Annotated in this window: 45 protein-coding genes and 2 pseudogenes (1 of these 47 running past the window's edge); 24 read left to right on the top strand and 23 right to left on the bottom strand. The window is 35.2% G+C overall.

Annotated elements, in window-relative coordinates:
* The 3 genes in view from H4J56_RS12115 to H4J56_RS12105 are tightly spaced (at most 60 nt apart) and all read left to right on the top strand, a layout consistent with a single transcriptional unit that may run on beyond the window.
* Positions 1-612: the 3' portion of a response regulator transcription factor gene (locus H4J56_RS12115; protein ID WP_182216048.1), read on the top strand. Its footprint begins 102 nt before the window's first position; the window shows 612 of its 714 coding nt (coding positions 103-714); its start codon lies beyond the left edge, outside the window; its stop codon occupies positions 610-612.
* A complete protein-coding gene (locus tag H4J56_RS12110) occupies positions 612-2,015 on the top strand; it encodes an ATP-binding protein (RefSeq protein WP_182259398.1) in 1,404 nt (467 codons plus the stop codon). Before H4J56_RS12115 ends, H4J56_RS12110 begins: the two co-directional genes overlap by 1 nt.
* Before the next feature lie 60 nt (positions 2,016-2,075).
* Positions 2,076-3,116, top strand: a complete 1,041-nt coding sequence (locus H4J56_RS12105; RefSeq protein ID WP_182251126.1) for an alpha/beta fold hydrolase — start codon at positions 2,076-2,078, stop codon at positions 3,114-3,116.
* 8 nt (positions 3,117-3,124) lie between these two features.
* On the opposite strand, the gene H4J56_RS12100 is transcribed toward H4J56_RS12105, so the two are convergent.
* Positions 3,125-4,057: a cation diffusion facilitator family transporter gene (locus tag H4J56_RS12100; RefSeq protein WP_259368190.1), complete on the bottom strand. Its 933-nt coding sequence runs from the start codon at positions 4,055-4,057 to the stop codon at positions 3,125-3,127.
* A gap of 95 nt (positions 4,058-4,152) precedes the next feature.
* Here H4J56_RS12100 and trmL point away from each other — a divergent pair, with 95 nt between their 5' ends.
* On the top strand, positions 4,153-4,617 hold the full coding sequence (trmL, locus tag H4J56_RS12095; protein WP_070375112.1) for a tRNA (uridine(34)/cytosine(34)/5-carboxymethylaminomethyluridine(34)-2'-O)-methyltransferase TrmL: 465 nt from the start codon (positions 4,153-4,155) through the stop codon (positions 4,615-4,617).
* 43 nt (positions 4,618-4,660) lie between these two features.
* Here the strand turns inward: trmL and gpsA are convergent, their stop codons facing one another.
* From gpsA to H4J56_RS12075, 4 genes are read right to left on the bottom strand one after another with little or no spacing between them, the layout of a single operon-like run.
* On the bottom strand, positions 4,661-5,668 hold the full coding sequence (gpsA, locus tag H4J56_RS12090) for an NAD(P)H-dependent glycerol-3-phosphate dehydrogenase (protein WP_182216042.1): 1,008 nt from the start codon (positions 5,666-5,668) through the stop codon (positions 4,661-4,663).
* Positions 5,669-5,723: 55 nt separating this feature from the next.
* On the bottom strand, positions 5,724-6,242 hold the full coding sequence (gene secB / locus H4J56_RS12085; protein WP_182216040.1) for a protein-export chaperone SecB: 519 nt from the start codon (positions 6,240-6,242) through the stop codon (positions 5,724-5,726).
* A 43-nt stretch (positions 6,243-6,285) separates the two neighbouring features.
* Positions 6,286-6,540 (bottom strand): glutaredoxin 3, encoded by a 255-nt coding sequence (gene grxC / locus H4J56_RS12080; protein WP_182216038.1) that lies wholly within the window; start codon positions 6,538-6,540, stop codon positions 6,286-6,288.
* A 26-nt stretch (positions 6,541-6,566) separates the two neighbouring features.
* On the bottom strand, positions 6,567-7,061 hold the full coding sequence (locus H4J56_RS12075) for a rhodanese-like domain-containing protein (protein ID WP_404842641.1): 495 nt from the start codon (positions 7,059-7,061) through the stop codon (positions 6,567-6,569).
* A 185-nt stretch (positions 7,062-7,246) separates the two neighbouring features.
* Here H4J56_RS12075 and gpmI point away from each other — a divergent pair, with 185 nt between their 5' ends.
* The 3 genes from gpmI to H4J56_RS12060 all read left to right on the top strand — a co-directional run bounded on the left by gpmI (position 7,247) and on the right by H4J56_RS12060 (position 11,063).
* Complete coding sequence (gene gpmI / locus H4J56_RS12070) at positions 7,247-8,788, top strand: 2,3-bisphosphoglycerate-independent phosphoglycerate mutase (protein ID WP_182259397.1); 1,542 nt, start codon at positions 7,247-7,249, stop codon at positions 8,786-8,788.
* Positions 8,789-8,816: 28 nt separating this feature from the next.
* Positions 8,817-9,968: a peptidoglycan DD-metalloendopeptidase family protein gene (locus H4J56_RS12065; protein WP_182259396.1), complete on the top strand. Its 1,152-nt coding sequence runs from the start codon at positions 8,817-8,819 to the stop codon at positions 9,966-9,968.
* Positions 9,969-10,298: 330 nt separating this feature from the next.
* Positions 10,299-11,063, top strand: a complete 765-nt coding sequence (locus H4J56_RS12060) for a divergent polysaccharide deacetylase family protein (RefSeq protein WP_259364996.1) — start codon at positions 10,299-10,301, stop codon at positions 11,061-11,063.
* 3 nt (positions 11,064-11,066) lie between these two features.
* Here H4J56_RS12060 and H4J56_RS12055 read toward each other — a convergent pair whose 3' ends face one another.
* On the bottom strand, positions 11,067-11,846 hold the full coding sequence (locus H4J56_RS12055) for a serine protease (protein WP_182259395.1): 780 nt from the start codon (positions 11,844-11,846) through the stop codon (positions 11,067-11,069).
* Between the two features lie 152 nt (positions 11,847-11,998).
* Between H4J56_RS12055 and H4J56_RS12050 the strand changes: the two genes are divergently transcribed.
* Entirely contained in the window at positions 11,999-12,823 is an 825-nt protein-coding gene (locus H4J56_RS12050; protein WP_182259394.1) for a patatin-like phospholipase family protein, read from the top strand.
* Between the two features lie 112 nt (positions 12,824-12,935).
* Positions 12,936-13,742 carry a PEP-CTERM/exosortase system-associated acyltransferase gene (locus tag H4J56_RS12045; RefSeq protein ID WP_182216028.1) on the top strand — a complete coding sequence of 269 codons (807 nt, stop codon included), beginning with the start codon at positions 12,936-12,938 and terminating at the stop codon, positions 13,740-13,742.
* Positions 13,743-13,855: 113 nt separating this feature from the next.
* On the opposite strand, the gene prsT (H4J56_RS12040) is transcribed toward H4J56_RS12045, so the two are convergent.
* A complete protein-coding gene (gene prsT / locus H4J56_RS12040; protein WP_182259393.1) occupies positions 13,856-16,603 on the bottom strand; it encodes an XrtA/PEP-CTERM system TPR-repeat protein PrsT in 2,748 nt (915 codons plus the stop codon).
* Between the two features lie 196 nt (positions 16,604-16,799).
* Here prsT (H4J56_RS12040) and H4J56_RS12035 point away from each other — a divergent pair, with 196 nt between their 5' ends.
* From H4J56_RS12035 to H4J56_RS19730, 9 genes and pseudogenes are all read left to right on the top strand, one after another.
* Positions 16,800-17,654, top strand: coding sequence for a ThiF family adenylyltransferase (locus H4J56_RS12035; RefSeq protein WP_182259392.1), 855 nt, complete (start codon positions 16,800-16,802; stop codon positions 17,652-17,654).
* Between the two features lie 166 nt (positions 17,655-17,820).
* Positions 17,821-19,158 (top strand): UDP-glucose/GDP-mannose dehydrogenase family protein, encoded by a 1,338-nt coding sequence (locus H4J56_RS12030; protein ID WP_182259391.1) that lies wholly within the window; start codon positions 17,821-17,823, stop codon positions 19,156-19,158.
* Positions 19,159-19,436: 278 nt separating this feature from the next.
* Positions 19,437-20,243: a THxN family PEP-CTERM protein gene (locus H4J56_RS12025; RefSeq protein WP_182259390.1), complete on the top strand. Its 807-nt coding sequence runs from the start codon at positions 19,437-19,439 to the stop codon at positions 20,241-20,243.
* A 138-nt stretch (positions 20,244-20,381) separates the two neighbouring features.
* Positions 20,382-22,985 (top strand): XrtA/PEP-CTERM system TPR-repeat protein PrsT, encoded by a 2,604-nt coding sequence (gene prsT, locus H4J56_RS12020; RefSeq protein ID WP_182259389.1) that lies wholly within the window; start codon positions 20,382-20,384, stop codon positions 22,983-22,985.
* A 24-nt stretch (positions 22,986-23,009) separates the two neighbouring features.
* Complete coding sequence (locus H4J56_RS12015; RefSeq protein WP_310733839.1) at positions 23,010-23,903, top strand: XrtA system polysaccharide deacetylase; 894 nt, start codon at positions 23,010-23,012, stop codon at positions 23,901-23,903.
* On the top strand, positions 23,900-25,285 hold the full coding sequence (locus H4J56_RS12010) for an archaeosortase/exosortase family protein (protein ID WP_182259388.1): 1,386 nt from the start codon (positions 23,900-23,902) through the stop codon (positions 25,283-25,285). The genes H4J56_RS12015 and H4J56_RS12010 overlap by 4 nt, the downstream gene beginning before the upstream one ends.
* Before the next feature lie 49 nt (positions 25,286-25,334).
* Entirely contained in the window at positions 25,335-28,292 is a 2,958-nt protein-coding gene (locus tag H4J56_RS12005; RefSeq protein ID WP_182259387.1) for a hypothetical protein, read from the top strand.
* Positions 28,279-28,587, top strand: a pseudogene (locus H4J56_RS20010) (VanZ family protein); the annotation flags it as partial. The gene H4J56_RS12005 and the pseudogene H4J56_RS20010, both read left to right, overlap by 14 nt.
* 141 nt (positions 28,588-28,728) lie before the next feature.
* Positions 28,729-29,211, top strand: a complete 483-nt coding sequence (locus H4J56_RS19730; protein WP_259368189.1) for a hypothetical protein — start codon at positions 28,729-28,731, stop codon at positions 29,209-29,211.
* A gap of 236 nt (positions 29,212-29,447) precedes the next feature.
* Here the strand turns inward: H4J56_RS19730 and H4J56_RS11995 are convergent, their stop codons facing one another.
* From H4J56_RS11995 to H4J56_RS11980, 4 genes and pseudogenes are all read right to left on the bottom strand, one after another.
* On the bottom strand, positions 29,448-31,349 hold the full coding sequence (locus tag H4J56_RS11995; protein ID WP_182259385.1) for an acyltransferase family protein: 1,902 nt from the start codon (positions 31,347-31,349) through the stop codon (positions 29,448-29,450).
* 82 nt (positions 31,350-31,431) lie between these two features.
* Positions 31,432-32,970 (bottom strand): annotated as a pseudogene (locus H4J56_RS11990) (IS3 family transposase).
* A 347-nt stretch (positions 32,971-33,317) separates the two neighbouring features.
* Positions 33,318-34,499, bottom strand: a complete 1,182-nt coding sequence (locus H4J56_RS11985; protein WP_182259384.1) for a glycosyltransferase family 4 protein — start codon at positions 34,497-34,499, stop codon at positions 33,318-33,320.
* Positions 34,489-35,646 carry a glycosyltransferase gene (locus tag H4J56_RS11980; protein WP_182259383.1) on the bottom strand — a complete coding sequence of 386 codons (1,158 nt, stop codon included), beginning with the start codon at positions 35,644-35,646 and terminating at the stop codon, positions 34,489-34,491. Before H4J56_RS11980 ends, H4J56_RS11985 begins: the two co-directional genes overlap by 11 nt.
* A gap of 155 nt (positions 35,647-35,801) precedes the next feature.
* Here H4J56_RS11980 and H4J56_RS11975 point away from each other — a divergent pair, with 155 nt between their 5' ends.
* On the top strand, positions 35,802-37,103 hold the full coding sequence (locus tag H4J56_RS11975) for an O-antigen ligase (protein ID WP_182259382.1): 1,302 nt from the start codon (positions 35,802-35,804) through the stop codon (positions 37,101-37,103).
* Positions 37,104-37,142: 39 nt separating this feature from the next.
* Here H4J56_RS11975 and H4J56_RS11970 read toward each other — a convergent pair whose 3' ends face one another.
* From H4J56_RS11970 to H4J56_RS11920, 11 genes are all read right to left on the bottom strand, one after another.
* Positions 37,143-38,051: an ATP-grasp fold amidoligase family protein gene (locus tag H4J56_RS11970; RefSeq protein ID WP_182259381.1), complete on the bottom strand. Its 909-nt coding sequence runs from the start codon at positions 38,049-38,051 to the stop codon at positions 37,143-37,145.
* A gap of 43 nt (positions 38,052-38,094) precedes the next feature.
* Positions 38,095-38,919, bottom strand: coding sequence for a sulfotransferase domain-containing protein (locus tag H4J56_RS11965; protein WP_182259380.1), 825 nt, complete (start codon positions 38,917-38,919; stop codon positions 38,095-38,097).
* Positions 38,920-38,935: 16 nt separating this feature from the next.
* Positions 38,936-40,444, bottom strand: a complete 1,509-nt coding sequence (locus H4J56_RS11960) for a lipopolysaccharide biosynthesis protein (RefSeq protein WP_182259379.1) — start codon at positions 40,442-40,444, stop codon at positions 38,936-38,938.
* Positions 40,445-41,557: a GNAT family N-acetyltransferase gene (locus H4J56_RS11955; protein ID WP_182259378.1), complete on the bottom strand. Its 1,113-nt coding sequence runs from the start codon at positions 41,555-41,557 to the stop codon at positions 40,445-40,447.
* A 43-nt stretch (positions 41,558-41,600) separates the two neighbouring features.
* Positions 41,601-42,572: a polysaccharide deacetylase family protein gene (locus tag H4J56_RS11950; RefSeq protein ID WP_182259377.1), complete on the bottom strand. Its 972-nt coding sequence runs from the start codon at positions 42,570-42,572 to the stop codon at positions 41,601-41,603.
* A gap of 31 nt (positions 42,573-42,603) precedes the next feature.
* Positions 42,604-43,950, bottom strand: a complete 1,347-nt coding sequence (locus H4J56_RS11945; protein WP_182259376.1) for a phenylacetate--CoA ligase family protein — start codon at positions 43,948-43,950, stop codon at positions 42,604-42,606.
* Positions 43,951-43,953: 3 nt separating this feature from the next.
* Entirely contained in the window at positions 43,954-45,015 is a 1,062-nt protein-coding gene (locus tag H4J56_RS11940) for a glycosyltransferase (protein WP_182259375.1), read from the bottom strand.
* Positions 45,016-45,089: 74 nt separating this feature from the next.
* On the bottom strand, positions 45,090-46,049 hold the full coding sequence (locus tag H4J56_RS11935; protein WP_182259374.1) for a glycosyltransferase family 2 protein: 960 nt from the start codon (positions 46,047-46,049) through the stop codon (positions 45,090-45,092).
* A complete protein-coding gene (locus H4J56_RS11930; protein ID WP_182259373.1) occupies positions 46,046-47,146 on the bottom strand; it encodes a glycosyltransferase in 1,101 nt (366 codons plus the stop codon). The genes H4J56_RS11935 and H4J56_RS11930 overlap by 4 nt, the downstream gene beginning before the upstream one ends.
* A gap of 148 nt (positions 47,147-47,294) precedes the next feature.
* A complete protein-coding gene (locus tag H4J56_RS11925; protein WP_182259372.1) occupies positions 47,295-48,443 on the bottom strand; it encodes a glycosyltransferase in 1,149 nt (382 codons plus the stop codon).
* 2 nt (positions 48,444-48,445) lie between these two features.
* Positions 48,446-49,849: a TIGR03013 family XrtA/PEP-CTERM system glycosyltransferase gene (locus tag H4J56_RS11920; protein ID WP_182259371.1), complete on the bottom strand. Its 1,404-nt coding sequence runs from the start codon at positions 49,847-49,849 to the stop codon at positions 48,446-48,448.
* Positions 49,850-50,061: 212 nt separating this feature from the next.
* On the opposite strand from H4J56_RS11920, the gene H4J56_RS11915 reads away from it, so the two are divergent.
* From H4J56_RS11915 to H4J56_RS11895, 5 genes are all read left to right on the top strand, one after another.
* A complete protein-coding gene (locus tag H4J56_RS11915; protein WP_182259370.1) occupies positions 50,062-50,697 on the top strand; it encodes an XrtA/PEP-CTERM system exopolysaccharide export protein in 636 nt (211 codons plus the stop codon).
* Positions 50,698-50,758: 61 nt separating this feature from the next.
* On the top strand, positions 50,759-52,357 hold the full coding sequence (locus H4J56_RS11910; RefSeq protein ID WP_182259369.1) for an XrtA system polysaccharide chain length determinant: 1,599 nt from the start codon (positions 50,759-50,761) through the stop codon (positions 52,355-52,357).
* Positions 52,354-53,226, top strand: a complete 873-nt coding sequence (locus H4J56_RS11905) for an XrtA-associated tyrosine autokinase (protein ID WP_182259368.1) — start codon at positions 52,354-52,356, stop codon at positions 53,224-53,226. The genes H4J56_RS11910 and H4J56_RS11905 overlap by 4 nt, the downstream gene beginning before the upstream one ends.
* Positions 53,192-54,790, top strand: a complete 1,599-nt coding sequence (locus tag H4J56_RS11900) for a TIGR03016 family PEP-CTERM system-associated outer membrane protein (protein WP_182259367.1) — start codon at positions 53,192-53,194, stop codon at positions 54,788-54,790. The genes H4J56_RS11905 and H4J56_RS11900 overlap by 35 nt, the downstream gene beginning before the upstream one ends.
* Positions 54,791-54,794: 4 nt before the next feature.
* Entirely contained in the window at positions 54,795-55,913 is a 1,119-nt protein-coding gene (locus H4J56_RS11895) for an XrtA/PEP-CTERM system-associated ATPase (RefSeq protein WP_182259366.1), read from the top strand.
* 58 nt (positions 55,914-55,971) lie between these two features.
* On the opposite strand, the gene prsR is transcribed toward H4J56_RS11895, so the two are convergent.
* Positions 55,972-57,324, bottom strand: coding sequence for a PEP-CTERM-box response regulator transcription factor (gene prsR, locus H4J56_RS11890; RefSeq protein WP_182259365.1), 1,353 nt, complete (start codon positions 57,322-57,324; stop codon positions 55,972-55,974).
* Positions 57,325-57,671: the final 347 nt, after the last annotated feature.

Below are 57,671 nucleotides of genomic sequence, written 5' to 3'. Positions count from 1 at the left end.
GATGGTGTTAGTGGTCTGGCACGTGCTTATGATGAAAAATTTTCACTGATATTACTTGATGTTATGATGCCCAAACTAAATGGCTTTGAAGTATTAAAAGCCTTAGGTGGCCAGCATAAAACGCCAATTTTAATGTTAACGGCTAAAGGTGATAACGACGACAGAATATTAGGCTTGGAGCTAGGCGCCGATGACTATTTAGCGAAACCTTTTCAGCATCGTGAATTACTGGCACGCATTAAAGCTATTTTACGACGTATTAAAATAGTTAAGTCCAATGAAAGTACTATCAGTCATCAGCAAATTAATGAGGTCAGGCTTGAACATAGCACTCGTCAGGCTTTTTGCCATCAACAGTTAGTTGAATTAACCGGTACCGAGTTTCAAATATTAGCTTTGCTGATGAATAATGCCAGTCAAATCGTCAGTAAAAATGAAATATCAGAACAAATTTTGAAACGAAAATTGAGTGCTTTTGATCGCAGTATCGACATGCACATCAGTAATATTCGCCGTAAGTTACTCGAGTTTTCTGCAAGTGATAAATTAAAAACCATTCGTGGCGCGGGTTATATCTTCCTCACAGGAGAGAGCACGGGGATAAATGACTAATGCTCAATAAAATTAGACAGTCATTTTCATCGATTGGCTTTAAGATATTTTTATGGTTTTGGCTGTTCGCCTTAAGCTCTATTATAGCAACACGATTTATCTCAGCGCAGTTAGCACAGAACAGTATTGTTTTGCCTGCGCACCATGGTGACCTCAAAAAATTGAACCGTATCGCTAAACATATTGAAAGGAATAATACTTCAGCCGATGGACTTTTGCGATATCGAGGAAAATCACCTAATGAAGCTATTATTATCAGAAATATTGATAGTGGTCAGCTCACCACCGATAGTAGCCGTTTTTTAAAAGACTTGGTTAGCTACCTAGAAAAAAATCGCTTTTCAGCCATCACCTCGATTCAATTTCCGAGATCTCGTATTACCGGCCCTAAAAATATCATTTTAGATAATCAACCCGTCGAACTATATTTAGCCATTAAAGGTCAGTCTCGACATTTTGATTCCTTTATTATGCAACTGCCCAATTGGTTGAAACTTGCCATCCCCATTACGGTCAGTGCTCTATTAGCCTGGTTATTAGCACGAACATTAATTAAGCCAATATTGGCAATACGACGTGCGGCAACCGATATTGGTAACGGTCAGCTTGATGCCCGAATCGAACATGCCAATAAAAGAAAAGACGAACTGGGTTCACTTGCCACCAGCTTTAATACTATGGCCGACAAGTTATCATTAAATCTAACCGCTAATCAGCGTTTATTAGCCGATGTTTCCCATGAGCTTCGTTCGCCGATGACTCGCTTACAACTTGCGGTTGGCCTAGCTCAGCAAGCGATTAACAAACCCGAGCTGCAAAAAAAGCATCTCGCGCGCTGTGAACTAGAAGTTAGCCGTTTAAATGAAATGATAAGCGATGTGCTTTCTCTTTCTCGATTAGAAAACACCTTTCAAAAAATTAATTTGCAAACCGTTCATCTTGATGAATTATTAGCCGATATCTGTCAAGACTGCCAGTACCTTGCTGACGAAAAACATATCTTAATTACTATGAAGCACTTTTTCTCTTTGGATTTACCCGGAGATCAAAATTTATTAAGCAGTGCTTTTAGTAATGTCATTATTAATGCCATTAAATATAGCCCAAAGCACAGTGAAGTGGTCATTTCTATGGCGAGTGTTATTCTCAATCAACAAGACAGTATCAAGATTATCATTAGCGATAGCGGTAATGGCGTTCCTCAAGGTACCATCGAAAAACTTTTTCAGCCTTTTTATCGTGTCGATGAAGCCCGAGATAGAAACACGGGTGGCACCGGCTTAGGCTTAGCGATAGCGCAGCAAGCAGTATTAGCACATAATGGTGAAATTAGTGCTAAAAACAACGACTCTGGTGGCTTATCTGTAACCATTACTTTGCCAATAAGCACAACACTGACATAAAACTGATGAGCATAAGTGAGTTATCACCGCTAATGTCATGCGACCTTAGGATTAAACAACATGGCTTTAGCGAAAATCAATAGTAATGACTATGGCAAAGAAAGTGAGCTTAGTGCTCGCTTATCAACTGAAATAAAACAGTTTTGGCAACAAGGTTATTTTTCATCTTTTAGTGGCGTCGATAAAATAAGAATAAATTACGCAACCTTTACTGACTCCAAAAACCAAGAAAACCTTGTATTGGTTACCGGACGGTCTGAAAGCTATCTAAAGTATCAAGAGCTCGCCTTTGACTTATATCAGCAAGGTTATAATATATTTATCGTCGACCACCGTGGTCAAGGTTTGTCACAACGTTTGTTGAATGATAGCCAAAAAGGCTATGTAAAAAAATTTGATGACTACGCCGAAGATCTTAAAAAATTTATTGATGAGGTTGTTATAGAAAGTGCCACAAATAATGCCAGTAAAACGCCCGCTAAAAAACCCCATTTATTAGCACATTCGATGGGGGGAGCCATTGCTGTGCGCATGATGCAGTTATACCCACTGTCAGCAAAATCTGCGGTGTTAACCTCGCCAATGATTGCAGTTAACTACGGCAATATCGCTAACTGGCTTGCCAAAGGGATTATTTATTTAGGTGATTTTTTTAACGTGTGCTTAGCTGCTGAAGCTAATTATTTTATTGGACAAACGGCCTTTAACGACACACCTTTTGCTGAAAATGAGCTTAGTCAATCGACTGTTCGCTACCAAGTTTTTGTGGAACTTTATCAGAAAAATAAAGAAATAAAATTGGGCGGCGTCACCACTCATTGGCTCAAAGAAGCCATTATCGCTAAGAAAAATATTTTTGCAGATTTAGCTAAATTGACTACACCTATCTTAGTCATGCAGGCAGGTAACGACACGATCGTTTGTAATAAAGCGCAAAACACTTTCTGCCAGCAATTGCACCAATACCACCAACAGTCTTGCCCTGAAGGCAAACCTTTCACTGTCGACAATGCGCGGCACGAGCTTATGTTTGAGCAAGACCAGTACCGCAGCCCCGCCTTAAAAAAAGCACTGCAGTGGTTTGATACACATTCAACTTAATGTTATTTCTATTGCGGTTCTTGGTCTACATTAACCGTTTTAATGGCTACCACTGAAGTGGGATCATGATGAATAAACACTTCGCAAGGCGAGAATTTCGCTTCAATTTCTTTTTCTATCGCTTCACCAATATCGTGAGCTTCCAGTAAAGACAGTCGGTCATCGAGCTCTAAATGAAATTGAATAAAGCGCTGCGGGCCTGATTGTCGGGTTCTCAAGTCATGAACACCTAAGGTCGAATCATGAGCAATGACAATAGCGGTAATTTCAGTCTGCTCTTCTTCACTCAGTTCATGATCCATTAAGTTGTGCACACTTAAGTAAATAATTTTTAAAGCGCCACTCAATAGCAACACTCCAACAAGACAAGTAAAGATGCCATCTGCATATAGAGAGTAGCCACTGCTTAAAATCAACGCCGCTAATACGCCAAGGTTTAATAATAAATCTGACTGGTAATGCAAGGCATCGGCACTAATGGCAGTAGAACGGGTTTTGGCAATCACAAAACGTTGCAACACCACTAATAACAGTGTCATCACGATAGCTATAATCGTCACCACTATGCCTATTTCTGTTTTAACAACCAGTTTGGGGTGAATAATTCGGTCAAAGCCATGAAAGATCAATAACAAGGCAGAACCGGTCACAAAAGCGGCTTGTACTAAACCCGCTAAACTCTCGGCTTTACCGTGACCAAATTTGTGTTTTTCATCGGCGGGTGCCAAAGCATAATGAAGAATAACCACATTCATCAACGAAGCAAATAAATCCAACATCGAATCGGTGGCTGAAGCCAGCATTGAGCTAGCATCTGTTACCACCCAAGCATATAGTTTCAAAAGAAAAAGTAATAAGGCCGTTCCAGTAGCAGCGAAAGCAGCTACTCTTACCCAAAAACTGTAATCATTTTTTTTTGATAAAGCTTCACTCATAGTCATTACTTTTCCATGCTTGCTACTTAAGCGCTAATTTGTACAATATAGTAATTCGTTTGGTATAATACCTTATCATCTTCGAATTTAAGTACATTTTTATGTTAGACGTCGTTTTGTTTCAGCCACAAATTCCACCGAACACCGGTAATATTATCCGCCTCTGTGCGAATACAGGCTTTAGGTTACACCTTATTGAACCCTTTGGCTTTGACCTAGACGATAAAAAGCTTCGCCGAGCAGGTTTAGATTACCATGAGTTTGCAGCCATTAAGCGCCATAAAGATTACCAAGCTTTTATCGAAAGTGAACAACCTGAGCGAGTTTTAGCGGTAACCACTAAAACAACCAATTACTATGGTGATATTGCCTTTAAACCTGGGGACTATTTACTTTTTGGCTCAGAGACCAGTGGTTTGCCAGAAGAAGTAAGACAGCAAATACCCGATGAAGATAAAATTCGTATCCCCATGCTAAAAGACAGCCGGAGTATGAATTTATCGAATGCCACCGCAGTGCTTATTTTTGAAGCTTGGCGACAAATGGGCTTTGAAGGCTCAGTTTAAATTTACAATAGTAAAGATAAACGGAGCCAAACAAAGTGTAAAATTATTCGACAGTACGGTCGCGGGACAGTAAATCAGCAGCGGCTAGCTTTGCTGATTTGCCGCAATAAAGTACCTGATAGACTTGCTCGACTATCGGCATTTCTACACCCATACGTTGTGCTAACATATAAACTTCTTTGGTATTACGATAACCTTCAACAACTTGGCCAATATCAGCCATCGCTTTTTCAACATCAACGCCGCTGCCAAGTGCTAAGCCAAATCGACGGTTGCGTGATTGATTATCAGTACAAGTTAAGACTAAATCACCTAATCCAGCCATCCCCATAAAAGTACTTGCCTCGGCATTAAGTGCACAGCCTAAACGTGTCATTTCAACTAAACCACGGGTAATTAACGCAGTACGAGCATTGGCACCAAAGCCAATACCGTCGGCGATGCCAGCACCGATAGCGATAACATTTTTAACCGCACCACCAAGTTGTACACCAATAAAGTCTTTATTTGCGTAAACCCGAAAGGTTTTGCCACAATGTAATAGATCAGAAATTTCAGTGACAAAATCATCATCCGTTGACGATAATGAAATAGCCGTTGGTAAGCCAGCCGCCATCTCTTTTGCAAAGGTTGGCCCAGAAAGCACGGCCAATGAAATATCATCCCCCAGAATATCACGGGCAACATCTTGCAGTAATCGACCAGTTTTATGATCTAAACCTTTAGTCGCCCAAGCTATTTTAGCCTTTGGTAATAAGTAAGGTTTAATTTGGCTGAGCATTTCACCGAAGGCATGACTCGGTACAACCACTAAAATATTTTCACTCGCTTGAACAGCACTTTCAAGATCGTTAGTCGTTGTTAGTGAGGGTGGAAACTCACTACCCGGTAAATATTTCTCATTTGAGTGAGACGCTTGCATTTGCGCAATATGTTGAGGATCTCGTCCCCATAATACGGTTTTGTGACCATTTCGAGCGAGACAAATAGCAAGGGCAGAGCCATAAGACCCTGCCCCCAAAACCGTGATTTTTGCCGTTAATTTCGACATATCATCACTTCCATTTTATTGTTACTACTAGCCGATTTTGAAGAAAAACCGTTAATTAGTGAGTTTCACTGCTCGCAGGCATCTGTTCAGTTTGTGCTTGTGCGGCACGTTGTTGAACATATGAAGCAAATAGTGCTTCAAAGTTTACTGGTGCTAAATTAATTTGTGGAAATGAACCACGACTCACTAAATTCGCCACTGACTCACGCGCATACGGAAATAATGTTGTTGGGCAGAATGCACCAATAGTATGAGCAAGTTGTGCTTCAGGTAAATTACCAATAGAAAAGATACCAGCTTGTTGGACTTCAGCTAAAAAGGCCGTTTGCCCTTCAACAGTCGCGGTAACGGTTACTGAAAGAACAACTTCATAAGTATCTTCAGCCAATTTATTTGATTTAGTATCTAAATCTAATTGAATTTCAGGCTTCCAATCTTTTTGGAAAATAGCAGGAGAATTTGGCGTTTCAAAAGAGATATCTTTTGTATAAATACGTTGAATAGCAAATTGTGGTGCGGCTTGTTCAGTAGCGGCTTCTGGCGCATCAGCGTTGTTGGTGTTCTCATCAGACATAGTTTTTTCCTATTGTATTTATTATTTTATATAATGATGACTTTTAATCTTTTGCTAAAAGTTCATCTAATTTATTAGCGGCGTGAAGTGCGAATAGTTCATCGCAGCCCCCGACATAATGATCACCAATAAAGATTTGTGGCACAGTTACACCGCCACTACGCTTGATCATGGCATTGCGCAATTCTGCATTATTGTCGATTTTAATTTCATTAAAGCTTACTTGTTTCTCTTCGAGTAAAGCTTTTGCTCGCATACAGTAAAAACAAGTTACTTTAGTATAAATATCAACTGTCATATCAAACCTTTATTAGTTATTAGCTATTATTTTTTAACCAGTGGTAAACCGGCATTAACCCAAGAATTCATACCACCCTTTAACAAACTTACTTTAGTAAAGCCTGCTTTAAGTAATTGATTAGCAACCGGGGTAGCAGTAATTCCTGCGGTACATACAACTATGATGGGTTTATCTTTATAGTTTTCAAGGGTAGCAAAATCATTATTTGATACTTTCTCTTTCACTAAATTTTTCGAATCTATGATACGACTCGCTTTAAATTCTTTTTCGGTACGAATATCAACTACTACACCTTCTTCACGGTTTACTAAAAAAGTAAGTTCCTGTGTAGATATTTGCTTAATAGGAGACATTTGAATACGAATAGTCGTCACAATAATAAGAACGACAATAACTGCCCAAGCAGCGCTTAGTGCTGGATGATTACCAGCAAAAATAATTAATTGATCCATAAAAATAATAAATATTGGTTGAATAAAAAGTTGACGATAGTATACAGAATTACCAAGCAAACCCAAAAAGAACTTTACGTGATAAGCGATTAAATCAATGAAAAGGTTTTTTTTGTTGATACAACCGATTGATAACGAATAAAAGCACACAATTCATTTGAAATATTTTGTCTAATACCACACAAGCAATTCTTGATTTGCCTTGGTATACTGGTGAATAATTAGCTAATTTCACCGTTATGGAAACTAAAATGCCAAATAAAAAACCTACCGTATTACTGATTTTAGATGGTTGGGGATACCGAGAATCTACAGAATCTAATGCTATTTTTCATGCTAGAACGCCGGTACTCGACGATTTAAATGCTCGCTATCCACATATGTTAATTGGCACCTCAGGCATGGCAGTAGGTTTACCTGACGGACAAATGGGCAACTCAGAAGTGGGCCACGTTAATTTAGGCGCTGGTCGTATTGTTTATCAAGACTTCACTCGTATTACCAAATCGATAAAAGATAAAGAATTTAACAGCAACAAAGCACTTAATGATGCGGTTGACCAAGCCGTTAAAAATGATAAAGCCGTACATATTTTTGGCTTATTATCACCAGGTGGCGTTCATAGCCATGAAGATCATATTTTTTCAATGCTCGAACTCGCTAAAGAAAAAGGTGCTCGTAAAATTTACTTACACGCTTTTCTAGACGGTCGTGATACACCACCTCGCAGCGCAGAAGCGTCATTGATTAAAGCACAAGAAAAATTCCAACAGCTAGGCTGTGGCCAGATAGCTTCGGTAATTGGTCGTTATTATGCCATGGACCGTGACCAACGTTGGGATCGTGTCGAATTAGCTTACAACTTAATGGTTAGTGGTGAAGCGCAGTATAAATATTCAAGCGCAACTGAGGCATTAGCCGCCGCTTATGCCCGTGATGAAAATGACGAGTTTGTTGCCGCTTCAGCGATTGTAGACGAGAACAACCAAGCCATAGAAATTGATGATGGTGACTCCTTAATTTTTATGAATTTTAGAGCTGACCGTGCCCGTCAATTTACTCGCTGCTTTACTGAACAAGACTTTTCTGGCTTTAAGCGTAAGAAGTGTCCTGCTATTGCTGACTTTGTCATGCTCACCGAATATGCCGGTGACATAAAAGCCAATATCGCTTTTCCTAAAGTAGCACTTGAGAACGTACTGGGTGAATGGTTAGAGAAAAACAATAAAACACAATTACGTATTTCAGAAACAGAAAAATATGCGCACGTTACTTTCTTCTTTAGCGGTGGTAAAGAAAGTGAGTTTGTTGGCGAACAGCGTATTTTAGTACCTTCTCCACAAGTTGCCACCTACGACTTGCAGCCAGAAATGAATTCAGCGTTACTCACTGATAAATTAGTCGCCGCCATTGAAAGCGGTGATCACGACTTTATCGTTTGTAATTATCCAAATGGTGATATGGTGGGTCATACTGGAAAGTTTGATGCCGCCGTAGCCGCTTGTGAAGCGGTTGATAGCAGTATTGGCCGTGTTGTTGCCGCCTTAGAAAAAGTGGGTGGTGAGTGTTTAATTACCGCTGACCATGGCAATGCTGAACAAATGGTTGATAACAATTCAGGACAAGCACACACAGCGCATACCTGTGAACCTGTGCCGCTAATTTATATTGGCCGCCCCGCTCAACCAGCAGAAAATGGCGCATTGAGTGATATTGCGCCAACAATATTACAGCTGATGGATATAGAGCAACCCAAGCAAATGACCGGTCATTCGTTAATGAAGTTTATCTAAGAAAATTATTATTAAAATGAAATTTACCGTGAAAAAAATATCTTTATTTGCATCAATATTCAGCCTTAGCTGCGTATTGATGTCGGTGAACGCCACTGAACAGTCGTCGGATAATGGTGATACGACCAATAAAACCAATCAAGCATTGTCGAAAGTTCAGCAGCAAATAGTTGAGCAAGAAAAATCGATTAAACAAACGAGTAATAAACGCTCATCTTTAGAAAATCAATTAAGAAATGACGATATTTCAATCGCTAAAATAGTAAAGGCGATGATTAAAACCCAAGATGATTTTGAAGATACTCAGCAAACATTAAAAGAACTCGCGCAAGAAAAAATAACCTTAACGCACAAGAAACAGCAACAAGAAAAAGTGTTAGCCCAACAATTAAGAGCCGCTTATACATCGGGACATCACGACTATATTAAATTATTACTTAACCAGCAAAGCCCTGCTAGCGTAGAACGTACCGTTACCTATTATAAATATTTGAACGATGCTCGCATCAAAGAAATTGACCAATTTCAGATTGTCTTAAGTGATTTGCTCGCCGTAACGACACAACACCAAGAGCAAGCCAAAAAGTTAAATCTTATAAAACAACAACAAGCCGAACAAAAAGTCGTATTTCAAAACACTAAGCAAGAACGAAAAAACACCATTCGCGCATTAAATAAAGAACTGCTTGGTAGCAAACAGCTTTTAGCTCAATTAGTGGCAGAAGAACAAAACTTAGTGGTGGCATTACAACGAATCGCAGCATTAGCACAGCAAAGTGCAGAGTTAATTGGCCTAAAAAAATTAAAAAGAAAACTTTCTTGGCCGGTTAAAGGCAAAATTAGCCATAGTTTTGGCTCTCGTAAACAAGGTTACTTAAAATGGAAAGGTATTTTGTTAGCCGCTCCTGTTGGTAAACAAGTTAAAGCCATTCATAACGGTACGGTATTGTTTTCAGATTGGTTAAAAGGTTATGGTTTAGTCACAGTGTTAGATCATGGCGCCGGCTATATGAGCCTATATGGCTATAACCAAGCGTTATTAAAGTCAGTAGGAGACCGGGTAGAAACCGGTGAACCGATAGCGCTTGTTGGACAAAGTGGTGGGCAGAGTCAATCTGGATTATATTTTGAAATACGCAGCGATGGCCAAGCAGTAAACCCTAAAGCTTGGTTTAAATAAAGTAAAAATATAGCGCCTACTGAGTCTTATTTTTTCTGCTAATAAAACAGTCAATCCGCTGTAATTATTTTGAAATACGCAGCAATGTTCAGGCAGTAAACCCTAAAGCTTGGTTTAAATAAAGTAAAAATATAGCGCCTACTGAGTCTTATTTTTTCTGCTAATAAAACAGTCAATCCGCTGTAATTATTTCGAAATACCCAGCGATGGTCAGGCAGTTAACCCTAAAGCTTGGTTTACATGAAGATAAAAAGTTAACTTCTCCTCGATTTTAACTTTTTCTACTGATAATCTCGGTTAATAATGATGTTTTCCAAATTAAGAGTTCTTTTGCCTTTATTCCCACAACTAATTATTTTATTGACGTTACTAAGTATAACGCCTTTAGCAACAGCTAAAAACGCACAAGTTGCCATTATTATTGACGATATTGGTTACCGAAAAAGTGATGCTGCCGTGCTTACCTTACCCGGCGCAATAACCTTCGCTATTCTCCCCCATACGCCTTATGGTAAAAGACTGGCTTTAGAAGGCTATCATAAAAATAACGAAATTATTTTGCATATTCCAATGGAAGCAGAAAATGGTAAAAAGCTAGGACCTGGCGCACTAACCGTTAAAATGAATGAAGAGTCAATCCGCCATCAGTTAGCACTTGCTTTCGCTGAAATACCTTTTGCTATTGGTATCAATAACCATATGGGGAGTAAACTAACCAAACTTTATAATCCAATGATGTGGACCATGCGCTTTTTAAAAGAACGAGATTTAATTTTTGTCGACAGTGTTACTACCAACAAAACCAAAGCAGAACATATTGCCCTTCAGGTAGGCGTTCCAACAACCCACCGACAAATATTTTTAGATAACGAATTAACTACTGACTATATTGATCAACAATTTATGCAGCTTATTGAGCACGCCCAGCAATATAAATCAGTGGTGGCTATTGCGCACCCTCACCCTGAAACGATCGCTGCACTCAATCGTTTAATACCGTTACTTGCAGCCCTTGATATTGACTTAGTGCCCGTTTCATCCTTAATAGACTCACCCAAAATCCTGCAAGACCTGACCGTCATAACTGAAGACTAAAAATTACTGATTAGAACCGAGATAATCAATGTTATCTTTTTTTAGTAAGGCTAATAAATATTTAACCGGAATCGCGTATGTTATGCCACTAGGATTAGTAATAACCGCTTCCTTTGACTCCTGCACAAAAACCTTATTAATAATACCAATCACTTTTCCTGAATCAACATCATATAAAGCACTGCCACTATTGCCAGGGTAAGCGGTAGCATCAAGTTGATAAACTAAATAAGGATTACGTAACATCTTCAACATTTTAATACTTATTTGCTGAGCATTATCCACCGGGATTATCGTTGGTGTAATACTGGCAATAATACCGCGGTGGGTCACAGGGTATAGGCCTAAAACAGCGCCAATAGGAAAGCCTGTAAATGCAACATAGCTACCCTCTCGACTAAATTCTTTATTTGCAAGTTGCATCGCGGGCAGTGGCGCGCCATGGATTTTTAGTACGGCGATATCGTGCAACTGCGAACTAGCAACAATATCAGCGGTTCGCACTTTCGCCGCTTTCCCAGAGCCAGTAAACACCGCCATCTGTTGAAGAGTATTTTCATCAAGTTCTTTGGGTAAAACGTGAAAGTTGGTGACCACATAGCGGCCATTACCGATAACAAAGCCACTTCCATTCAAACTATTTTGCTGACGGCCCGATGGCGTATGAACACCAATACCCACTACTGACGGTTTTATTTTTTCAACGGTATCCGCTAAATCGGCCAGTACTGAGCTGGTATAAAAAATTAAATAAACACTTAATATTATTTTCAAATAACGCATCTTAAACCCTCCATTCATTATAAATATTATTTATCGTCAATAAGTTTACTGCGTTTTACTCGCAAAAACAGCTATGATTACTCATAATTAAAATAATTATAACAATATGTTATATCTCTGTAGGCAGCTATTTCTTAAGGTCGTTCAACAATATGACAAAAAAAACAGTAGTTCCTATCTTCGCTGGTGGCGGCACACGACTGCCGGCACATGTTGGCATCTTACATGCGCTACAAGCTTATGACATCGACTTCAATCACTTAGTAGGGGTTTCGGGTGGCAGTATTGTTAGCAGCTTATTTGCAGCTGGCTTAAGCCCAGCGGAAATTAAAGATATCGCTTTAAATACTAACTATAACAAGTTCCGAGAATTTTCATTATTAAAATTAATTCGCAACGGCGGTTTAAGTTCAGGTGACCGTTTTGAACAATGGATGGATGGCCTACTCGGTGGAAAAACATTTGCCGAGCTTGAATATAACTTACATATTGTTGCCACAGATGTCGCTAAAGGTACCCCCGTTATTTTCAACAAAGAGCTCACCCCTGATGTAAAAGTATCGCTGGCGGTACGATTCTCGATGTCTATTCCCTTAATATTTAGTTTCAAGACTTTTGGCGAACATGTCATGGTTGACGGCAGTATTTTATCTGAAGACGCCCTACATAGAGACTGGGCAAAAGACGGGACACCGGTATTATGTTTTCGCCTTAAGGGTGAGCATGAAAATAACGAAATTAATATAAAAGGTTTTTTCCCAATTTATAAGTACGTAACCCTGCTTATTCGTACCTTTATGACCACGATCTCGCGCGAATATATTAATGAAGCCTTCTGGCACAATACCGTAGTAGTTAATATTGGCAATTACTCTGCCGTTGACTTTTCCATGACAACAGAACAAAAACAAAGCTTATTTGATATTGGCTTTAAAACAGCAGAGGAAGTATTACCGATAAAACTGGGAAAAAAATAAATTTTTTAACAGTTAATAGTAATATTTCTCTGGTATTAGGTTATATTAATAGTATGTCTCGTGACGCAATGACTTCTATCACGAAATAACATGAAGACAAATGGATGAGAAAATGAGTCTAAGCAAGTTAATATTAAATTCCCCTATCATTGGCGATGTCGCAAAAAAAGTGGCGTCGTTTAAGGTCAATCATGATGCCGGAAATATTGCTGAGCATTTTACCAAGTTTCTCAAGCCACAATACGCCTCTACTAATAGCCTACGTAACGAAGTATTTAAAATTCGTCATAATGTTTATTGTGAAGAATTAGCCTTCGAAAATCAAAAAGACGATGGCATGGAAATGGATGATTTTGATTCTCACTCTATTTTCGCTCTAATTCAGCACAAACCAACCAATAATTACACCAGTTGCGTACGTATAGTTCGCTCAAGTAATGAAGATGAATTGTTACCGATTGAAAAGTTTTGTTATGACGCGATTCAAAACAAAGACTACGATCCTAAAAGATTCAAACGTGAAGAAATTGGTGAGATTTCTCGCTTGGCCGTAAAAGCTGACTTCAGACGTCGTAAATCAGATCGTTTTAAGGGTTCTGCCATTGGTGCCATTAGTGAAAGTTCATATTCTGAATCAGAACTGCGCTGCTTCCCATTTATTGCGATTGGGTTATATATGGTTGCTGGCACTTTAGCTATCGATACAGGTATAAAACATGCTTATGTAATGATGGAGCCACGTTTAGCCCGTAGTATGAAGTTTGTTGGCATTAAATTTGTACAAATTGGTGAGCCCATTGAATATCATGGCTTACGCGCTCCCTATTATATTAATGCTGAAATATTTTTAGAAAACCTAACAAGTGGCTTTAAGAGCTTGTATAAAGAAATACAAAAAGATATCCGTAGTCAGTTTTAATTAACTATTTCGAATATCTACTTTTCATAATAACATCATAGAAAATACTGGTAAAAGTAGCGAAAATAAAATGTACTTTTTCTCTTTTCGCTACTAATACAACAAACCTTCAACTATTCAGACAATTTCCTTTTTTTCTCTATTTGCTCCGCTGATACCACCGTTATTTCGCTCAATATACGTTGGGCTTCTACTCTATTATTATTTGCTAATAACGTTTCTACATAGTTTAAAGCAATATCAGTATCTTTCCCTTTAGACAAATCATAAGCTTCTTTTGCTTTTGCTAATGCTTCGACTTTATTATCTAACTTTAATAAGACCTGAGCGAAAGTATCAACGACATTCGGTATTGTCGGATTAATAGCATAGGCTTGTTTCGAATATTTCAGGGCCTGCGAATGCTTTTTGTCTTCCATATACAGCCATGATAAATTATTTAAGGCCACAATATTTTTCGGGCTAGCTTTAATAAGTCGTTCATATTCAATAATAGCTTTGTCTTTATGTTCAGCTAAATACATATTTGCTAAACTCAGGCTAACGCGAGGATCAATTTTATTTTCTATGTTTTCCTTATCAGAAAACTGCTCTAACAACTCAATAGCTTGCGATTTTTGATTATTTCCTTCCAAAGCAAAAGCTAAAAACGTCGCATTATTACTAGTAGGCCTGGCCTTATACTGCTGCTCAAGTTTAGGTATTGCATCAATAAAATTTCTTTCCAGTAAGAAAATCCTACCTTCTATTCCTGCTTTTAAATCTTCATTAACATCAAATTTTTCTAATGATTTAAACAAATCTTTCGCATCTGCTATTCCACCACTATCTAATAAAACCTGCATTTTCACCAAATTAATCATTAGATTGTTAGGATGCTTTTTAGAGGCTTCATCTAATACGCCCAATGCTCTGTCAGGAAATTTTTTGCTCGTCCAATAATTTGCTAATAAAAAGGCAGGTTCAATATGATAAGGATTATTCTTAAACCACTTATCTAAAATTGAATAGACATCTTTAGCATCTGGCTGTTTAGCATTAGCCATAAGTACTAACTGCCAATAACGTTTTGGGGTTCTTCCACTTAATTGATAACCGTTCAATATCGTACTAGCTTGCCTAAATTGATCTAACTGTATAAGAGCTTCGGCTAATAGCATTCCATGTTTAACATTATCGGCATTACTTTTTTGAGCCTGAGCAATCACCTCTAAGCCTTCTTCATTTTTGTGAAACTCAAAGTATAGGCGAAGTACTTCAATATTATTCGGATGTGCTTTAAGTGCCTGCTCTGTCAATAACGTAGCTTGTTCGGTATCTTTTTGATAAGCAGCCAACTTTATAATTTCAGTTAATGCGTACACATTATTAGGCTCTAATGCTAGGCTTTTCTCTAATGCAGCCTTTCCTTCCTCAAATTTATTATTTTTGAATAAGATTCTCGCTTGTAGATTATGTCCCCCTGCTTTATTTGGGTATAACTCCAACCACTTGTCTGCAATTTTAGTAGCTCTAGCCAAGTTTCCAGACTGAATTGAAGCAAAGGCCAGTGCAAGCTCTGCTGAAATCAATTCAGGGTCTTGCTGTAAAGCTAATTCTAATTTTTCAATGCCAGAAGGATCGTTCATCATTAGTTTTAAAATACCGGCTCTTGCAACTTCTTCAGCCGTCATATCCTCTGCACTAGAGGCATAATTAGCCATTTCTTGTGCTTTTTCGTAAGCCCCTACTTCTAATAATTCATAGCTTAATGTAGATAAAAACTGTGCGTTTTCTTTATTATTTGAGTCGTAACCATTTAGTGTTTCACTAATATCATCAATCAAACCTAACTGTAATTGACTTAACGCAAGCATTCTTTTGACCGGATGCTCTGCGGGTAAATATGAGATCAAATCTTTCAGATGAAGATGGCTTTGCTCATAGTTTTGCAAATAAAAAGCACTTGCCCCGGCAACTAATTTCAAACTAAAAGAATTAAACCCTGAACTTAACGATTGATTAGCAAGAACGTTTGCCGTTTTGTAGTCTTTATTTTCAAAGCGTGCCATCGCCTTAATATATTGTAAAAAAGGTTGAGTCGGAATTCTTGCTAAAATAACATCAGCAATGGCTTCAGCCTCATCATATTGGCCATTTTTGATGAGTGAATCAGCGATAAAAAATTGCACTTTACCTGAGTTAGGTTGTAATACTTGATATTGCTTAAAGCTATCAACAGCTAAAGCATAGTTATTTTCAACCGTCGCAATCTGACCTTGTAACATAAGTGCATCAGCGTTGTTTGGCGTCGCGTTTAAAATTCGCTTAACAAGTGCACTTGCATGCTCAATTTTTTGTGTTGAAAAGGCTAAATAAGCATTCGCTAGCAGACTGTAACCATCAGAGCGAAAAAGAGAAAGTGTCTCGTCAACTGTTGCCTGGGCAAGCTCATTTTCCCCAGACCTCAATGATGCTAAAGTTTTATAGGCGAGGTATTGAGTATTTGGCTTTGATAAAGACTTTTCGTGTATTTCAAGCGCTAAAACATCGTCATCAGATTCTGTCAATATATAGGCTCGAGCTAATAAAGGTAGAACTTTATCGAGGTCATATTTTAATGTATTGGCACGTTCTAACTCTTTTACTGCATTTTCAGCATCTCCTGCGCTCAGATATAACTGGCCTAATAAGAATCTAGCATGTGCATTTTTACCATCAACTTTCAGTGCATTTTTTAATGAAATAATTGCGGTGTTGTTTTCCTTTGCTAAAATTGAACTCTCTGCTTTAGCGATATATGTTTGTGCCGACTCAGTGTCAGAACATGCAGATAAAACCATAACAACACTTATACATATTATCGACTTTAAAAATTTCATTAAACTTCCTGTATCTTTTTGCTAGATTAAATACTTACATATGATAATAAAGCATTAAGTCATCTTTTTATATGAAATATAAATCATTACAACATATACAAAGTATAATAAGGTTGGATATTTGTAACATGACTTACTGGATACAATTTAATTTCTTCGGCTATTCACATAATTACAAATTTTAAAGGTATATAGAATGTTTAACTATGAAAAAGCTTTTTCTAGAAACATTGGTTGGGTTACTGAAGATGAGCAACAAATTCTTCGTGGGAAAAACGTAGCTATAGCTGGCGCTGGTGGCGTAGGCGGAGTTCATCTTCTGACTTTAGCCAGACTGGGTGTTGGAAATTTTCACATTTCTGATTTCGATGATTTTGAAGTACATAATTTTAATCGTCAATCGGGCGCTTTCATGTCAACTTTAGGAGAACAAAAAGTTGATGTAATGGAACGAATGACCCTCGACATCAACCCTGAAGCACAGATAAAGTCTTTTCCGGAAGGTATTTTTGAGCATAATGTAGATGAATTTCTAGAAGGTATTGATTTATATGTTGATGCATTAGATTTTTTTGCTTTGGAAGCTCGAAAAACAGTGTTTAAAAAATGTTATGAAAAAAACATCCCAGTAATTACAGCTGCACCTCTTGGAATGGGAGCTGCTTTCTTATGCTTTCTGCCTGGAAAAATGACTTATGAAGAGTATTTTCGTTTTGAAGACAAACAAACTGAAGACGATCAACTCATTCAATTTTTAATCGGTTTATCTCCAGCCATGTTACAGCGCTCATACCTAGTAGATGAAAGCCAAGTAAGCTTTAAAGAAAAACGCGGCCCTTCTACACCTATGGCAGTTAACCTTTGCGCGGGTATTGCTGAAACTTATGCACTTAAAATATTACTGAATCGTGGTGAAATAATCGCTGCACCCCACGGTCTTCATTTCGATGCTTATCGCAATAAATTCAAGAAAACGTGGCGACCATTTGGTAATGCAGGCTTAATGCCAAGGATAATGTTTCACATGGCCAAAAAAATTGTAGAAAAATAATTTTGTTTCTATTATGACTAGATAAAACAATTAAATATTGTCAAAATCAATTACTATTAATTGAATAACGATAAGTAAAGTAGGTATCGTTTCAAAATACAACTAAACATTAGGCGTAGTTAATAATGCCTAATTTAACGTTTAAAAATAAGATTAAAGGGAAATAATGAAAGTCACTGTATTTGGTATTGGTTATGTTGGCTTAGTCCAAGCAGCCGTTTTAGCGTCCGTAGGGCATGATGTAGTTTGTGTTGATATTGACCAAGCTAAAGTTGATAACCTTAAAAAAGGTTTAATTCCAATTTATGAGCCAGGCTTAACACCGCTAGTAGAAGAAACCTATAAAAGTGGATTATTAAACTTTACTACCGATGCAAAAGCAGGAGTTGAACACGGCGATGTACAATTTATTGCCGTAGGAACACCTCCCGATGAAGACGGTTCAGCTGATTTAAAATACGTATTAACCGTAGCTGAAACAATTGCGACTTATATGACTGACGCTAAAATAGTTATTAACAAGTCAACGGTGCCTGTTGGCACTGCTGATAAAGTAACAGCTAAAATAACGGCAGTGCTATTAACAAGAAATACTGATCTTAAATTTAATGTCGTGTCAAACCCTGAGTTTTTGAAAGAAGGCGCTGCTGTAAGCGACTGTAAAAAACCAGACAGAATAGTTATTGGAACTGATAGCGAAGAAGTAAAAGAAACAATGAGGGAATTATACGCACCCTTCAATCGTAACCATGAACGTATCATATTTATGGATGTTCGCTCTGCCGAATTAACCAAGTATGCTGCAAATTGTATGCTAGCAACCAAAATCAGTTTCATGAATGAAATGTCTAACTTAGCAGAATTGTTGGGTGCAGATATAGAAGCAGTTCGACACGGTATAGGATCAGACGCTCGTATAGGTTATCAATTTATTTATCCTGGATGTGGTTATGGTGGCTCTTGTTTCCCTAAGGACGTTCAAGCCTTAGTTCAAACCGCAAATAAAGTAAATTACAAACCGGTATTATTAGAAGCAGTAGAGTCGGTAAACTTCCATCAAAAGAAAAAGCTATTTACACATTTACATAATCACTTCTCTGGAGACTTAGCTGGAAAAAACATCGCCATTTGGGGTTTGTCATTCAAACCACAAACCGATGATATGAGAGAAGCTCCTGCAAGAGAGTTAATGGAAGCGCTATGGCAAGCTAATGCAAATGTACAAGCGTATGATCCCGAAGCAATGGAAGAATGCCAACGAATTTATGGTACACGTAATGATTTAACCTTAGCCGGTACAAAAGAAAGCGCGTTAAAAAATGCCGATGCACTCGTTATATGTACTGAATGGAGCCAATTCAAAGCGCCAGATTTTGACACGATAGCCCAACAACTTAAGAATAAGGTGCTTATAGATGGTAGGAACTTATTTGAGCCAAGCTTAATGAAAAAAAGAGGTTTTACTTATTATGCTATTGGCCGTGGCGAAAGCGTTAAAATGTAAAAATACTAAAAAGGACTAAGCCAGTTATTTTTCTCACCGTCTTAATCCTAGTTCATTCTGTTTATCATTTAAATTACCAAGATTATATTAGTCTTATCGGTTATGACAATATATAGACATTGAAACACTGTCAGATATTTTTACAATCATGAACTACCCGCAAAAACAGAAAATAACAAACCATTGTATAAAAAGAAAAAAATAAACATGGCACAGGAGGTGCATTGTATATTTTAAGAGCTTAATAATAGAATTTAATAACATCAAGGATAGTAAAAATGAACTTAATGAAAAAATTATCAATTAGTCTAATTGCATCAACAATGTGTTTTACAGCTAGTGCATCATTTATGACAATTGAAGGTACAGGTGGATTCACTACAGCGACCGATGGATCAGGAAACCCAATTACGATAGTTGACACTGCTACAACTTCAACTATTTCTTGGGGAGAGCCAGTAAATGTAGATCAAAGCTCTCTTGAACTAACCGATATGGCAGCTCAAAGTATAGACCTTTTAAATACTGGTTATTTATTGTCAACTTTAACTCACTTTAATAATGAAGTGAATGGTGGTCTATCTGTATACTTAGCCAATGCTATTATTTCAGGTCAACTGAATATGACAGGAATGTTTTTCGGTTCTCCTGCTGATATACAGATTACAGTACCAACTCAGTTCAATATTGATTTTCTTGAGACCACTAATGGCCAATTTAATTTAGGTTATTGTGATAATTTAGTTAATGATGGCGATAACGATGAAGATGGCATTGATGGCGGAGATGGACATTCACATGTATCTTACTGTGATGATCGTTTCGACTATACTATTGATGGTGCAAGTTTTCCTATAGGCATTCCATTAATTATATCTGGAATTGATTACATGTTAAGTGTATATGCAACTACTGATGCTGAAGGCCTAGTACTTGTACCTGATAATAGATTTTGGACTCCAGAAGGTCAAGACACAACTATTTATACGTGGGCAAATTTAGCAAAAGTGCCAGAGCCAGCATCAATTGCTATTTTGGGACTTGGGCTTTTAGGTTTAGCTTCTTCAAGAAAACGCAAGTCTTAATTAATAATTTAGACTTCTTATAAATATAAGTACTTGATAAAAAGCCAGTTGATTATCAATTGGCTTTTTTGTAATTGTCGTTTAAATAATTTCATGTATTATGTCTGTATTATACCTTAAGTAATTTAAAGGATTAAAATGAAGAATATAATCAGATGTGTATTTATTGCTACCTTGGTCTTATTTATAACAAGCTGTAATAAAATATCTTCAAGCGAAAGACTCAATAACGCACAGCAAGAATATAAGAATCACAATTATCCAGCGGTAATTATTCTGCTAAAGAACTTTATTAGAGACAAACCTAATAATAAAGAAGCTCGTATTTTGATGGCTAAAAGCCATTATCAACTAGGTAACTTTCTGGATGCCGAAAAGGAATACCTCAGAGCCATAGATTTGGGAGTTAATATAGAAGAAATATCCTATTTCTACGTTACTACACTTTATGCAATTGAAGACCATATAGGTGTTACCAATTTTTGGGAACAAAATATCTCTATACTTACAAATCGACAAAAAGCCGATATCGCCCCGGTAGTTTCTTTAGCCTACTTACATCAAACTAGCTCGCAAAAAAGTTTTGAAGTTGCAACAAAAGGTAAAGATATAGCTTCCGATTTAAATAACCCTGAATTAATAATGTTGAACACAGCTATAGCTAATAGCTATATTAAACCAGCTAACATTGACAACACTATAAAAGAACTAAAAGTAGCCTGTGAATCATATCCAACTCGCTGGGTAATATGTGAGCTTCTTGCAAATGCTTTATTTTCAGAAGATAAATTTAGTCAATCCGCCGAAGTATTAAAAAATATCATAGCGAATAAACCTAATCATACAATGTTGGTGATAAAACTAGCTGATAGCTATGTTAGAGCAGAAAATACAGACAAAGCATGGGAACACATCAATGCTTTACTTAAAATTCATCCGAAGCAGCCATATATAAATTTACTCGCTGCAACTATTGAATTAAAAAAAGAAAACTTTATCAAAGCCCTAAATCATATAAACACATCAATTAACTCAGGTCTTGTAAACCCACAAACTAAATTAATAGCAAGTTTAGCGCATTATCATTTAGGGAACGATGAACAAGCGCTATTTCACCTGCAGAGCTTAAAAACTGCTAATCCAAACAATGCTTTAGTCACAAGATTATATGTTGCAATTCAATTACGAATGGGTGATGCCGACTCCATTAGCACTGCATATTCGCAAGCAGCAGCATCAGAAGAAAATTCTGAAATATTTGCTCTTGCTAGTTTAGCGTTATTGAAAGCTGGAGATTCAAAAAAATCAGCCAGACTTATAAAAGTAATAGACACCAGCTTAATTACCAATCAAAAAATATTAAACAGTATCAGTCTTGCAAAACTTGCAAGTGGTGACACAAGTGGAATAAAAGATATTGAAAAGTCATTGAATAATTTAGTTAAAAATAATGCAGCTAAAAATGAAATATCCAATGTTAAATTTTTACTTATTTCTTCATTATTAGCGAGTGGTGAAAATAAAAAGGCTATTGAGTATGTTAACAACTGGAGTGCTAGATTTCCTAATGAGGTAGAAAATAAACTTTTATTAGTTGAAATTGAGAAAAAAAGTAATAATAAGAACAATGTAAAAATCGAAAGTCTTTATAAAGAGGTTATTACTCTTGAGCCTGGCCATGAAGCTGCAAATGTTTTTTTTGGACAAAAAAGTATGTCTGATGGTGAGTTTGAAAATTCATCAAAGTTTTTTCACCAAGTAATAAATAATAATAGGTTTAACTTTATTGCTATACGAGGATACATATTCTCGCAAGATAAACTTAATAACCGCCCTCAAACTCTAATTTATTTAGAAGGCCTATACCCGAGTTATGAAGTTGACTTGCAAGAAAGAATTGCTCTAGCACAATTATACTTATTCACAGAACAACCCAAAAAAGCAACAGTATTATTAAAAAAAATCACAGAACCAAATAAAACATTTAAAACGAATATGTTACTTGCAGAAGCTTACATTCAAACAGGGAATTTTGTTGATTCGATTGATATTTATAAAAAAAGTTTAACAAATAGAAGTCCTGATAGACAATTAATTGCAAAGCTAGCAATTGCTTACGAGATGTCAAATAACTTAAATGAAGCCGTCAAGGTATTTGAAAAACTGAAATCAGATTATCCATCTAACACTCAAATAGGCCTTGTGCTTGCCAATTTCCAATTATTCGTCAATAAACAGGCCGACACTATTTTGTATATTGAATCTTTAACTGATGAGCAGCAAAGCCATCCAGCTATAATAGGACTCAGAGGAAAAGCATATTATTTTTCAAAGCAGTATGCTAAAGCGCTACCGTTTCTCAAAGATAGCTATATTAAAACAGCTAACAAAAAGTTAATGCCATTTATTTTTGATAGTAAAATAAAACTTAACCAAGTTAATGATGCATTAGCAGAAATGGGGAAGCATTTAGCCAATAATCCCGAGGATATAACGAATAGAATTTATTATGCTACTGAACTTAATAAACACGATCAAACGAGAGCAATTAACCAATATGAACAAGTCATTTTAGCCGACAAATCTAATATATTGGCTCTTAATAATCTGGCATGGTTACTTTATGAAACAGGTAGTCTACCAGAAGCTAAAAAGTACATTGATCGGGCAATTAAAATAGCACCAAATAACTCAGAAGTTATTGATACAAACAATAAGATCAAACAAGCTCTTAATAGATAAATTATAATTTAAGGTTTTAATCAAGTGCAAAAAAAGCATAGCATAAATAATAGCTCTTTAACTATTGATGTTGAAGAATACTTTCAAGTTGAAGCATTTGCAAATAATATAAAAAGGTCTGAATGGGTAAATTACCCAAGTAGAATTGAATATCAAATGCAAATGCTACTAGATGTGCTTGAAGAAACCAATGTTAAGGCGACATTTTTTATATTAGGCTATATAGCTGAAAGGCACCCTGAGTTGATAAGGCTAATAGCCGAAAAAGGTCATGAAATTGCCAGCCACGGTTTTAATCATCAGCATATAACAAAACAAAATCAGAAAACGTTTTCAAGTGACATTATGCAAGCAAAGCTATTACTTGAAGACATTATTTCGGCGCCCGTACAAGGTTATAGAGCACCTTGCTTTTCAATTACCGCAAATAACCATTGGGCTCATGATGAAATAGTAAAAGCAGGATATCTATATAGCTCAAGCACTTACCCCATAGCCCATGACTTTTATGGTGTACCTGATGCACCAAGAACTCCTTATTACTTAGAGAATGGGCTTTTAGAGATTCCAATTTCTACGGCTAAATATGGGAAAAAAAATTTTCCGGCAGGGGGTGGAGGTTACTTTCGGTTATTACCGTATTTCATTTTTTCAAAAATACTGAATACATCTCAAAAGCAATTAGACTACATTAATTTCTATACTCACCCTTGGGAATATGACCCCAAACAACCAAAGATAGAAAGCAATGTGAAGTCTAATTTTCGTCATAGAATTAATCAAGGTACGGCTTTAAATAAATTAAAAAAACTCTGTAAAGCTTATAGATTTGATACGTTAGCGAATATACACCTGATGAAGGACTACCCTAATCTAGGTAAATGGACCAACATTGCATTGGGTAACTCTAAAGTATGAAGCCCCATTTAATAAGAGCATATTCTTACCCTGTACTTACCTTAGTTTTTTTGGCTGCTATAAGTTTAATTTTTACCAATACAGCTGGTTCTTACATTGAAAAGTGGAGTAAATTTGATGAATCTTTAGGCCATGGGTTTTTAATTTTTATGGTTGTAGTTTTTGAAATTATAAAATCATCAAAAGACTATATTCCTAAAATAGAAACGAAACGGCATTTTTTACTAATTGGCATTATTGCCTTAGCCTTTGCTCACGAAATTTCTGCCTTTTGGGGTATATTGATATTTCAACAAATCTGTTTTTATTTATTGTGGATAACAACTATTGGCTATGCTCTAGGTTTAAACTACCTTAAGCATATATCTTTTCCCTTAGTTTTTTTCCTATTTGCGGTACCATTTTGGGAGTTTTCAAATACATTTTTTGTTGATTTAACAACTCAGGCAGTAACATTCTTTCTAGGTTTTAGTGACTTAACAGTTTATATCCATAAAAACTTTATTGAAACCCCTTACGGTATTATAGAAGTTGCAGAAGGTTGTTCTGGGATTCGTTATTTTCAAATTGCTTTCGCTCTTGCTGTATATGCTGCCCATGACGAACCCCTTTCATACCGTTTAAAATTCCTAATTATTATTGTTGGAATATCATTAGGTATTATTACTAATTGGATAAGAGTGTTAGCCTTGATCTATATTGGGTATTGGAGCGAAATGACAAGCCCGTTAATGAAAGAACATGATACTTACGGTTTCCTTCTATTTTTCGTAGTTATCAGTAGTGTAATTTTTCTCTTAAATTTTTTACGAAAACACTACACATTAAAGACAAAAGCGTTAGAAAGTGTAGTATCTACGAATAAAATTCACTTCATCTTACAGCAAAGTATCATAAAACTATCATTGGTTATAATTTGTTTAATAAGCTCTTTATTGTTGATTAATAAACATCAACCTACAACAACTCAAAAAATAAATAACGCCAGCCCTCAAACAGAAAAGTTATTGTCCTTATTTGGTAAGTTTACTGAAAGTACAAAAGAAATTTCGTTCTATGGGGAACAATGCTTACTTATTAATAGAGTCTACGACTTTACATCTAGTGGAAGTAATATATTTCCTTATAATGCGATATATAATAGAAAAAACTTTAAGCTGTTGAATCAAAGGTATAAAAACATTAATATTAATGGTGAGGATTTTGATGTAAACGAAATCCACCTTAGATCTGTATTCAAGAGGAACTCATTCTCCATGTATTACTGGTACGAATACTCAAATTATAAAATACAAAACAAATATTTAGCAAAGCTATTTGAGATTAATTACCTAATCAATAGCTCTAAAAAAATGTCTCTAAAAGTCATCCAGTGTAATTGATCTGTGTCTAACAATAGCAACGCCAGAATATATCAAGGGAGTAATAAATATGAGAGCGTCTATTATCAGTGTGTGGTGCATAATATTAATAAACTTCTTTGTAATGGCGTGTAATGATAACCTAACGTCAACGAAGAAAAGCTTAATAAAAGCTAAAAACGTTCAAAAAACATCTAACCTAAAGTCAACTTTAAAGGTATGGCATCGAGATTCTCACCCCAGGGTTCTATTAGATAAAGAGCGCTTACAATTAGTCATTCATCGAATGTATGGCTACAATGCACGTGAACCTTTCTCTGGATGGTTTAATCTTTTAAAAACAAGTGAAGATAATGGAAATGAAGTAGATTTAGTATCATTATCTCTCATTTATCAGTCCACGAAAAATCCTATCTACAAGAAAAAATTCCTCGATAGACTTCCAAAAACAGGTGTTCCTAACCTAACTGAGCTGTATGCGATTGACATAATGTTCGATGATTTAGCCGATGAGACCAAACATTTAATTATGCGTCGTGTAGCCGATAGTAAAAATCCATGGTATAGCTCCTCTATCCAAGAATCCCAAGGAAAAAAGAGAGCAAAGTGGGGTTATCACGACGCTTATAAAGTAGCACCCGCGTTTGCTTACGCTGCGATTTTTATAGATACTGAGCTTGAAATAAATAAAGATAAAACGATCTTCCCTTTCGATGCAAAGAACTACCTTGAGGTGGTTGATCAACAACTTTCAGCAGATGGTCATTTTCAGAATATAGAAAACCGAATATCGGGTGATCCAAAATTTAATGGAGCCCTACCAGGTAAGAAAGGTGGAATGTATGATAATACAGGCTATGACTCATCCGAAGAAGCATCAAGCATTTATCTATTTCTCCAGCACTATGTATTGACAGGCCAAGATAAATACCAAAATGCAATGCATGAAAAGTATAGAGCAGATTTTTATCAACATTTATTAGTACCATTTACACAAAGAGACATAAAAAGAACTCAGTGGTGTCGGAAAGCTGAGACGTCTTACCGCACCACGGCACAAATTTGGAATACACAAACAAGTTCAGTTTCACAACCTAATAAAAATACAACAGCTGTCACTGCATTTCTTTATCAAGATCCGAAGATGCAATACTTTGTCAAAAATGGCATTCAAAAAGAGTTATGTGGCGCTCCATACAATGGGTTATTTTGGGAGTTAATCTATTATGATGACACGCTAACCTATTCACCTCCCAAGGATCAATTAGAAACGTCAGCATATTTTAGTGGCCCAGGTATTGTTACTATGCGTTCTAGCTGGGACAAAGATGCAACGTTTGGTGTATTTATGGCTGGGGAAGGTATTAGTAGAAGATACGAAGATGCAAATTCATTTCTAATTAGTCGAAAAACAGAGGTCATCCCTCATGGCGGTGCTAGAATTAGATTTAATGAGGATAATATGAATCATTTCTGGTACCACATAAGGTCTGCATCAAAAAACACGCTAAAAATAATAGATCCTAATGAAAGTTATGACATATTAACAGATGGCTCGATTGGGCCAATATATTCAGGGACGAAATTGGTTTCAACTGACAATCTAGGTGGCCAAATATTTGAAACAATTCCTTCATCTAAAAACGGTTGTTACAATGTATATCAAAGATGTAATAAAGGAAAAACACGTAATGGCGATGCATTTCCTCTTGGTATATACGAAACAGCAAACATCATTAAATATGAACATAAAGAAGGGAGTTACACTTATTCTGTAGGCGATGCCAGCGCAGCCTATAGTAAAAAAGTTGAATATTTTGAACGCGAATTTTTATTTATTAATCCTGATATTTTTGTCATATTTGATCGTGTGAAATCAATTAACCCAAGTTTTAAAAAAATATGGACAATTCATACCGTTGACCAGCCTGTTGTTAATTCGCCCTATACTCATAGAGCTATGGGTTTATCTCGTTATAAAGACTTCAAAACAGCTAGTATTTCACATCCTAAAAATCACACTTACATAGACACATTATTACCTAAACAGAACATTGCTACTATTCGTGGTGGTGACACCACTTTAATTTTAAAAGATAAGCTTGAAAGCATCAGACCGGTAGATTTAGATATTCCAAGGTGGTTAGAAGTCTTTGTATTAGGTAATGATACAATAGGCTCATTGATTATCACTGGGGAAACGAAAAACGAAAAGAATAGCAGAGAAGTAATTACTTTCGATGGAAAAAAGCAAACCTATGCGAAAGGAAATCCGACGTATATCACCCGTAATCGTTTACATGATGAAAAGGCCCTATGGAAAGAAAACCAATGGCAAGGTTATCAACTAACTTACATGTATAGTCAAGAGAGCTACACTACAATTATTCAAGGAAACTCTAAAAATGAATTGTTTGGTGAATTTATACCTACAGCAAGTTATAAATATTCAATTGAAAGACCTTTTGCAAATACCTATAAACATTGGAAAAAAATTAATAAAATTACAACAAATGACATGGACATTAATGAAATTAGGGTCACTGTACCTCATTACTTTGACACGGTTGATTCAACAGGTCATTTACACTCATTTGCCCCTCATACCGACTTCATAGATGATAAGTACCAAAAAGAACCTAATATAGGGCAATGGACAATGGATATTCAAGCGAGCGAACCTAAATTACTAGACAACTTTGCTCACGTCATTTCTCTTAAAGATCCAAATGATAAAAAACCTAAGACAGCTTTAGTCGAGAGTTCAAATGCTTTTGGAATCGTCGTAAATAATTATTTAGCCATATTTTCGAAGGATAATACACAAATAGAAAATTTAACAATGGAACTCAATGATACAACCGAAGAAATATTAATCATAAACCTAATTCCTAATGCACTATATAACTATAAATTTGACAAAAAAGGAGATAAAAAATTAATGCTTAGCTTAGGTATTAATCATAATACATCAGGAAACAACAAGTCTTCACCTATGGGCCTTATCAAGCTAAATGTTGACCAATAAGGCAGCGAATATAAACAACCTCATATATTTTTTGCTAATTATAGGGATATTCTTATTATTTTTCGTCGACGGACCAACAACTTACCACAATAAAGTATTATTATTATTTTGGAATAATGGACATATTCTTTTTTTCGCTAGTTTGACCACTATATTCCACTCAAAGTTTGATAATAACTTTAGGTTTTCCCCTTATATATTATCGTTTATTATTCCTATTATATTCGGCGTTATTATAGAGTTAATACAGAGTAAAATAGGTAGAAACGTTGATTGGAACGATGTATACCTTGGTTTCTTGGGCGCGTTACTTATAAACTCCTGTTACTTTGTTAAAAGAAAGGCTAATGCCACTTCATTAATATTATTACTCATTCCTATTATTTTAATTATAGGACAACAAAAGTCGTTATTTTCCGCCATTAAAATGGAATACTTGATCAATGCTAGATTACCTGTTCTAGCCGCTTTCGATTCAGATGATGATTTGAATAACTGGACGGGTGAATCACTATCGATTTTAAAAATAGATCAAATCAGTTCAGGTAAGGTACTAAAAGCTACACTGATAGCAAATCAACAATATACGAACTTGACCTTAAATAATTTTCACAAGGACTGGGAGGGGTATCATACTCTTAATATTTCAGTATATTTAGAAGGTAATGACAATGTTAAATTATGCATAAAAATAACCGATATGATTAATGACATAGGTAACCAAACCTATGACGATCGTTTTAACTATTGCACCTTATTAACACCTAAAACAAATAATATTGTTATTCCGGTAAATGATATTAGAACATCTCCTGAGTTAAGATATTTAGATATTACAAACCTGAGTCAAATAACATTTTTTGCTATGAATTTATTGTCAAATAAAACAGTTTATATTAGGGCGATAGAACTGCAGTAATTGTAAAAGTAATAAGGGTAAATACCTTAAAGGTTATCGACTAATTGTAAACGTCTGGCGAAGTGCAACTAGCCTTGCTTGAAGTTCCAAGGTAGCAGATGAGTAAGGCTATCAGACTTGTTAGCAAGTTCATCTAGACAAACTTGTAAGTAGTTGTCGACCAGCAAACCGTTGGTTTTTACAGTTACGATAATGCTATAGAGTATTGCGCTAGCGGATTCACTTATTCTTGTAATCTACAAATAGCTAATAATTTCTTTTGCTATTGGTAATGCCCCTAAAACGGATAAATGATCATCATCAAAATAGAGCGGAACACCATGTCTTACAGACCAACAATAGTATTTATCACAATTGTATCCTGAAGGATCTATAAATTTAATATTATTTGAATATTTTGTTTCACTAAAATAATTTAAAATAAATTCATTTCTTTTTAGATAATAATCTTTGCTAGTTCCTATGATGTTATTAACATCTTCTCCCTGTCTATAACTTATCCTTAATAGTGTATTTATTGGGCTACCTAATTCTGGTATAGGTTTAATAATGAATACATTTTTTTTGTTTTTTGACATTATTTCAATTAACTGGGCTAAAGAGTCGATCATTTCTTTTCTTTTTAAGTTATCTTTAGAGTTTATTTGAGGAAGGTTTGGGTAACTAGATAATTGATCCCCAAATAAAGCAGCACTATATCTATAACCGATTACAATATTTTCGATTTTCTGATCATTTAATATGCTATCAACAGAATCATTTGTCCATCTGGCACAATTACTAACTTCTTTATTCTGTTTAAAAGATGGAGTACAACCAGAAAAGCTAAAATGCTTAATACCTTGTCCTATTTTATCTAATTCTTGCGCTAAGGCATATGCAAGTTCCACCGTATGACTATCCCCAATAACAGCCAAACGAACATCACCATTAAAATAAGTACATGCATTGCTTGGCTCAGTATAATTATCACCACCAGTATGACATTTAGTTCTATAAGGGCTTGGAGCTATATTTTTTGTAATCGGTAAAAGTTTATCAGAAGAAATAGCAATAGCACCATCAGTATGATGCACATAAAATGATACCCCAGCAATAAAATAAATCATTAATACAGGAGCGCATTTATAGGTAATGTGTTTATAACTAAATAAATTATTAAATTGAATTTTTTCAATAAATCGATAACTTAAGTAACCTAAAAATACAGACAGAAACATCCCGATTATTATCCAATAATCTGGTAAGGAGTAATAATAGATAAATACAACTAAAGGCCAATGCCATAAATAGATTGAATATGACCAAGTCCCTATTTTCTGAAAAATGTAATTTCCAGTAAAAAAACTATTTTCGTTTTGAGACTGGATAATTAAATAAGCTCCAAATACAGGAAAAAAGGCTAAATAGCCTGGCCATGGTGTAGATTGTGAAATAAAAAAATAAGACCCTAATATCAATAAAATTCCGATTATTTCTGCACGTTTTTTACTTTGTCCTACAAATGTTAAGGGATATAGGTACGCAACGCCTCCAAGTAACATCTCCCAAATACGAGATGGCAGTAGATAATACGCACCCGATGGCCATTTATAAGTAAAGTATATGCACAAGATGAAGCTTGTGATTGTGCCAATCAAAATTAGTAACTTCAAATATTTTATTGAGATTAATTTATGTAATAAAAATAAGACTAACGGATAAATAATATAAAATTGCCATTCAACAGATAGTGACCAAGTGTGTAGTAACCATTTGTCATGAGAAGCCGAATCAAAATAACCAGACTCTGACCAATAAAGTATATTAGAAAAAAAACCTATACTACCAACTACGTGCTTCCCTAATTCTTTATATTCGTTTGGGGTTAATATGATCATTCCCATTAATAACAAAAAAATACAAAGTAAAGCCAACGCAGGAATAATTCGATTAGCCCTAGCTACATAAAACTTAAGGACTGAAAAATCATTCAACTCTAAACTTCTGAAAATAATGCCAGTCATTAGAAATCCAGAAATGACGAAGAATACATCTACACCAGCAAATCCACCTTCCATCCATGTTGGTTTAAAATGAAAAATAACGACTGCAATTACAGCCAAAGCTCTTAATCCATTAATATCTTTTCTAAACATATGTGATTCTCTTGACTGCCTAACTGTTTCATAAATACTAATTCATTTACGGTGTTTTTCAAGACAGTTGTCGCCTAAATTGTTAAGCAGCTTCTTTGTGTTGCTCTGGATTTAACTCCACAGCGCCTATTGGCTGCCAGTTTCGCTCTTCTTTTGACCATCGCTCTGGATGTTCATTTCTTTTTGTCTGATATAACACTTTTCGCTTCGCTAGTATCTCAACATCCAGACCATCATGTCTCTGGCATGGCGTCACAAACTTGATCCTGCTATGGCGATGCTCATTGTTGTACCAATAAACAAATTCTTTTACCCATTTCCTAGCTTCATCTAACGATTTAAAACCTTCGCTAGGCCAACGAGGATGATACTTTACCGTTCTAAACAGTGATTCTGAGTACGGATTATCGTTACTTACCCTTGGCCGACTACGTGAGGTAACAACACCTAAATCGTACATCTTAGCTCGCATCGTCAAGCTCTTCATCGGTGCCCCATTATCAGAGTGCAACACTACGTCTTTCTTCAAGCATTTCTCTGCCCAAACACTACGTTCTAGTAGTGCTGCCGCTTGCTCACCTGTTTCGTTGTAGTGAACTTCCCAGCCGACTACTTTACGACTGTATATATCTTCAATCATGTACAGGTAATAGTGTTGACCTATTACCGCTGTAGGCATGTAACTGATATCCCAACTCCACACTTCATTCTTCTTTTTAGCGGTATAACTTGTTGGTCTTTTATGGATGTTTCTTGGCTTAGCTTTACCTCGGTGGTGCAGCATATTCTCAGCATGCAATACACGATAAAAGCTCGACTCAGAAGCGATATATTCACCTCTGTCAGCGAGTATCGGTACAATTTGGCTTGGCGGTAATGAAGCAAACTCTTCGCTGTTACAAACATCAATCACTGCTTGTATTTCAGCTTCACTCAGTTTGTTCCCAGGCTCTGGCCTAATGGCTGTGGGTCTTTTATCTTCACCAATAGCACCATCAATACGCCAACGTTGTAGCGTTCGAGTTGAGAAACCAATAACTTCACAGGCCTTATCTTGTCTCGCTCCCGACGCTACAGCGGTACTGACCAACTGTGCATGCTTTTGCCTATCGGTCAGCGAAATTAGCTGTCCTCTTTTTCCTTCCAATAGGCATCGAACTTTTTTCCTAATACAAGCAATGCGGCAGTCTCTGCTAAGGCTTTTTCTTTTCTGCGTAACTCACGTTCTAACGCTTTAATACGATTTTTGTCAGACTTTTGCTCAGGTAGTCTTTACTCTTTTTACCTGTTTAGTCATTGTATTTCCTGCGATACAAGCGAGTTTCCATCCTTTGATTTGTTCAGGATACAAACCTTTCACTCGACAATACTCACTTAACTCAATTTCCGATAGTGTGGCTGTTTCCAACACAACTGAAAATTTTTCCTCACTTGACCACTTATCTGATGAACTTACTTTTGTCACGCTTAAACCTGAGGTATTAAATTGCTTTTGCCAACTATACAGGGTTGAGATGTTTATGCCTTCTTGCGTTGCAAACTTTCTAACTGATAAACCACTTTGACTGAGCTTGCTTAATATTGTTTCTTTAAATTGACTTGAATACCTTTGATAATCCACTTAATTAAACTTACCGCCCTCTGTTTATTTATAAAATTAATTGAGGCGACAACTATCCTGACACAGGGGGTTTAGCTGGGTTTATTCATTTAAACATATTAGCTTTGTTTAAAGTCACCACGAAGAAGATCAGTAACTGACCATAAAAAGGCTACTGTAGAAGAAAAATTGTCTGACATAGATGTTTACCCTGAAATAGTTAAGTTTTCCGTCACTTTTGGCTCCTGCTAATAGTTACTGTGGCAGTAACTTAAGAAAATTATTTCAATTCAGGTTAATTTATCACACTACTGGAAGTTATAAAGTTGTACATAATCTAATACAGTGTCTTTGTATCGTATACTTAATCAGTCACTCTCACATATAACGCTATCCACATATACATCTTGATACATATCAGCGACTGCCGCCAACCTAAAATGTTTATGCGCTCGGGCCATTCCTTTTAGGCCAAACTCTTTCATTTTGTCATTATCCGTTAATAGCCCATTAATTCTATCTTCAAGCTCTCTCTGATTTTTGACTATATATCCTGTTTCCTCGTTAACAACAGTATCGTAACCGACACCATCCATTTCGGTAACAATACAAGGTAATTGGCATGCCATAGCTTCAATAATTACGTTACCAAAACCTTCTTTTTTCGAGGGAAAAACAAAAAGATCAGAAGCCTTTAAATAAAATTCCACATTATCAACAGGCCCAATAAAGTGAACATTCCCCAATTCTTTAGCTATCAACTGCATTTCATTAGCAAAGCTATTAAAGTTATTTCCACCAAAATCAAATGGACCCACAAGTACTAATGAAACATCATTATGTAATGATTGAATATTTTTCCAAACAGCTAATAACTCTCTAACTCCTTTTCTCTCAATTATTGCCCCTACAAATATTGCAATTCGATGATCAGTAGGAATGCCAAAATCTTGCTTAATTTTCTTATTTTCGTTCAAAGAATCTGTAGGAAAGAAAACTTTTTCGTTAACTCCTTGAGGAATTTGTACGATTTTTTTATCTGGAAGTCCAAAATTTTTACAAGCAGTTGTTAATGGCGAAGAGATAGTGATAAAGGTATCAATCATTTTAAAAAGGTTTTTTCTAATACTTTGAAATTTGAAAGAGCCAATACATGAATCTGGATCATCAACTCCGATCAAGACCATTTGCATAATTAGATTTTTGTTAAATATTTTTGAAAATAATCCAAATAAACCAAACCGATCAAAAAATCCGTGAATATGAATAACTTCATAGCCTTCTTTTTTTTGCCATAAATATTTAATTGCTTGTAAAGAGTATGTCAAAAAGTTAATTTTTCCATTTTTTACGCAATCAAGCCTAATCACCTTAATGTTTTCTAATATCTCTTCTTCTTTAACATCTTCGCTTTGCTTTGTTGTCAAGACTGTAAATTTATAACCTTTTCTCTCTAAAAAAGGAGCAAGCTTTTGTAAGTAGATACCATGACCTGTATAAAGTGGATAAAACTCCGGAGCTATCCATATAATATGTTTTTCAGGCTTCATTAAACTTTAGTCCTTTTTTTATATGTCCAATTACGTGCTCTATTTTTTGATCCCACGAATGCTTAATGCCTGCATTTTTTCGTTCATTGACATTTTCGACACTATTTTCGCTAACGAGAAGGCAAAGTGCCTCCTTAAACTCTTCTTTGTTATTCACAATTGAAATTAAGTGCTTAAATTCGTCCACACCTGCAGTATTTGTTGTTACCACGGCCTTACCTAAAAACAAATAATCATATATCTTAATTGGGTCATTGCCTTTAGTGTGTTCGTTAACTTTGTTTGGAATGATGCACACATCAAACTCATTAAGCACATCTGCTAATTCTATATAGGGCACAGGCTCTCTATAATGAATGTTTTTTGGTCCATAAGAAATACCCAATGGATCGTCAGAAACTTTGGGACCGATAAAGACAAAATCAAACTCAGGAAGATTTCTAGCACAAAAATGAATCAATTCTCTATCTAACCTATCTTCAACTAACCATCCTGAATAACCAATTACAGGCCGACATTTGTCGGAGACTGAAGCTACACTTTCATCGACTTCATTCTGAAACATTGCCATGTTGGTCGCATTTCTAACACAGTGGCTATTTTCATTTATTTCTTTTGCTCTGGACGTTAAAGAATCATTAACAGCAAAAACAATATCTGAGTGATTAATAATTTTATTTATATTATTTTGCACGCTTGAAACTGAATCGTTACCATAGGCAAATTGTGCAAAGTCATCTGACCAATCAAAAATAGTCAAAGTTGCCGCATCCATTAATTGCGCTAAACCAGAATCAAGCTCCATTGGTTTATTTATTAAAAGTAAATATGGATTACAAGTGTATTTCTTAATTATATTTTGAGTTATCTTTTCTGTATATTTTGATAATTTAGGTAAGTAGAGCGGTGTATACACTGTAGTTTCAATGTTAACCTTTCTAGGAATGACATAGTTCCAATATGCCTTCCTAAGAGGGGAAAATTCCTTCTGGGGATTTGACAATGAATTTGAAAACCAAATACTTGGATTAATAAAAAGAACTTTATCTATAAAGTCTTCCTGTTGAAGATAATTCACAATTATTTGATTGCGTTTCCAAAAGCTACTCCAAGGGTTATACCCAAAGCAAATTAAATTATATTTCATTATAAAAAAGATTAACTACTGTTCAAAATGATATAGTATAAAAATTAACACCATTAATAAACTTAATTATTTTAAAAGCTACATCATAAACCGAAATTTACTTTATGTAATTTATTTAACATAATCTCATATTAACAACCTCTATATTAAAACTAATGAAATCAACCTTATCAAAATCTCATATCAATGGACCTAAAGCCTCAATATTAAGTTATATTACAGGATTTTATATCTTTTCTTTTTATATGGAATTAGCCTTACGTTTTCCTATTTTACAATCTATAAGATATCATTTTACCTTTGGATTATTTTTATGTGGCGCATGCTTGCTTAAATTTATGGATGATAAGAAAACGTCCTCTAATAATCTACTTCGTTCGAAATCGGTTAATATTGCCTACTTGCTTATTGCTTTATTAGGCCTTTATACCGTTTTTTCATACGCTAGAGATATATCTTTTGTTATATACACAGATCGAGTTGTTAAGTTTGCCCTCCTTTCTTTTTTAATTACTGTTTCTGTAGATAATATAAAAGATCTAAAAGTCATTATGTTTTTTATGTTATTAGCTTGGTTTAAATTAGGTTCAGAAGGCCTAATAGGGTGGTATACAGGAGGATTAGTATGGCAAAACCAGGGGATTATGAGGTTACACGGAGCCGCTCCATATCTTGAGCACCCGAATTCATTTAGCGGATTTGCACTTGGATGCTTACCTTTTTGTATTTTATTGCTTAAAAAAAATGAGAGTTTATTACAAAAAATTATATTTTCAACAATGATTGTCTTTTCATTAATAATTATATTGTATACAGGCTCAAGAACAGGATATATGGCCTTATTATTTATATCTTTATATGTTTTCTTCAAAATGGATAGAAACAAATGTAAAATTGGAATTCTATCTGGTATTTTAATGCTCGCATTAGCTCCATCGATACCAGATCAATATGTAGAAAGGTTTAATTCTTCCTTTACAGGAAAAGAAGCTGAAGGGGACTCTAGCGGTACTCGAACAATCATTATAAAAGACGCTTTTGGTGTATTTGCTAACTATCCTTTAGGAGTAGGCGTTCAAGCTTTCCCCACAGTCAGAATGGATATGTATGGTAGGTTTCAAGACACACATAACCTTTACCTTGAAATTTTAACCAACACCGGCCTTGTTGGACTTATTGTGTTTTTCTTATTTATTAAACGTTTGCTTGCTTTAATCAAATTAAATAGATACAAAGCTACGACTTCGACAGACCTTTCTAATGCGGATAAGTCCTACTTAGACAACTTAAGTCATGCAATAGCCTTATTTATAATAATAAGGTTATTTTTGGGGTTATTTGGTATGGATTTATATGAACCCTATTGGTGGATAGCGTTAGGCTATGCTCTGGCTATAAATAATATTGTAGACAAAGGAACAATAACAAATTCTAATATAGTCGCTAGAAAAATGTAAGAATTTATCGCTTAACTTTTATATTGCAACCCAAATTCATCATTTAGTCAGTAAATCTAATTCTTTACCCCATGCTAAATCTATATCTATTGTTTCAAAAGCCAAATAACCACTTCCTGGTGTGAATGTTAATTCACCAAAGAATATTTTATTTTCAACATTATACAGGTCAACCCTTGTATATAAAAATGGTGCAGATAGGTCCTTCGCGATACGTAACATTTCATTTAGGTTATCTGGCTTTGGAATTTCATTTCCTTTTTCCTTTTTCCACTTAAAATCTAAAAAATTCCAATCGACATCGTACATTGATCTTTTATGTTCATTAAAGCGTGATGTATCAATTTGTATGAACTTTGGTACACCATGGAAACAATGTATTTTAATGTCTTCCGGGATCTCACCATTTGCAGTAAGCAAGAGCTTTTCAACAAGTACTCTCGGAGTAATATCTCGGTATTGTACCTCCCTATTCAAGTGATAAAAATTTTGCCTGAGTTGGAAGCGAAGATGTTTTTTTGTATTTTCTAGATCATGCTTTCTCTTATCTTTTATAATAAAAACGTTACCACTAGAATGGTTAACCTTTAAAATACAAGGAAAATCGGGAAGAACCTCTTCTATTACTTTGCTTAAATCTTTTGTTTGAAAAACAAGAGGTATCAAGTATTTAATACCGACTGTATTTCCAACATATTCTCTTACTAGATATTTATCTGCGTATATCCCCTTAGAGTCATTCATGTAATTCAATTTTATCCATTGAATTTTTTCATTGAAAGTTTTCGGGTTAGACAAATTAGGAAAAAAACCAAATGTTCGAAAAAACCTTATTTTTATCACCATATAATCGACAGTTATATTGTAATAAAAAATATAAAAAAATTTTAGTATCCTATTAGCAAGTGTGTATTCTCGGTATATGTGATCAACTATTTTTTTATACATAATTTCTCTTTAAATAAAATGATTAAAGTGAGCTCAAACCAAGTTAAATAGAATAACCTTTACTTATCAGTAGTGATTTGAAATTACTAGACATCTCCTTGGCATTAAAATCAACTACATTAATTTTTTCTTCTTTTTTCAAATTCTTTTTAACACCTACCATTGTGGATACTTCCTCAAAATCTACGCCAATAAAGCAGCACAATTTTTCAATTTGTTTCCGATCATTTAATTCTTTTGTTTCAAGTTCAAACCATTTAACTTGTGGGAATAATAATTTACACTTTTTAGTTCTAGATTCAATCTCATACCAGTACCATAAGCACTTATAAAAATCATGACTAAACTCCCCTTCTAAATCTAACAATTCTGGAATGTTAATTTCATTATCAGCTCTTGATGGAGAAAGTAAATAGTTTTTACCTCTCTCGCTTTTTCCAGGGATTGAATTGATGGAATAGAATGATAGCGCGACCTCGCAACAAGGTCTTATGAGATGAATTAACTTCAATTTATCCCTATTAAAACTATTCAAGATTAGATCATAAAAATTCTTGATAAATAGATGATTAGTTTCTATATAAATTCGATTATTTTGCGCTGCTCTTTTTATGTAAATACTTTTTTTCTTATAAATTGAAAGTTTTTTCCCCGCATTCTCTTCAATTTCAAAATTGGTCATTATAGGGTAAGGCTCATGTGTACTGATACAATCACTTACTTCCGAAAACAAATGAGTTAGAGATAAGGACCCACTTCTGCCTGTGGTAGCAACAAAGACATATGTATCAACATCTTTAGTTTTATATTGTAGATATAAATCATTTAACAACTGAGTTACCCCACTATACTTAATCAATTCTTTCAATTTGAACTCCTATTAGTTATTTAAACTTTTCTTGAATAAAATTATATATTTTTCTTTTTTCATATGCATCAAAAAGTAAAAATGTCCCTAGCATTATTAGAACAAAAATTAGAACCGAAGGAACAATTAATTGCGACCAAGAAGTAATTTGAAATTTATACGATTCTAACAGGACAATAATCACTGCACTGTATAGTAAAAATATAAAAGCCCTTAGGAAAGTTGGTGCTAATATAATTTTTATAAAGCGATGTAATATAATGGGTAATGCAATCAATCTTATAACTGCCACAGAAGCTGAAAATGCAAGAGCAGCTCCCAAGGCTCCGTACAAGGGAATTAATATAAATGCTAACCCTATTGCTATAGTTGTATCAAGAATAGATAAATAGGCAGTGTATTTGTGCTTTTTGATGGTCATTAAATAACTATTAAAGGGATTGCAACTTAATATGGCTAAGCGACCTAAGGATAATATTATCAAACTTTGATAAGCAATAGAGTGATCTATTGTTCCTTTTACCCATATAATCAAGAAACTCTCTCCTAATGTATAAAAACCAGTAAAAATCAATGCAAACACAATTAGATATAATTTAAAGAAGAATATAAGGGTTTCATTTAGTTTTTTCAATTCTCCCTGTGCATAATACTTGGTAAAAATTGGGCCTGTTATTCCTAGAGCTTGAGTAGCTATTTGACATGCATAATCTGTCAACCTAACAGCAACATAATATACCGTTACGGCTGACGTCGAAAGGTATGCAGCAATGAACCAAATATCCATTTTTGATTTTAAAATATTAGTTAAATCAACAATAAATGTCCATTTACTAAAATGAAATATTTCTTGGATATCTTTTTTATAAATATGATTTTTACTTATTTCTAAATGTGAAAATAATGAAACTGAATAATAGATGAAAAAACCTGTCGTACAAACATTAGTTAACAATACAATTACGGCTAGTGACACAACTCCGTAACCGGTAGATATATAAAAATATATAGCTATTGCACTGAATATATTCCCTAAAGTCCTAACCGCCGCAATAGTATCAAATCTCATATATGCATTTATAATTCCAGGAAATGCTTTAGACGGGAACTCCAGTCCCAATGATAATCCCGAGATTATAAATAATACCTGAACAGTTCTTAATTCCTTCGCATTTTCGACCAAAGTAGGTGCAATATAAAACACTGCAAATATTATAATTATAAAAATAATGACTGCTAGTAGACTGTAAATAAGTAGAGCGGTATTAATAATATTATTAGCTAGATCATATTCTTTTCTGTATATATGTTTTGCAACATAACGTGTTACCGCTTGAGTCAAGCCTAAGTCTAAAATATAATATGAAGAGATTACGCTACCGACTAATACCCACAACGCATAATCAGCACTTCCTAAATTAGTAATTAGAAATGGAAGCATCCAAAACCCGATACCAATATTAATTAGTGTTTGAAGGACCCTTGCAGACGCGCCTCTAACAAGTAAATTTGAATCTTTTGGCATTTAAGTTTTTCTCTTAAGGAATTTTTTAATTTTAAATTTTATAAAAATGATTGGCGTCATAATTAAAAACAAAATTTTGCTATTAGTGCTTAATGGTAAGACTATTGTAGTTAGACTTTTTTTATTCCCTTTAAACCTATCTTTATAAAATGTTTTTTTCCCACCCCCTGCTAATAAATCATATTCATTTATAGAGTCCTTATTAAAGGCACTTTCTATTGCGTATCCTAACATAAGGGTGCCCATTGATATTTTTGAGTCATAGCCTAGTTCAAATCCTAATTGGATATTATAACAAACTCCTTCAACCTCAATATCGTAACATACAGCCTTTGCTTCCCCCTCTTCTAGGAGAGAGAGTGATCTTAAAAATCCTAATTTATTGAAGTGCGAAGATATATTTTTGTGGAATGTAAGTGAATGCACAGCGAAACACTTTTTACTCCATCTTTTTACATGCATATCATTCAGTAAAGTAAAAAAATCATCTATGGCCACGTCGTTTTCCAGTGATAACACTTGTACTGAATTCAATAGTTTTCTCCGATTAAATAATTTCAATCGTGTATTTTTTCCCAGTATAGTTAAATAAGATTCGAACGATTTTACAGTCTCTATTTGAATACTTTCACAGAAATACTGTTTTCGAATTTTATAATTTTTATTTAGCCATTTGGAACTTTCGCTTGCTTGTAGCATATCTGAGAAGACGCATTCATCAATGTTGCTTTTTTTTAAGTAATCAAATATTAACTGAAGTAATACTGAAGAGTCATTTTTAGGTAAAATGAAATCTAAATACTCTGATCTTATAGAATCATCATTGGCTAAATAATTACCAATAAACTCACATCTTATTGTTTTTAAATTAAATATATTTTTGAATTCGTACGTATAACAAGGTGCGAGACCGATTAAATGTTCATTTTGGTAAAGACCCAATAATAATAAGTCGAGATTTAATCTCGGTTGCCAAATCTCCCACCACGTATTCTGCCAGATCCAACTGGAAAATAAAGGGTTTGCATCTGAGGACTGTAAACATAACTTCCAAGAATCCTTTAATGTAGACAAGTCTTTAACATTCATTTTACGTATTTCAAATTTTTTCATGTTATGAATTCATTGTCCTAGACTCTAGATTTCTTATATTTTATTAAAGTAATTTAAATGCGAGAACTTCTGTCTTTTCTCTTGATGATATTCTTCCAACCCTGTACGGGTCCGAATATAAACTTTTCTCTTCGCATGCCATTAATCCATATTTATAGCCACATTCTTTAACATATTTTATAACGTTATTATTAATATCAGCAGGCATACCATTTGGGTAACAAATCCCCTGGATTCTTTTATTTAGAGTGGTTTCTAACAGCCTTTTTGACTTTTCTAATTCAAACTTCAAAACCGAATTCTCTAGTTTAGATAACACTGGATGAGTTACCGTATGACTTCCAATATCTAAGCCGTCTTTTGACATTTCTTTCAGTTGATCAAAATTTACAGCACGAAATGGGATTGGAGGAGTTTTCGGTAACTTAACACGTAAAGCTTCTTCTAATGCGGTTAAAAATATGTCCCGCTTGATAGTATTGAGTTTTAAGCAATAATCGCCAAACATATGCCAATTATTTAAAATCTTCACATAACTTAACTCTATATCTCCAAAAGGCTCTATATTGATTTGACTTTCCTGTGAATTTTCGAGGAGTGATTTTATTTTATCAGGCCAAAGCCAGCACTTGTTCGCTGAAAAATCGGTCGTTATATATAAAGTAACGGGAATGGAATGTTTTTTTATTATTGGCCAGGCTACATCATAGAAATCTTCATAACCATCATCAAAAGTGATAGATATTGCTTTCTTATATATATCACATGAATTCTCGAGAACTAGCAATTTATCTATAGGTAATATAGTAAAGTTTTTTTTGATAAAAATTATTTGTTTTTCAAATTCATCTTTTGAAATGCTCGAAATACCATTTATGTTACACACACGGTGATACATTAGAATCTTGGGATAACCGAATTTTCTAATAAATACTCTGTACAATCCGGTTGTATTAAGTATGTTATAAATAATCAGCTTCAATATACCTTTGGCTTTATTTAATATCCCAATCATTTAATATGGTCCAAACATATGCGGCTTAAAACTAATTAATTTCGCAAATCGAAAAGCGATACTTTCCTGATTTTTCTTGCGGAATTGAATTAACGTCAGTTATAACATATTTAACCTCCTCGCCAAACACGACAGTGAACTCTTCTATCAGTCGCTTATCTGTTTCAACAGAGTACTCTAGTGCCTTCACTCTATTAATAATCAATTCATTAATGTTTTTTTGTATTAACTGCATTTGTTCTATACCAGGTATATTTGTCAACGTTCTTTCAATAAGTGAAATCCCCGAAACCAAAGCACCAGAATGAGTTAATAAGAAATCAGCCACACGTCCTTCTAAATGTTCCATCAATGGTAAGCCTCGACCACATTCACATATTCTGTCTGTCGCGATCCCTATATCTCCTACCTGATAACGTATCAGGGGCATACCTTTATTATTAAAATCTGTTAACGTAATTTTCCCGGGCTCACCCATAGGTACAGGTTTACCATTATCATCTAAAAATTCAATATATAAATGCTCAATATTTAAATGCATACCTTGATGTTGTTCACACTCACTCGCTATTAAGCCAACTTCTTCACAACCATAACGATTTGTTACCCTACAGCTAAAAACTTGTTCAATAACTATTCTTTCGTGCTCTAGAAGCATCATAGATGTTGCCACTATTGCTTCTGGTCGTAAGTCGAACTCCTTATTTTTATTTAAATATTGAGCGAAAATAAAAATTGAATGTGCATGACCGAAAACAGCTTTAGGTTTTTCTTCTCGCCATTGTCTAACAAAGTCAGACATTGAACGATCATCTAAGGACATGGTATCTAGAAATATAGTTCTATCTAAACAATGATGCCTAATTTTCTCTTTTATTGTTTTAGGTGTAGGAGGATTCCCCCAAAGTGCAGCTCTTTTAGCTCCTGTTTTCCAACCTGCCCACATATCACTCCTCATTGCGGCGGAGTTTCTATTTTGTTCACATAGGTCATCAAAGTATAAATTTAAAGAAACCCCTGTTGACCCACCTGTTTTGGCATTAATTAATTCATCTATCTTGTACTCATCACTTATAAAAAAGTTTAAATTATTTCTAACATCTATTTTGGTAGTTACCGGTATTTTTTCGATATCTTTGTAAGATTTAATTTCATCCAAATTGATATTATTTTTTTCGAATAAGTTCTTATAATAAGGAGAAAATTTCTCAGCATACATAAGTGTACTTTTCAAATTGTTCCATTGGCTTTTTTTTATGCTTGATAAACTGTTCCACTGGCTTTTTTGCATTTCCCCCAGTACTTTTAACTTTGAACTTTTATCCCATATATCCCAAAGAGGGTAAAAAACGTAGCGAGAAATTTTTTCCATAATCATTATTTAGTATTCCTTCAATAACTTTTTATAAATTTTTATTGTTGAATCGATCATATTGTCAATTGTAAATTCAGCTAGTATTTTATTTCGACCACTCTCTCCCATTTTTTTTGAAAGCTCTTTGTTCTTTAAAATTTTTATTATCAAACTAGAGAGCTGTTCAACATTTCCAACAGGATATAGATAACCCTGTTCATCGTCTGTTATCAGTTCGGGGTTTCCTCCGACAGCAGAGCATATAACAGGTTTTTTATGTATCATATATTCCATTATACCATTTGATAGCCCTTCAGATTCAGAGCATAAAATAGCTATATGAAATTTTGAAATATAGTGACTAACGTTTTCTTGTGCTCCAACAAAATACACATATTCATCAACTCCGTATTCTTTTGCAAGTTGTTTAAGCTTGGTAGAGTCACCCCCGCCGACTATAACGCCAGAAGCCGTTGGCATTTCAATCTTTACTAAACTTAATGCTTTAATGAAGTCTTCAATTCTTTTTATTGTTCTTATATTAGCCACTAAACCTATCTGATTTTCAATCAATTCATCATTATTCTCAGGTATCTTCGAAGCAGGCATCCCATTGTAAACCACGTGAACTTTGTCTGAAGGGATACCTTCATTGTCTACAGTTATATTTTTAACTGCATTACAATTACATATACAACCTTGAAGGAATTTAGCATTCCATCTTAAAATTCGTAATAGCTTTAAGTTATACCAATACCCCATATCTCTGCGAGAGGTAATGACTTTAATACCTAAACTCCATAAAATAAATGGGGCTAAAATTGAAGCATCATTAAAATATATGTGTACTAATTTATACTTATTTCGGCGACAATATAGTGCAAATAAAAAAATCTTAAATATTGAGTTCACACTGAACATTTTAAAAATATTTAGTTTTTTTATTTTGCAAGGAAATTTACCATCATCAATATAATCACTTGTTTTAAAAACAGCTAATTCAGTTTCAATATTTCTTTTATTTAACCCCTGAATTAAGGCGAATACCTGCCCCTCAGTACCTGCATATGGATCTTTAAAATGATCCATTAAGAACATGACCTTATTCATTGTACTCCGGTGATATTATCTAAAATTGATTAAAAATATTACTTAATATAATGCTAATTATTGTTTAACCTAATGTGCTTTTTCAAAATATCATTAAATTCCAACAGTAATCCGGATAATCGACCACTAATAAAAAATAGAGCGACTAAATAACCAACGGGAATGTTTAACCATTTAATATGATGGTGGTATTTAAGTCTATTGATTAATATTATTAATGGACCAAAAAATAGCCCTAACACACCAAAAGCTGTGAATAACTTCACATCACTAATCACACCTATAAAAGTCGTCATAATTGCTAAAAGCCAAGCGTAGGTTACCAAAACCAACTTATCCCCAAAATAGCCATGGGCTTTAATTTGAGTTTTACCATGCCATTTTTGTTTAACGAAGACTGCTGCTAATGTTTTTGGATAACCCCAATGAACAATATAGTTGTTACTATCAAGTACACATTTAAAGTTGGCTAGTACCACTTGCTTGGATAAATGATCATCCTCAGCACTTGTAAGCTGCTCATTAAACCCACCAATCTGTTTAAACAAAGATGAACGAATTGAAAAGTTCCCCCCTGGCAGTTTACCTTTATTATCAAGGCTTGATTTTAAGCTTGTAGGATTCCAGCTTGTTACAATACTGTTATCTTCTAATGGGGCAATATGTTGGCCACCGTAAGCGCCAACGCTAGTATCTTGATACGCTTTATTTATTAATTCAAGCCATTGTCCATTCACTTCACAGTCACCATCAACAAAAGCAAATATTTCATATTGAGCTAAAGCTGCGCCATCATTTCTGACTTTAGATGGTGTTTTGGCAATTGTTCGAATCACATTGACATCAAAAGTAGAAGCAATTTCATTGGTATTATCACTTGAGTGATTATCTACCACGATGATTTCAGTTTTTCCAGAATAATTTACACAGCAATTTTGAATGGAACTTAAGCTTTTCGCAATATAGGATCCCTCATTATGTGCAGGTACAATAATGCTAATCGATATTTTCATGAGCTTAACGCCTCATGATAAACACCTAAGTAACTATTATTCATAATCTTAGATGTATAAGAAACCATAAATCGTTGTTGGTTTTCTAAAGCAATTTTTTCTCGATCCTCTGGGCATTGTGCTGCCATTTTAATTATGGCTTGTGCCAAAGGTTCTACTTGTTGCGGCGGCACTAGATAATCACTATCACCAAGTAAAGATGGAATACCACCAACACGTGTTGCAATAATAGGTAACTTGTCACGCATAGCTTCTAATAAAGTTATTGGCAAGCCTTCGGTAGTAGATGACATTACTAGCGCATCAAAACTATCAAAGTATTGCGCAGGTTGCTCGATAAAACCGGCCAAATTAACCACATCAGTTAACTCTAACCATTTAATTTGTTTATCTAATTCGGACTTTAATGGTCCTTCACCCATAATCGTTAACGATAGACTATTACCTTTTTTAATAGCTAAGGCGACAGCGTCAATAAGTAAAGAAAAATCTTTTTCACGCACTATACGTCCGATAGCCAATAAATTTAATGACGCTTGGTGATTATGCTGAAAATCAATTTTAACCGTTTTATCCTCATTAATACCATTAGGGATAACTTTAACTTTTGCAGAAGATTTGTGCTTAAACGACGGAATATTTTTCATTGATGGGCTAACTAAACAAATAATATCTGCCATTTTCAAAGCAAGTTTATCTAACCATTGATAGATAGACATTGCTGAATATTTTTTCGCAAATACATAACCATGCACGGTTGTCACAAAAGGTATTTGTCTAATTGGTCTAGGAAATATAGCAAACAGAATATTAAACTTGTACCCATGGGAATGAAGAATATCAACATCATTTTGTTGTGAAAACTTTAAAATCCCCCAAGCTCCTGAAAAATTTAGACCTGCAGACATTCGCCATTTTATTACGGTGATTTTCCTGCTTTCAGCTACTATTTCTAAAGGCTTATCTGCTTCATTGGGCAATCCACAAGAGAGTATTATGGGTTCTAGTCCTTGCTTAATTTGCTCTTCAGCCAACGCAAGTAACATTTGCTCTGCGCCATATAAACCGCCGCTATCAATAAGATGAAGAACTTTCATGTGTTGTTATTATTTTCCATTTTAAATATATTTTTACTTTTTACTAGAGATTCCGTATTAAGTAACTTACGGAATGACGAAAAATATTATTGTTATAAACTACCTGTATTAACTTTCACATCTAAAAAATTAGTAGTTCGACACAGCGTTAACCTTGTCTTGGCTTCCAAATCACTATTTTTTCGCCTTTGATAAACTTATATGAAGCAATAGCTGCCGCGAAGTTTATTAAACAAAAATAATGAGCAAGGCCAATCCATTTATTGGTTTGCTCATTATTGTTATGCCCTAGCCAAGCTGATAGGTAAAATGCTAATTGAGCAAATAGCGCTAAATTAAATATTGCATGCTGTCCTAATAAAACAACATTAGTAATAAATGTAATTACTAAGGGAATAAAGGCTAAATACCTAAGCACCTTATGGCTGAATAGTTGCAACGAAAACAAGCCAAATTTAAACGGGTTTAACAGCATTCGCATATCAAACAACGCCCACAAGGCTCTTAGTGATACTCTTACTCGCATTCTAAATTCAGCGCCGTCATCAGTTAACGACTCTTCTTTTAATATAGCTAAAGGTTGATATACCACTCTTTTCCTTTGCTCTACAACTTTTAATGGTTGGACAAAGTCTGGCAATTGATCAGCCCTTAACTCGGTATATAATTCAGCACGAATCGCGTCAACGCCACCATCTACACCTACTACAGAACCTATATCGCTTTCTAATGAGCGCATATAGTTTTCATATTTCATATAAGCGCTACAACCATCACCTACCATTGAGTCATCGCTATTAACATAAACCATTTTACCGGTTACATAACCTACTTCGGGATCAGTAAAAGTTTGTGCTATTTCAGTGAGAACGTTTTTGTCATAAATACTATTTGCATCAGAAAATACAATCAATTCACTTTTTAGCTCGGTTTTAATCACTTGATACGCAAGATTAAGTCCCGACGTTTTTCCTTTACGTGGTACTTGCCTAATAAGCTGAACGTTTTTATATTTTTGTTGAAATGTTGTTACTATTTCATCGGTTGCATCTTCAGATTCATCAGAAACTACAATAATATTTATTTTGTCAGCTGGATAGCCTTGATCTAATTTATTTTGAATGGTCTCAGCAATAACGTCTTCTTCGTTAAATGCCGGAATAATAACCGTTATAGATGGATAAAAATCTAATGGTGTTTTGCTAATTTTGTTCTTCGGTAAAATATTAAGTAATAAAGGGTAACCTAGATATATATAGGTAAGAATAAGTATCGCCCCCCAAAATAGTATTTCCATCTTTATCTTCCTTTACCAAACAATACAATTTCAACCGTTCGAATTAGAATCAATAAATCCAACATAAAACTACGATGCTTAATGTAATACAAATCGTATTTTAATTTCTCTAAGGAGTCTTCTTCAGTCGAACCATAGGGATATTTCAATTGTGCCCACCCAGTTAAGCCTGGCTTCACGTTGTGACGTTCGTTGTAGTAAGGCAAGTTTTTAATTAACTGCTGAACAAATTCAGGACGTTCAGGACGAGGACCAACAAAGCCCATATCACCACGTATTACATTGAGTATTTGTGGTAATTCGTCGACACGGTATTTACGAATGAATTTACCAATACTCGTGGTACGATCATCATTTTCAGAGGCCATTTGAGCACCATTTTTCTCCGCATCGATTCGCATACTTCTAAATTTATAAATATTGAACGCTTGTCCATCAAGACCAACACGCTCTTGAAGATAAAAAATAGGGGCTTTCATGCCTTCATCGAATTTTATAAGAATGGCTGTTATTAGCATAACTGGCCAAGTAACTAACGTTAAAGCAACAGCAATAGCAGCGTTAAAAACCCAATCTAAGCTATTGCGTAAATGGTTGCCTGAAGCAAAGCCATTTGAATAGATTACCCAGCTTGGATAAATAAGGTTTACCGCTATTTGACCGGTTTCACGCTCGATAAAATCGAGTATCTCAGTAATTTCTACGCCGCGTATCTTACAAGCAAAAAGTTCATCAACCGGTAAATTATCACGACGTTCATCACTAGCAACAACAATTTCGTCGATACCATGCTCTAGTGCATAATTAACCAGAGAACCTTCTAATGCAATACGATTTTCATTAACTATGCCTGTTTCGGTGTCACCTGGCATAATAACAAAGCCGTGCATATAAAACCCTTGCCTGTCGACATCTCGGCGCATACGTTTTTCGATAATAGATGCTCGGTCACCTGCGCCAAGCACTAATACCACTCTTTTACTGAAACCAAAAAAGTCAACTTGCAGGGTAAAATAACGAAAAGCACTATCAATAATAAGACTAAATAATGCTGCAATTGCCAGTAATTCAATTTTTAAAGCGTGTTGACCATATAGGGGATTAATTAAGGTGACGATAAAGAAGCCAATCGCCACTGAAACAAGCAAACGCCTGACAATACCCCGGTAATTTTCACGCAGCTTCGAGTTATATAGACCTAGAGCTAATAACGATAGTTGTATCATTAGGGCGAAAAAAATCGCACAAATAGCCAATAAATTAGTAGGTATATTTTGATGCTCGACAAATAAAAACAAGCTATTTAAATAGACGGTAAGTAATAATGAACCAACAAAAAACATCAGTTCAATAATAACTAAGGATTTACTACCCGAAGATAGATCTCGAAACTTTGGGCTAGACATATGAATTAATTATTCCCTTTATTATTAACAGATTCAACTTGCTCATTTATAATTCTTAGTAAAAACATCTAATACAGAAGCGCGTAAGATAATAGCAATAATAATAAGTTTTTTACACCTATTAAATGTTGTGCAACCTTTGTAAAAATCACATACAATCAGATAGCTTAGTATAAATTTAATAAATTCGATGTATAAAGAAGGTTATAACCATGGAAAAGAATATGCTCGGTCAACTAAAAACGGCAATACTACTAATTATAGCTTATGTTATTTCAGGTTGTAGTACATTAACTTTACCACAAGCAACCATTCACCAATCGAATACGGTTGATGTTAGCTCTTATAAATATTTAATTGGTGCCGGTGATGTTGTTAATATTTTTGTTTGGCGTAACCCTGAAGTTTCAGGCACATTTGTTGTGCGTCCAGACGGAATGATTACCACCTCTTTAGTTGAAGATATACCTGTATCAGGCAAAACACCTACCGAACTTGCTCGAACTATTGAAGAAATTCTAGCAACTTACCTGAGAGAACCCGTAGTTACCGTAACCGTAAATAATTTTGTTGGCCCATTTAGTGAGCAGATACGTGTTATTGGTGAAGCCGCAGAGCCCAAGTCAATCAATTATATTCAACAAATGACGTTACTCGACGTAATGATTCAGGTCGGTGGCTTAACTGAATTTGCTGATGGTAATGATGCTATTTTAGTAAGAGTGGAAAATGGCAAACAAAAACAATATGAAATTTATATTGAAGACTTAATTAAGAATGGCGAAATAGCGGCTAACGTTGACGTTTTGCCAGGTGATATAATTGTTATCCCTGAAACTTGGTTTTAGTTTTAGTTAAATAAAAAGACAATCGCCTATTTTATTAATTGCCTGTATTTAGAGGTCAGGAATGCAAGAAATACTTGAACAAATTTTAGATTATTTAAAAGGTATGTGGATAAAACGCCGCTATCTTATGATTGCTACATGGCTTATTTGCCCTTTAGGTTGGTTTGCCGTTTCACAGCTACAAGATAGTTATGAATCAGAAGCGAGGGTATTTGCAGATACTCAATCTATTTTAGGCCCTTTGTTAAAAGGGATGACGGTTGAGTCGAATCCTGATGAACAAATCAGCTTAATGGTAAAAACATTGCTCAATCGCCTAAATTTAGAGCGTATTGCACGCATGACCGATCTAGATGTTCAAGCTAATACCCCACAAGAATTTAATAACTTAATAGAACGATTAACGAAGGATATTTCAATTAAAAAGACTGGCGGTAAAAACCAAAACATTTTCAACATCACGTTCTCTGATAAAGACCCAGTAATGGCACGCGATGTTGTGCAAGCGGTTATTACTGTGTTTATTGAAACAACTCGCGGTGAGAATCGTCGGGATTCTGATTCTGCCCAAAAATTTCTTGATAGCCAAATTAATGAATACGAAAATCGCTTGTTAAAAGACGAAGCAAGGTTAACTAATTTTAAACAGAAATACAGTGAAGTTTTGCCTAACCAGTACGGTGGATATTACCAAAAGCTAAATAACTCAAAAGAACAATTAAAAACTATTGAACTGATTTTACTAGAAACAAAAACACAATTAGCTGGCTCAAAAGCTAAATTGACACAATCTTCAACCTCAGAATCTAATCAACAAAATAATATTGTTGATTCGAACAGCATAAAAACGACTTTTGATGACCGTATTGCTGAGTTAGAAGGACAGTTAGATTCACTACAGCTTAGATATACCGAGCAACACCCTGATGTGAAAGAAGTTCAACGTCGCCTTGAGCATTTATCAATGAAAAGAGATGATGAAATTGAACAGTATTTAACGAGCAGTAATGAGGCAGGTAATGACTACACTCCAATAAGTCAGAACCCGGTAATTCAAGATATTCAAATTCAAGTGAACCAGCTTGAAGGACAAGTTGCTTCTATGGAAGTAAGAGCTAATGATTACAGAAATACTGTCAGAGAGCTTGAAAACAAAATTCATACATTACCTGAAATCGAAGCAGAATTAGTGGCGCTTAATCGCGGCTACAATATTACTAAAAAACAATATGAAGACTTGCTTGAACGTAAAGAGAAAGCACAGATAGGTCAGTCTGCTAACGAAACGACCAGTAAAATAAATTTCAAAGTGATTGATCCTCCTCGTGCACCTTTAAAACCCGCAGGTCCTAAAAGGTATCTATTTTATGTAGTTGTTACCTTTTTAGGGGTAGGTATTGGATTGGGACTTTCCTTTTTATTCAGCCAATTTAACCCTGTTGTAACTTCGAGCAGCCAAGTAGCTAGGGCAACGGGCATTCCTATTTTTGGTATTGTTTCGGCTACTGAAAACATAGGTCTACAACGTAAAGATAAACGCAAAACGATATTGTTCTTTGTCTCTAACAGCTTATTAATTTTAATATTATGCTTTTTTATCGCTTATTCGTTATTTCCGGATGCAATACAAGCGCCAATACATAGGATTTTTAATTTATGAGCACCATAGAAAAAGCACTCGCTAAACAAAAGATGACTCAACAAGACAAAACACCGATTGTTACTGAAAATGTAACGATTGATAAACCAACTAAAGCCGTTGAAAGCTCGACAGCTTCAGTAAATTATGAAAATAATGATGTTTTAGTGCTTAATAAAAATGACCTTGAAAGTCGTGGTTTCTTAATAGATAACGGTACCAGAAAAAGTATTAAAGATGAGTTTCGTCAAATTAAACGTAAGCTCTTAAACAATGCCTTTGGCTCAGGCTCTAAAACGCTTAAAAACAGTAATTTGGTTATGATTAGTAGCTCTAAGCCCAATGAAGGCAAAACTTTTATTTCAATCAACCTTGCGCTAAGTATCGCCTTAGAACAAGATAAAACAGTATTGCTAATTGATGCAGATGTTCTGCGCCCAAGCATAAATCGAGAATTAGGCTTTAAGCAAGTCCCTGGCTTGATTGAATACTTATTGGGCGATAAGCACGATATTTCGGAAATAATTTATAGTACAAATATTGATAAGCTTAAAATAATACCTGCAGGTGAACCTCATCATCTTTCTAATGAATTGCTCGCCAGTGACCGTATGGATTCTTTAGCTAAAGAACTCGCAGAACGCTACCCGGACCGTATTGTAATATTTGACTGCCCACCGTTAATTGGCGTTACAGAAACGATGGTCTTAGCCAACTTAATGGGCCAAGCGCTGGTAGTCGTTGAAGAATCAAAAACGCTCTTAGCAGATATTGAAAAAGCGACAGAAAATCTCAACGAAGATTTAGCACTGGGTTTAGTACTAAACAAAGCAATCAGATCTCACAAGGATATGTATGGCTATTATGGTTATGGATACGGCACTAAATAAGACAGTATTAGCTGCAGCAATCTTTGCCATTTTATCTGCAAATACTTTCGCAGGAGAATGGCTGTTTACACCGCAGTTGATTATTGAAGAAACCTATACTGATAATGTTAATTTATCTGTTAACGACGCAACATCAAGTTTAGTTAGTCAAACAGGTGTTGGATTAAGTACACTGTTTTCATCAAAAAAATTAGATTTTACCTTTGACGCAAAAAGTTTTTATGCAATGTACACCCATGATCATGATACCGATGATGACTATCATACATTGGACAGTTCTTTTCACTTAAAGTTAGGTCCTAAAGGACTTGCTTTAATCGGTAGTGCTGCAATATCAAACCAAGCACGTAATAATTCCAGTAATGCGCTTGCCGATATTGTTTCTGGTGACACCATTAGAGTTGAAAATTATTCTGGTGGTTTTCAGTACACGATCAATAATAGTGCTTTTGTTGTTAGTTCTGGTATTCAATACCAAACAACTAAATCACAAGACGGTATAGGTGAACGAGAAGGCTATGCGGTACAGTTTTTGAGTGAAAATGGCTCTGCTGCTCGAAATGTATATTGGGATGCGTCATCTGAATATTCTGATGCGACTAATCAAGGCAGAGACGGACAGTTATTCAAAGGCGAAGTTAAAATCGGTTTGATTACGGGTTATAAGATAACCCCGTTTATACGATATTATGATGAAACTAATGAAGGTGATCTTGTTAATAATAGTTCATCACTTGAGTCAGACTCTTATGGCGGCGGCTTACGCTGGTTAATAAGCCCTAGGCTCTTATTAGACCTATCTTATAATACACCTACTGGTACTCAGCTAGACCTTGATGGTAAAGAACAACAAGACTATGCTGCGGCCTCAATTCGCTGGGAGCCTAGCCAAAGAACGACCTTAATAATTGATTACGGCCAACGCTTTTACGGAGAAAGTTATGGATTTGACTTTGTACATAAAAACAAGCGTTTAACCAATACAATTACATATGCCGAAGATGTTCAAGCCTTTACCCGTAATAATTATGAAAGTGTTCCCTTAGGTAGCTTTTTGTGTTCACAAGGTGACATAGCTGATTCTTCAACTTGTTTTGTCAATAATAATGATAATATCGATTTTGATAATTATCAGCTAGTCAGCTTAAATGATTTTGTTTTAGTGGAAGATTTGGGCCTTTCATTAAACAAAGAGTTACAGTGGTCTTCAGAATTAGCACTACCGCGAACCACTTTCAGCGTTGAGCTATCAAAATTGACCCGCGAAAATTTAAATACCCGTACCCAAGATGAAAATAAAAAGGCATCATTTGCGATTAAACGCAAAGTGAGTGGTAAATCAAATATAAATTTCATGCTTGAATATACTGACACTCACTTTTTACTTGGGCAAGAAAATGGCCGTCAAGACCGCTACCGACGTTATAGTCTTGAATATGACAAATCCTTAAATAGTAAACTGACTGTTAAATTAGGTGTAAACCATCTTAACCGCAGTTCTACGACACAATCATTCAATTATGAGGAAGACAGAATCACCCTCAAATTTAGTAAAGGTTTTTAGCAGTATGTACGAAAATTATTATGGTTTTAAAGAGCGTCCTTTTCAGTTAAGTCCCGACCCACGTTTCTTTTTCGCGTCAAGCAACCACCAAAGAGCAATGTCTTATTTACAATATGGTTTAGACCAAGGTGAAGGTTTTATCGTGGTTACTGGGCCTATAGGCACGGGTAAAACAACAATAGCGCGTAACCTATTAAATAATATTGCTGACGATTCAATTGTTGCCGCTCAACTTGTCACGACTAAGCTCGACCCACAAGAATTACTTGAGCTTGTCGCCTTTGAATTTAAGATTACCGTTAAAGGTAAAAGTAAAGCTGAATTACTACAGTCAATTGAACAGTTTCTTATTGATTTGAATCGCCAAGGTAAGCGCGCTTTGTTGATTGTTGACGAAGCACAAAACCTACCAATAGAAACCGTTGAAGAACTCCGCATGTTATCTAATTTTCAACTGGATAATAAGCCGTTGATACAAAGTTTTCTTCTCGGACAAGAAGAGCTTAAAGATATTATTCAAGCGCCTAATATGGAGCAATTTCGTCAACGTATCATTGCCTCTGCGCATTTAAAGCCACTCACTAGTGACGAAGTTAAAGAATACATTAATCATAGATTGCAGCAAGCAGGTTGTATTAAAGAGGCACTCTTCTCAGATGAAGGCTTTAATGTTATTCATGAAAAAACGTTAGGCGTTCCAAGAAAAATCAATATTTTTGTTGACCGTTTATTATTGTTTGGATTTTTAGAAGAGCTAGCTTGTATTGATGTTGACGCAATTAACGAAGTCGCGTTAGAGATGCAAGTAGAGTTAACCGGTTCACTTCATAAAGTAAAATTAGCTAGTAATGAACCTAGCCAGGCAAGCGCACAGCTGATCGTGAATTCAACTGAGAATGTTGAAAACATGAAAGAAATATTAAGAGAAGTAGAAGAGATATTAGAGTCGTCGATTAAGCAGAAAATTAAAATGGCGCGTTATGTTGATAAACTCCTTAAGCAGAAGAGTCGTTTATATGCTGAAAGTAATATCGATGAAAGTATTGAAGCTAACTCAGAGCTAACAGCAGATACATTTGCCGAGACTAATTCTGAACGAAGTAGTGAAAACGATAAGAGTTAACATCATTAATTAATGGAGAAGATTTTATAACAAAACCTTCTCCATATTTTCACATCATCTAGGTTTCGTTAATTGTTAGGCCATATTTTTCAATTAATGAATACAATGTTGGTCTAGTAACACCCAGTAATTCTGCAGCTTTTGACATATTGCCTTCGGCTAACGCATAAGCTTTTTGAATAGCCAGTGACTCTGCTTTTTCCCGCACCGAACGTAAATTCAAAGACAACTCAAATTCAGTACTCGTATGATCAAAAAAGCCTAAGTCAAAGGCAGTCACTTGTGTGCCAGTCGTCATAATTACCGAACTTTTTACTTTATTTTGTAACTCACGAATATTACCCGGCCATTTATGAGCCTTAATAGCACTTAAACCGTCTTCTGAAAAACTTTTTACATTACGTTTATATTCAAGTGCGTACATCTGTAAAAAATATTGAGCCAGAATTAATACGTCTTCATCTCGGTCACGTAGCGGGGGGATATTTAAGGTTATTTCACTAACGCGGTAAAATAAGTCTTCACGGAAAGTTTTATCTTTAACCATTTGTTCTAAGTTTTGGTTGGTTGCACAAACTACTCGAACATCAACATTAATTTCTTGTCTACCCCCAAGGCGTTCAATCGTTTTTTCTTGTAAGAAGCGTAATAGTTTTGCTTGCAAGCTAAAGGGCATATCACCAATTTCATCAAGAAATAAAGTACCACCTTCTGCACACTCTATTTTGCCTATAGTCGCACGATGAGCACCGGTAAAAGCTCCTTTTTCAAAACCAAATAATTCACTTTCTAATAAGTTTTCAGGGATAGAAGCACAGTTAATGGCAACAAAAGGCTTATTACTTCGCTCACTGGCAATATGCACGGCATTGGCGGTTACTTCTTTACCTGTGCCGCTTTCGCCCAGTAATAAGGCTGTAATTTGTGTTGGCGCAATGCGCTTTACCATCATGCGGAGACGGTCAATAGCTTCACTGTTACCAATAATGCCAATATCACTACCCGCAACTTGACGCATCTTACGGTTTTCTTCTTCAATTGCCGATACACTAAACGCCCGAGCAATAATGACATTGATCACATCAGCATCTATTGGCTTTTGATAAAAGTCGTAGGCACCCGCCGAAATAGCTTTTAACGCATTAGTACGATCATCATTGCCGGTGATCACTATCACCTTAGTATGAGGCGCTATAGTCAAAATTTCCTGTAATGCCACTAAACCTTCAGTGGCATTAGCTTCATCTGGCGGCAAACCTAAATCAAGCGTAACAACTTTGGGTTCAAAGCGACGTACTGCAGCAATAGCACTTTCACGATCTCCAGCTAATACAGCCTCATAATCAGATAAACTCCACTTAAGTTGCTTTTGTATTCCTTTATCATCATCAATGATCAGTAACTTTTCCATACGACTAAAACCCTTTTATTATTTATACGCTTTATTTGAGCGCGTGATCCTGAATTCTTTACGTCGTACTGAATCCATGAACGTCATCATGAAACCACGAATGTCACTCTGAAACCACAAATGTCATCCTGAATTTATTTCAGGATCTTAACCCAGATACTGAAACGAGTTCAGCATGACGGAGGAAAACAACCTTACCTATCGTCATACTGAATCCACTACGTCATCCTGAATTTATTTCAGGATCTTAACCCAGATACTGAAACGAGTTCAGCATGACGGAGGAAAACAACCTTACCTATCGTCATACTGAATCCACTACGTCATCCTGAATTTATTTCAGGATC

Source organism: Colwellia sp. BRX8-4 (assembly GCF_014077345.1).
GTDB lineage: Bacteria > Pseudomonadota > Gammaproteobacteria > Enterobacterales > Alteromonadaceae > Colwellia_A.
The sequence above is the reverse complement of the archived record's forward strand: the minus strand, read 5'-3'. Positions and strand labels throughout refer to the sequence as shown.

Bases quoted from the DNA above. Each gene is read 5' to 3' on its own strand.
- H4J56_RS12110 (WP_182259398.1), top strand. From the start codon at position 612: ATGCTCAATAAAATTAGACAGTCATTTTCATCGATTGGCTTTAAGATA.
- H4J56_RS12105 (WP_182251126.1), top strand. From the start codon at position 2,076: ATGGCTTTAGCGAAAATCAATAGTAATGACTATGGCAAAGAAAGTGAG.
- H4J56_RS12100 (WP_259368190.1), bottom strand. From the start codon at position 4,057: ATGACTATGAGTGAAGCTTTATCAAAAAAAAATGATTACAGTTTTTGG.
- trmL (WP_070375112.1), top strand. From the start codon at position 4,153: ATGTTAGACGTCGTTTTGTTTCAGCCACAAATTCCACCGAACACCGGT.
- gpsA (WP_182216042.1), bottom strand. From the start codon at position 5,668: ATGTCGAAATTAACGGCAAAAATCACGGTTTTGGGGGCAGGGTCTTAT.
- secB (WP_182216040.1), bottom strand. From the start codon at position 6,242: ATGTCTGATGAGAACACCAACAACGCTGATGCGCCAGAAGCCGCTACT.
- grxC (WP_182216038.1), bottom strand. From the start codon at position 6,540: ATGACAGTTGATATTTATACTAAAGTAACTTGTTTTTACTGTATGCGA.
- gpmI (WP_182259397.1), top strand. From the start codon at position 7,247: ATGCCAAATAAAAAACCTACCGTATTACTGATTTTAGATGGTTGGGGA.
- H4J56_RS12055 (WP_182259395.1), bottom strand. From the start codon at position 11,846: ATGCGTTATTTGAAAATAATATTAAGTGTTTATTTAATTTTTTATACC.
- H4J56_RS12050 (WP_182259394.1), top strand. From the start codon at position 11,999: ATGACAAAAAAAACAGTAGTTCCTATCTTCGCTGGTGGCGGCACACGA.
- H4J56_RS12045 (WP_182216028.1), top strand. From the start codon at position 12,936: ATGAGTCTAAGCAAGTTAATATTAAATTCCCCTATCATTGGCGATGTC.
- prsT (WP_182259393.1), bottom strand. From the start codon at position 16,603: ATGAAATTTTTAAAGTCGATAATATGTATAAGTGTTGTTATGGTTTTA.
- H4J56_RS12035 (WP_182259392.1), top strand. From the start codon at position 16,800: ATGTTTAACTATGAAAAAGCTTTTTCTAGAAACATTGGTTGGGTTACT.
- H4J56_RS12030 (WP_182259391.1), top strand. From the start codon at position 17,821: ATGAAAGTCACTGTATTTGGTATTGGTTATGTTGGCTTAGTCCAAGCA.
- H4J56_RS12025 (WP_182259390.1), top strand. From the start codon at position 19,437: ATGAACTTAATGAAAAAATTATCAATTAGTCTAATTGCATCAACAATG.
- prsT (WP_182259389.1), top strand. From the start codon at position 20,382: ATGAAGAATATAATCAGATGTGTATTTATTGCTACCTTGGTCTTATTT.
- H4J56_RS12010 (WP_182259388.1), top strand. From the start codon at position 23,900: ATGAAGCCCCATTTAATAAGAGCATATTCTTACCCTGTACTTACCTTA.
- H4J56_RS12005 (WP_182259387.1), top strand. From the start codon at position 25,335: ATGAGAGCGTCTATTATCAGTGTGTGGTGCATAATATTAATAAACTTC.
- H4J56_RS11995 (WP_182259385.1), bottom strand. From the start codon at position 31,349: ATGTTTAGAAAAGATATTAATGGATTAAGAGCTTTGGCTGTAATTGCA.
- H4J56_RS11985 (WP_182259384.1), bottom strand. From the start codon at position 34,499: ATGAAGCCTGAAAAACATATTATATGGATAGCTCCGGAGTTTTATCCA.
- H4J56_RS11980 (WP_182259383.1), bottom strand. From the start codon at position 35,646: ATGAAATATAATTTAATTTGCTTTGGGTATAACCCTTGGAGTAGCTTT.
- H4J56_RS11975 (WP_182259382.1), top strand. From the start codon at position 35,802: ATGAAATCAACCTTATCAAAATCTCATATCAATGGACCTAAAGCCTCA.
- H4J56_RS11970 (WP_182259381.1), bottom strand. From the start codon at position 38,051: ATGTATAAAAAAATAGTTGATCACATATACCGAGAATACACACTTGCT.
- H4J56_RS11960 (WP_182259379.1), bottom strand. From the start codon at position 40,444: ATGCCAAAAGATTCAAATTTACTTGTTAGAGGCGCGTCTGCAAGGGTC.
- H4J56_RS11955 (WP_182259378.1), bottom strand. From the start codon at position 41,557: ATGAAAAAATTTGAAATACGTAAAATGAATGTTAAAGACTTGTCTACA.
- H4J56_RS11950 (WP_182259377.1), bottom strand. From the start codon at position 42,572: ATGATTGGGATATTAAATAAAGCCAAAGGTATATTGAAGCTGATTATT.
- H4J56_RS11945 (WP_182259376.1), bottom strand. From the start codon at position 43,950: ATGATTATGGAAAAAATTTCTCGCTACGTTTTTTACCCTCTTTGGGAT.
- H4J56_RS11940 (WP_182259375.1), bottom strand. From the start codon at position 45,015: ATGGATCATTTTAAAGATCCATATGCAGGTACTGAGGGGCAGGTATTC.
- H4J56_RS11935 (WP_182259374.1), bottom strand. From the start codon at position 46,049: ATGAAAATATCGATTAGCATTATTGTACCTGCACATAATGAGGGATCC.
- H4J56_RS11930 (WP_182259373.1), bottom strand. From the start codon at position 47,146: ATGAAAGTTCTTCATCTTATTGATAGCGGCGGTTTATATGGCGCAGAG.
- H4J56_RS11925 (WP_182259372.1), bottom strand. From the start codon at position 48,443: ATGGAAATACTATTTTGGGGGGCGATACTTATTCTTACCTATATATAT.
- H4J56_RS11920 (WP_182259371.1), bottom strand. From the start codon at position 49,849: ATGTCTAGCCCAAAGTTTCGAGATCTATCTTCGGGTAGTAAATCCTTA.
- H4J56_RS11915 (WP_182259370.1), top strand. From the start codon at position 50,062: ATGGAAAAGAATATGCTCGGTCAACTAAAAACGGCAATACTACTAATT.
- H4J56_RS11910 (WP_182259369.1), top strand. From the start codon at position 50,759: ATGCAAGAAATACTTGAACAAATTTTAGATTATTTAAAAGGTATGTGG.
- H4J56_RS11905 (WP_182259368.1), top strand. From the start codon at position 52,354: ATGAGCACCATAGAAAAAGCACTCGCTAAACAAAAGATGACTCAACAA.
- H4J56_RS11900 (WP_182259367.1), top strand. From the start codon at position 53,192: ATGGCTATTATGGTTATGGATACGGCACTAAATAAGACAGTATTAGCT.
- H4J56_RS11895 (WP_182259366.1), top strand. From the start codon at position 54,795: ATGTACGAAAATTATTATGGTTTTAAAGAGCGTCCTTTTCAGTTAAGT.
- prsR (WP_182259365.1), bottom strand. From the start codon at position 57,324: ATGGAAAAGTTACTGATCATTGATGATGATAAAGGAATACAAAAGCAA.